Source organism: Duganella sp. GW822-FHT06D06, assembly GCF_058799615.1.
On sequence record NZ_JBXALQ010000017.1, the window covers coordinates 1 to 54,920 of the forward strand.

A 54,920-nucleotide genomic window follows, 5' to 3' on the forward strand; every position below is an offset into this window, starting at 1 on the left:
GCATCACGGCTTCATACATGCCTTCCCAATCCAGGCCGTCGGGCGACGGCGCCGAGGCTGGCGCGGCAACGGCTGCAGCCGGAGCAGCGACGGCGGCCGGGGCAGGCGCCGGCGCGGCGGCCTTGGCGGCCGGCGCATGCGCCGGCCCCGCGCTGGTCTTGCCCTCGATGGCGTCGGTCAGGATGACTTCCAGATCCTTGGGCATGGCCGACAGGCTGTCCGGCTCGGCGCCATTATTCAATTCGGCCAGCTGGTCGGCCACGAAGCCCGACGCCTGCAGCGCCGCCTCGATCGCGATCGGCGTCACCGGCGCGGCGCCGGTGCGCAGCGCGTCGAACAAGTTCTCGGTCAAGTGACATGCCGCCACCATCGCCGGCAGGCCCATGAAACCGGCGCCGCCCTTGATGGTGTGGAAGGAGCGGAACACCGCGTTCAATGTTTCTTTATTGTCCGGGTCGCGTTCGAGCCGCAGCAGATGCTCTTCAACGTTGACCGCAAGATCCATCGCCTCGACGACGAAATCCTTGAGCATATCGTCCATTAGAATCCCAGGTCAGCAAGCAGGTCGTCGACATTGTCCTGGTTCAGCGCTACGGCTGGAGCCGAAGGGCCGGACATCAGGGACACTTCTTTTTGCGCGATTTTCTCGCGTACCGCCGGTGGTGCATTGTCGCGCAGCAGTTCCGCCAGTTCGTGCTCCACCGTCTTGGTGATGGTCACCACTTTCTTGATCAGTTGGCCGGTGATGTCCTGGAAGTCCTGGGCCATCATGATTTCCAGCAGGCGGGCTTTTTCCGCCTCGGTGGCGATCGACACGGCGGCGGCGAACGCTTGCGAGTCGCCGGCCAGCTGCTTGAACTGGTCCAGGCTCAGCTTGCCTGCGAACAGGTCGGCCCAGCGGTTTTCCATTTCCTTGGATTTCTTCGACAGCACGTCCTGCTCCGGCATGCCTTCGTCCAGGGTGTTGAGCACCTTGTTGGCGGCTTGTTCGGTCAGGGTGGCGACGTATTCGAGGCGGTCCTGGGCGTCGTTGATCTGCGACGAGGCCTCGGTCAGCGCCTTGTCGTAGCCCAGTTCGCGCAGCGAATCGTGCAGCAGGCGCACGATGCCGCCCAGGCGTTCGAACATCGGCTTGTCTTCGCCTTCGGCGCCGGCTTCGGCCGGCGCCGCGGCGGGGGCGGCCACCGCAGCCGGGGCGGGAGCGGGAGCGGCGGGCGCTGCATCCGCAGGCCGCGCCGACGACACTTCGTCGAACAGGCTTTCCAGGTCATCCTCGGCGGAAGCAGGCGCTGGAGCGGGCGCTGCCGTCTTGCTTTGAGCGGACACTTCATCAAATAGTGCGTCGAAATCGTCAGCGGCGTTGGTCATAATCCCTGCTTCTCCATAATTTGTAAAATTGCTGCCCTAAACTTGCATGCTTGTGATGATGCTCGGCAATATAACGCTCTTGCCCGAGTGTAGCAGGGCGCAGCCAGATTATTCAATCCCAGAGTCGGGTCGCCTGCCCTGCGCTCCGGGTCCAAGCCAAGTTTCGTTGTATTTGGAGATACTAACATTGGTTAGATAGACAAAACACGCCTTGAGACACAAAAGTAGTGCTCTTGTGCAAAAAAAACAGGTAACAAGTATGAAAGCCAACACGGGTACCTTGGTGTAAAGCGCTTTCATTTGACAATCATCAAGTCTTTCCATAGCAACAATAATGTAAATCGGGGCTACAATTAAGAGCAGCCAGCTGGTTTTAAAAGGAGGTTCATCATGTACCGCAAAATCTTGATTACCACCGACGGTTCCGCCGTTTCCAGTAAAACCGCCTGCGCCGGGGTGGCCTTCGCCGAACAGATGAAGGCCGAAGTGCTGGTGCTGTTCGTGGCGCCCGAGTACCAATACCCGATTTATGTTGAAATCATCCCGCCCAGCTACCCCAGCGAGGACGAATACCGCAGCGCCATGTTGCGCGCCGGCAAGGAACATACGCAGGACGTGGTCGATTCCTGCGCCAGGCGCGGCGTGCCGTGCGAGGCATTGACTGCGTTTGCGGAAAGCGCGGCGCAAAAGATCGTCGATGTGGCGGAAAAACACCATTGCGACCTGATCTTCATGGGCTCGCATGGCCGCAGCGGCTGGGGCCAGCTGCTGCTGGGCAGCGTCACCAACAAGGTGTTGTCGCACGCGAAAACACCGGTGCTGGTGCACCGCCTGATCAAGGAGCCCGGCAGCAAATAAAACGCGGCCTGGGTACTTTTTGTAGTAAGATCATAAGATTATTTCTAACACAATAGTACTTACTTTTAATTACTTTTTCCTCCAAGCATCTCTATGATTCGAATTGTCATTGCCGACGACCACACCATCATGCGTGAAGGCCTCAAGCGCATCCTCGACGGCGCTCCCGACATCGACATCGTAGGCGAGGCCATCGACGGCTTCGAAGTGCTGGGCCATGTGCGCCAGGGCGGTTTCGACCTGCTGCTGCTGGACTTGTCCATGCCCGGCCGCAGCGGCGTCGACCTGATCCGCCAGATCAAGGCGGAGGCGCCCAAGCTCGCCATCCTGATCCTGACCATGCACGAGGAAGAACAGTACGCGGTGCGCGCCATCCGCGCCGGCGCCCAGGGCTACCTGACCAAGGAAAGCGCCGGCACCCAGCTGGTCGGCGCGATCCGCAAGGTCGCTTCCGGCCGCCCCTACATCAGCACCGAAGTCGCCGAGCAACTGGCGTTGAACATCATGATGCCCAACGAGAGCCTGTTGCATAAACAACTGTCGGACCGCGAATTCGAAGTCTTTTCGCTGTTGGTGGCCGGCAAGTCGATCACTGAAATCGCCAACAGCCTGCACCTGAGCGTCAAGACCGTCAGCACCCACAAGACCCGCATCATGCAGAAAATGGGCATGAGCTCGCTCTCAGAGATGGTGCAATATGCCGTAGCTCATCGTCTGTTGTCTCCCTTCAAGACCTGATTCCCCCGTCCGCCGTTAGGACAACTCCTACATTGCTGCGCTGGCTCCTACGTGCATATTCAGCCATTGCTGATATCTATCTCCCCCCCTCGTTGGCATACTGAAACCATACGATACATGCTGCACGGCTACAGAGTCGCAGCACGATGCCGTGCGACACCACAACAGGAAACCAAGCAGCGCGGCACAGCCCAGTTCCCGTCCTTTCAAAAAGCAATACCTGTACACAGGAGATCAACATGCTGTCTACGCAAACGTCTGAAATTCGCCCGGCCACCACTGCAACCATGCAGTCCTCGTCGATGGAGGCGGGCCGTCAGCGTCAGGGGCGGCTCTGGTCGAACCTGAAGGAAGTCTGCGATTTGTTGCACATCCCGGCGGCCTGTTCGGTCACCAACGAGGAATTGCTGTTCCAGCACGTGCAGTTCAAGACGGGCCAGCGCATCCACACCATCGGCCAGCCGTTCGACACGCTGTACATCGTCAACTCCGGTTTCCTGAAGACGGTGCTCATCGACGAGTTCGGCAACGAGCAGGTGCTCAGCTTCCCGATGAAGGGCGACATGCTGGGCGTGGACGGCATCCACACCCGCCACTATTCGTCCGAGGCGGTGGCCCTGTCCGACTGCGACCTGATACTGCTGCCGTTCAAGAAGCTGACGGCGCTGGGCCGGGTCCACCTGGAGCTGGAGAACATGATGTACGGCGTCATGAGCCGCGAGCTGGTGCGCGAGCAAGCGATGATCGGCATGCTGGGCGCGCTCAGCGCCGAGGCGCGCGTGGCGCGCTTCCTGGTGTCGCTGGCCGAGCGCTTCTCGCAGATGGGCTATTCCAGCAAGCTGTTCAACCTGCGCATGACGCGCCACGAGATCGGCAGCTACCTGGGCTTGACGCTGGAGACCGTCAGCCGCACGCTGTCGGCCTTCAACGAGATCGGCCTGATCAGCGTGGACCAGCGCACCATCGGCATCAAGGATCCGGAGGCGCTGAAAACCCTGCGCCGCCTGCCACCTTCGCGCACCCGCGCCAAGCAGCAGGCGGCCGCCAAGACCAAGGGCGCCGAGAGCGACGCCCCGGCGCAGTTGCTGGCGGCGCTGTGAGCTAAGCCGGCGCCCCGCCCGCCCGCGAACCCAGCTTGGGCCCGGTCACTCCTGCCGGGCTCTTTTTTTTATTCCCTCCACATGGCGACTGAATCACCCTTACATAACTCCTAAATAACACTTGCATTCCTTGCGTGCTTCCACAATAATGAATGCAAATACGAATCATTCTTATTTAAGGAGTTCCTGAGATGACCACCGCCCTGCCCGCCACCCCGCCCGCCATCACCATCCACGCCAAGACCGTCGCGACCGCGCCGGCGATCGCGCCGATCAAGCGCATCACCAGCGCCAGCCTGATGGAAGACGGCCGCGAAGTCGAGATCGAGCATTCGGGCCGCATCTACCGCCTGCGCATCACCCAGCTCAACAAGCTGATCCTGACCGCCTGAGGTCACCCTGGGCGCCGCCGCGCCCGCCCTGCCCGAGTAGCCAGCCGCAAGCCAGCCAGACTTCCTAACTGCAACCAGGAGCGTTTGATGGCCATAGACCGTAGCAATCCGATTTTTCTCGCCCCCTCCCATGGCGGACACAATCCAGAACTGATGCTGTCCGCCGTGCTGCATCTGATGTCGCACTACACCGCCGGCAGCGACGACGCCGGCGGCTGTGTCAAGCTGGCCTCGGTGATCGAACGCCACCTGAAGGCGCTGGCCAGCCTGCCGGACCTGGCGCCGGTGCTCAGCGCCACCTGCCAGCAATTGTCCGAGCAGTGGGCCGGCGTGGTCGAGCGCAATATGCACCTGCAGGAAAAGAGCAACTTCCTCAGCCGCATCATGGCGCGCGCGCGTAGCGCGCCGGCCACGGTCTAAGGAGAGCCTTGCCCATGTGCGACAAACACGATCCGCTGGCGGCCATCATCGCCGCCGCCATGCCGCAGGTGGCCGGCACGCTGGCGCCCGCCGCCAGCGCGCCGCCGCGCCGCGCCGAGCAGCAAGTGCTCAAGCCCGCCATCACCAGCGTCATGGAGGCGCTGCGGCCGCAGGACGACACGCACGCCTCGCGCCGCCGCCGGCTGTGGGAGCTGGGCCACGCCTGCCATTGTCCGCTGGTCGGCGTCGGCTTCCCGCTGGGCGTGTTGCGCAAGCTGGTGGACAAAGTCACGTCCGGCAAGGTGCTGGCCGACGACTATGAAGTGCACGTCGGCGCGGTCACCGAGTGCGGCAGCCGCAACCGTCTGTCGGAAGCGCTGCAAAAGGAACTGGAGCGCCGCTACGCCGCCGTGCTGCTGCGCTTCCGCGCCGCCAGGAGCTCCGCCCAGGTCGCCGAGCTGTGGAACACGGCGGTCGCCAACGGCGACGTCGCCGGCGCCTTCTGGGCCGGCCTGACGCATCCGCGCTGCAACGCCGAGCTGGAAGAGCAGATGTGCCGCGACCTGCACATGGTGCAGCACCAGGCCGGCGCCTGCGTGCGCGCCGACATCCACAAGTTCAACGCCGCGCTGGCCGACAACGCGCGCCTGGCGCACGACCTGGCCAAGGCCCAGCAACGCGCCGCCGCGCTGCTGGCCGACAAGAGCGCGGACGCCGAAAAGCACGCGGCCCAGCTGATGCAGCAACGCGCGCAGGCGGTCGGCAAGGACAGCATGATCGATTCGCTCAAGGCCGAGCTGGAGCAACTGCGCGAGTCCATTCCCGGCCTGGAGACCCGCGCCAAGCTGGCCGAGCGGCTGGTGCAGATGGATGAACGGGAACGCGCCATGCGCAACCAGATCACCGAGCTCAAGCTGGAACTGGCGAAGCTGCAGACGGCGGCCGAGCCGGCGCCGATACAGGAGGAAACGCGGCAGATCGTCGAGCACGTGATGCGGATGCCGCTCAGCCTGAACGACCGCGCGGTGCTGTGCGTGGGCGGACGCAGCGGCAACGTCGCCACCTACCGCGAACTGATCGAGCGCGAAGGCGCGCAGTTCGCCCACCACGACGGCGGCCTGGAGGACAACGCCAACCGCCTCGACGCCAGCCTGGCGGCGGCCGACCTGGTGATCTGCCAGACCGGCTGCATCAGCCACAGCGCCTACTGGCGGGTCAAGGACTACTGCAAGCGCACCGGCAAGCGCTGCGTGTTCATCGACAACCCCAGCATCTCCAGCCTGGCGCGCGGACTGGAGCAAGCGGGAGCAGAGTAACTACGCAAAAAAGCCCCATGTGGCTTTGCGGCGGCCTTGGCCGTCGCAAGCACACATGGGGCTTTTTGCGCTACCGGATCAACCGCTTAGAACGCCAACGTGCCGCTCATGTAGAAGGTGCGGCCCAGTTGGTCCGCGTAGCGTGGATCGAAGCCGACCTGGTGGCCCGACGAAGCGCGCAGCGACAGCGGCGGTTCGCGCCCCGCCAGGTTCTTCACACCCATGCGGATCGCCGCGGTCTTGGTCAGCGCCAGCTTGCCCTGCCAGTCGATCGTCAGGTACGACGGCACCCACAGGCGGATGCTCTCGTCCTTGCCGCTATCGACGTTGCGCACGGTCGCTTGCGCGTCCTGGTAGCCGTTGCGGTAGTTCGCGCTCAGCGTGTTGCTCACCTTGCCGGTATCGAGCGTCAGCGCGGCGCGCGCGATGTGACGGAAGGCCACCTTGTTGTCGACGCCGAAGAAGTTCAGGTCGCTGGTCCAGTCGCCGTCGGTGCCCGGACGGGTGTAGTCCGACTTCATCAGGTAGGTGCCGTTCAGGTTGGCCGTCAACTGGCCGAACGAGAACTTCCGGCGCCCCACCATGTCGTAGTCGATACCCTGGTTGTGGGTCTTGCCGATGTTGATCGACAGGCTCTTCATCGCCCAGTAGGTGTTGCCGGTCGACGGCTCGGTGAAGGTGCTGAACAGCTCGCGGAAGCGGGCCGGCGCGGCAAAGATCTGCTGCTCGCTGATCGACGACACGGCGTCGGTGATCTTCACATCCCACAGGTCGGCGCCGAACGAGAACGCGGCGCTAGGCTCGACGCGGAAACCGATCGAGTACTGCTTGGAACGCTCAGGCTTGAGGTTCTCGTTGCCGCCGGACAGCAGGTTGTACTGCACATTGCCGGTACGGCACAGATCGGTGCCGGGGAACGGGCAAGCATAGCTGTTGGACGTCACGCCGGCGCTGACCAGCGGCTGGCCGATGTCGAGCATGCTGGGCGCCTTGAAGCCGGTGCCGTAGGAAGCGCGCACCAGCATCGTCTTGACTGGCTGCCAGCGGGCCGACACCTTGTAGGTGCTGGCCGACTGGGTCTCGCCCATCTTGCGGTGCGCCAGCAGGTTGTCGATGCCGGCGATGCTGTCGTAGCGGCCGGCCACGGTCATTTCCAGCTCCTTGGTCAGCGGCGCCAGCAGCTCGCCGAACACGCCGTACGACGCGCGCTTCATGTCGTAGGCCGGCTGGGCGGTCAGGTTGTAGATCTTGCCGCCGGCCGCGTCTGCGGACGGGGTCTGCTGGTAGGCGTACTCGCGGTAGTCGGCGCCGATGCCCAGGTTGGCGGCGCCGCCCGGCAGCGCGAACACTTCACGCGAACCGTGCGCGTCCACACCCTTCAGGGTGGTCGACGCCTCGCGCACCGAGCCGCGGTAGATCGAGTTGGCGATCTGCGCCTTGGTGGCCTCGCTCTGGTTGCCGATCGGCGCGAACGGATTGAAGGCGTTGGTGGCCAACATGTCCTTGAATTCCCTGGTCATCGCATAGCCGCCGATATAGCGCTCGTCGAGCTTGTTGCGCGACCAGGTCAGGCCGGTGCCGAAGCTCCAGGCGCCGATCTCGCCGTCCGCGCCCAGCACCAGGTGCTGGGCGTCGGTCACGGTCTGGCTGTCGCGGGTGCCCCAGTCGTAGGTGCGGTAGCTGCCCGACACTTGCTTGACGTTGGCCGCTTGCGCGGCGCTCAGGTAAGGCAGCACGTAGCTGTTGTAGCGCTCCGAACCCGGCGCGATGGTGAACGGCGCGACGTTCTGCGCGATGCGCGCGGTCAGGTCCAGGCGCGACAGCGCCATTTCGGCGAACACGGTGACGTCGTCGCTGGCCTTGTACTGGGCCTTGGTGAAGAAGCTGTCACGCTTGTTCTGCGGCGAGATTTCCACCACCGGCGTGGAATCGAACGAGCAGTTGCGGGTGTCGTCCGTGTTGTTCAGGCTCAGATAGGTCTGCTTCGGGCAGCTGCCGTTCTGCAGCAGGTACGGGCTGAAGCCGATCGGCGCCAGGCCGTTGTTGAAGGTCACGCCGACGTTGGCCGGCGCGGCCGCCGGGCTGGTGCGGTCGTAGATGTAGTTGTGGCCGTTGTAGTTGAACGGGATGTAGGAGGTCGACGCGAACCAACGGTCGGTCGCCTTGACCGGGCTCTGCTCGTCGTGGCGGTAGGTCGCCAGGATGTTGTAGCGGTCTTCCTGCAGGTCGCCGAAGCCGTAGCTCAGGTTGGTGTTGTACGACTGGCCCGGACGGCCGCTGGTCGGCTGCGAGTACGTCGCGTCGATGGTGCCGCCGCGGGCGTTTTTCTTCAGGATGAAGTTGATCACGCCGGCGATCGCGTCCGAACCGTACAGGGCGGAAGCGCCGTCGGTCAGGATCTCGACCCGCTCAACCGCGCTCATCGGAATGGAGTTCAGGTTGATGGTGCTGCCCGAGCCGGTCGGCGCGATGCGGCGGCCGTCCAGCAGGACCAGGGTGTAGCTCTCGCCGATGTTGTGGATCGAGGCCGAGACGATGCCGCCCGAGTTCGAGCCGGCCGCGGTGGCGGCGATGCTGAAGCCCTGCATCGCCGGCAGCGATTGGATCAGGTCGGCTACGGTGGTGGCGCCGGTCTTGGCGATTTGTTCCTGCGACAGGCGCTGCACTGGCAGTGCGCCTTCCACGGCGATGCGCTTGATGCTCGAGCCGGTGATTTCGACCTTCTGCATGGCCTCGTCCGCAAAGGCCTGGCCGGCGATCAGTACGGTGCCGGTCAGCACGCTCAGGGCGATGCGCACGGAGCGTACGCCGATTTTTTCTTGCAATACCATTCAAACTCCCGAATAAAAACATAGAAATCGAGAGCAATACCAACAACGCTATCAGTCGAAGTGGCCAACATTGCTCTTCGATAAAGGAATTATCGGGCCTGACCGTGCAATATGGTACATAGTTGAAGCAAATTTAGAACAAACCTCACAAGTTCGCAATTCACGTCAATTTACAAAATTTTATTTCATTATTGTAAAATATTCCAATAAATAAAACGTAGTATTTTATTATCACCAGAACAATCGGATTTGCACCACATCGGTGCGTTGCAATAAAACATCAATAAACGTCGCGCCGATAGCGTCCGGCGGCGGCCAGCTGGTCCAGTGTTGCGCGGCCCAGCGCGGAGGCCAGCGCGGCGTCGACACCGGCCGCCATGCCCTCAAGGCTGCCGCACACATAGATGGCGCCGCCGGCCGCGATCCAGGCGCGCACCTCATCGGCCTGCTCGGCCAGCCGGTCCTGCACGTAGCGGCGCCCGGGCTGGTCGCGCGAGAACACCATGTCCAGTTTTTCCAGTTTGGCGTGCAGCTGCCAGCTCGCCAGGTCGTCGCGATAGTGGTAGTCGTGGGCTTCGTTGCGCTCGCCGAACAGCAGCCAGTTGCGGGGCCGCCCGCTCGCCGCGCGCGCCTTCAGGTGGCCGCGCAGGCCGGCGATGCCGCTGCCGTTGCCGATCAGGATCAGCGGCCGCTGCGCGTTGTCTTCCAGGCGGAAACGGCGGTGCTGGCGCAGGCGCAGCTGGATCGCCTGGCCCAGCCCGGCCTGCTGCGTCAGCCAGCCGGAGGCGGCGCCGTGGCTGCCGTCTGCGTGCGTGTGCAGGCGCACCAGCAAATGCACGCGGCCGTCGGCCGGTATCGAAGCGATCGAGTATTCGCGGGCGCGCTCGGGATCGGCCGGCGCCGATACCTGCACCAGGTCGCCCGACTCCCAGGCCGGCAGTGCGCCGTCCAGCGGTTCCAGTTCCAGGTGGTAGACCGGGGCGCCGGCGCTGCCCGGATTGAGCAAGGTGCGCGCGGCCAGGCGCCAGTCATCGAAAGCCGGCGCGCTCCAGTCCGGCGCATCGCTGGTGCCGGCCAGATGGCTGAGCTGCTGGCGCCAGGCGCCGATGGCCGCGGCCGAGCTGCGGTTGACCTCGATGCGCGGGAACAGGCTTTGCGCGCCCTGCGCCTGCAGCCACTGGTCCAGCGCGCGGCCGAAGCCGCAGAACTGGGCGTAGGCCTGGTCGCCCAGCGCCAGCACGGCGTAATGCAGTTGCGGCAGCGCCAGGCCGTTGATCATCAGGCGGCCGGCAAAGGCGGCGGCGGCGTCCGGCGCATCGCCCTCGCCGTAGGTGCTGACCAGGAACAGGATGCGCTCGGCGCGCTGCAAATCTTCGGCCTGCAGTTCGGACAGCTCGCTCATCTGCGCGGCAATGCCGGCCAGCCGCAGGGTCGCCAGCGTCTGCCCGGCCAGTTCTTCGGCGTTGCCGGTCTGGCTGGCGTAGGCGACGATCCAGCCGGGGGTGGCGGCCGCCTCGGCCCTGGCGCGCTGCGCGGCCGCGCGCTTGCGGCGGGTGCGCAGGTAGGGCGCCAGGCACACCAGCGCATAGCTCATGCCCAGGCTGGCTACCAGCATCAATCGGGTGGGGTCGTCGGTCCAGATCATTCGTCGAGCATGCTGCGTAAATGTGTACTCATGTGTTCGGTAAAACCGCCGTCGCGCCGGCGGACCAGGAAGCGCACCGCCAGCCCTTGCTGTTCGGCCAGGCGCAGGCCGGATTCGCAGCCCAGCACCGTCAGCGCGGTGGACCAGGCGTCGGCCGCCATGCATTGCGGATGGACCACGGTGACCGAGGCCAGGTCGTTGGCGATCGGCAGGCCGCTGCGCGGATCGATGGTGTGGGAATAGCGCTGGCCGTCCAGTTCGAAATAGCGGCGGTAGTCGCCCGAGGTCGCCACCGACAAGCCGTGCAGCGCCAGCACCAGTTCGTCCGGCTGCGGCGCGCCGTTACCGGCACTGGCCGCCACCTGCTCCAGCGCCACCCACCACGGCTGGCCGTCCGGCTTGACGCCGGCGCCGCGCAGCTCGCCGCCGACTTCGACCAGGCAGTGCGGGTAACCCTGGGTCTTCAGAAAATACGCCAGCCGGTCCACGCTGTAGCCCTTGGCCACGGCCGACAGGTCCAGCTGCACCCCGCCCGGCTGCCGGGCGCGGCGGCTTTCCCGCTCCAGCAGCACCGGCCGCGACGCCAGGACCGCGCCGATCTGCGCGGCCGACGGCGGCGTGAAATCCGGCTGATCGAACCTGCCGTGCGGGCCGAAGCCCCACAGGTTGACCAGCGCGCCGGCGCAGGGATCGTAGGCGCCGCCCGACTCGCGGGCGACGTCCAGCGCAAACGCCAGCACATCGAAAAACGCCGGCGGCAGTTGCCGCCAGCTGCCCGCCCCGGCGCGGTTGAAACGGCCGAGGTCGGAATCGCTTTCCCAGTGGCTCATCTCCGCCACCACCGCGTCCAGTTGCTGCTGCAGCCCTGGCTGCAGATGGGCGCACGCATCCTGCGGCGCGGCCACCAGCCGCACCGACCAGCTGGTGCCCATGCTGCGGCCGCCGAAATCGCGGATCACGCCGCCGGCGGGAGCCGGCTCGTCGGCGACGACATGGGGCAGCAAGACGCGACGCATAACGAGCTTATTGCGGCAGGATTTCCACGGTCGCCGCGTAGCTGACGCGACGTGGCGGCATCTGCGGCGGCTGGCCCGGCGCTTGCGGCACGGCGGCCGGCCAGGCGCTGCTGACCAGGTACATGCCCGCGGCCGGCAGCTCGAACGTCAGTTCGCCGTTGGCGTCGGTGTTCTTGCGCAGCTCGCCCAGCGTGCCGCGATGGCGCACGCCGCCCGGGATCAGGCTGAAGCCCTGGTTGGCGGCCGGTTTGCCGTCCAGCAGGAAACGCCAGGTGGCCTTCTCGCCCGCGCGCATATCGTTCGGATGCGTCACCGGCACCAGCTCCAGGCCGACGCCGGTCGGCTTGAACACCGCCAGGTCCGGCGTGCCGGTCGAGACGAAGGTCTCCAGGCGGCTGTTCATGCGGGTCAGCCTGACGTCGGTGGCATCGGCCGGCAGGTCCTTGACCAGCGTTTCCTCGGCGCCGCGGAAGCGTTTCAGCTCGCCTTCCTTGTTCTTGTAGCTGCCCATCACGCCCTGCGTCACCAGCGCGATCTTGTAGGTGCCGGACTTGGGCAGCTTGAGGTCGAAGGTGTTGCGCAGCTTGCCGTTGTTGACGTTTTCCATGGCCAGCTTGCCGCCGTCCGGGCCGGTGATGACGATGCCGTCCAGCTTGAGCGGCTGGTGGTCGATATCGAACAAGCCTTCGGAAATGGCGGCGTCCACGGTCAGCCAGGCTTCCTTGCCTTCGACCACGGTGGACGATGGCAGCAGCCACGGCTTGTGCGCCTGGGCGTTCAGCGAGACAGCCGACAGGCCGGCCAGCGCGACGGCGATAAACGATTTATACAGTTTCATGGACAGCCTTAAGGTTTGAGTTGTACCACCACGGCGCCCAGTTCTTCCTTGCCCTGGCCGCTCACGTTCTGCGCCGACTTCGGCGGCCATTGCAGCGGCACCTTGACGGCTTCGCGGCCGCCGGCTTCACGCGCCGCTTCCACCACCAGCGTGTACTGGCCGGCCGGCAGCTTGTCCAGCGCCGCTTTCGCGCCCGGGAAGGTCAGCGATTGTTCGCCCGGCGCCTTGGTCGCGCCGCTGACGCCGTCCATCGGCATTTCCACGTCGCGGCCGCTCTTGCGCCACCACTGGCGCACATCCTTGAGCCACTTGGTGCCGGCGTTGTCCTTCTTCTTGACGTCGTACAGCACGGCCAGGTTGGCGACCACCTTCTGGTCGGCGTTCTCCAGCCACGCGGCGATGTAGGGACGGTGGTATTCAGCCACGTTCAATTGCGGCACTTCGAGCTTGAGCGCCAGCTCGGCGCCCATGGCCGAGGCGCTGGCCAGCGGCAGACTGAGAGCGATGGAATAGCGTAGTTTCATGAGGGACCTGTCGTGAGTTTAATGAATGAACAGCAGTGCAATGACAAATGGAATCAAAATGCCCAGGCCCACCATCGGCCAGGTGAACGGCCGGTTGGCCGCGTGGAATTTCAAGATCAACAAGCCGGTGATGCAGAACACCAGGCAGGCGCCGGCAAAGATATCGATGAACCAGTTCCAGGCCGTGCCGGTGTTGCGGCCCTTGTGCACGTCGTTGAGCCAGGAGATCCAGCCGCGGTCGGTGTTTTCGAACTCGGCGGCGCCGTCTTCCAGCGCGATGCGCACCCAGGCGTCGCCGCCGGCCTTCGGCAGCGGCAGGTAGACTTCATCGGCGCTCCACTCGGCGATGCGGCCGCCGGCCTGCACCTTCCAGGTGGCGCGCAGCCATTGCTCGGCGGCGGCCGGCAGCGGCTCCCTGGCGCCGTCGTGCCCGGCGGCGTAGGCGCGCAGCTGCGCCGTCAGCGCGGCCGGCGCGGTGGCCTGCTGGCGCACGACGGCCGGCCTGGCCTCGATCTGCGTCGAATGGTTGAGCGTGATGCCGGTAATGCTGAACAGGAACATCCCCATCAAGCACATCGCCGAACTGATCCAATGCCATTGGTGCAGATGCTTGAGCCAAACGGCACGGCTGGCGTTGCGGGCGGAGGCTGCGGCTTGGGCGCTCAAGGGCTATCCTTAATTCGGTGAAAAGTAGATGATAATGATTATCATTTGCAAAGTCAATCGCCAGCATGTATCGCAAATGTAAAGCTACGTGCAGTTGCGCACGGTGCTCTCCCCGCGATACGGTTAAGGTGGGGCATAGCTCTGTCCACCAACCTCATGGAGGCGCATCATGCCGCTCTACAATCAGGAACAAATCGCCACGCTCACCGCCAAGATCAAGGATGTGCGCTTCGGCATGTTCACCACCTGCGACGACGAGAACATGCTCAGCAGCCGCCCGCTGGCGCCGCAGCAGATCGACAACGAAGGCAATCTGTGGTTTTTCACTGCGGACGATGCCGACTTTATCACCGCCATGCAGCAGCATCCCGGCGTCAACATCAGTTTTTGCGATCCGGCGGAGAAGCTGTACCTGTCGGTGAACGGCCAGGCCAGCCTGGTGAAGGATGGCGCCAAGGCGCGCGAGCTGTGGCGCCCGAAGCTGCGCAGCTGGTTTCCCGGCGGCCTGGACGACCCGCACCTGGCGCTGATACGGGTGCGCATCCAGACCGCCGAATATTGGGATGCCAGCGCCAGCAAGATGAAGCAGCTGTACGAGCTGGCCAGGGCCGCCATCGGCGGCCGCACGCCGCAGCAGACGGGGCCGCATACGACGATCTGCCTGTAACGCACACGACGAAAACCGCCCGCACGGAAACCTATGCGGGCGGCCAACTATCGCTCAGGGCTTAGGACTTGGAGCTGGAACCACCCGACGATCCCGAACGGCTGGAACCGCTGCGACCGCCTTTGCTATTGTCCTCCTGGTCGTCCTTGCCGCCGCTTTGCGCTGCGCTGCCCGGCGAGCTGCTCTGGCTGCTACGCGCATCGTTCTTGTGGCTCATGCTGCCGGCCCGGCGCGCTTCTTCGGACGTGAATTCGTGCGCCGTGCCTTTCTCGTGGGCCGCGCGGCCGCCTTCGGCCGCGATCTCACGCTGCTGTTGCGGGTCCATGGAAGCGAAGCCGCGCTTGCTGGTGTCCTTCTGCTGGCTGCCCGTCTTGTCGCCTTGCTTGCTGCCCTGGTCATTGCCCTGGTTCGAAGTCGCCATGATGCTCTCCTCGTGAAAACTACCGCTAACTGATCCTGCTTGCTACACAGGAGCAGTCATCGTAGTGCACGACCCAACCGCACAATATAGGACGCCTGCAGACAGCGACGTAGGACCATTCCGTGTACCAGTTGGTATGCCTAACCGAGTGTCCCTCACAACGCCGCCGCTTCAGACGGTGTCGATGAATTCCGTCATGAAGCACAGGTTGTCGTTCACCTCCTGATTGATGATGACCTGCTCGTCGCCCACCATCAGCATGGACTGGATCTCCGGCGACAGCCTTGGCGGCCCGTATGGCACTGCTCTTTCTCCGTTGCTCGATATTCTTTGTTTCCCCTGACGCGGTAGGACGGCGTTCTTTTTTCTGGTCGACATATATTATCCGTTTTCGATGGTCAACAAACGCGCGCGGCGCGCGGGCCGCGGCGCACTGACTCCAAGAGTAGCGCGAGCCGCGCGCACACGCCATCGGAGGCTGCCTACAACTTTCGTAGGACTGTCACGGAAAACGGCTAGGAGTCGCCAGTCAGGCGTTGAGTCCCTTCATGCCTTCCTGCGGATAGCGCGCGCCGGCGGCGATACCGGGCGGCAGCGCCGCGCCGATGCGGGCCAGCTCGTGCGCGTTGAGTTGCACGCGCAGCGCGCCCAGGTTCTCCAGCATGTAAGGGATGCGCTTGGTTCCCGGGATGGGGACGATGTCGTCGCCCTGCGCCAGCAGCCACGCCAGCGCCAGCTGGGCCGGCGTGCACCCCTTGCCGCCGGCGATCTCGCGCACGATGTCGACGATGCGCTGGTTGGCCGCCAGGTTTTCCCCGGCAAAGCGCGGGCTGAGCTTGCGGAAGTCACCCTCCTCCAGCGGCGCCACTTTGCCGGTCAGGAAGCCGCGGCCCAGCGGGCTGTAGGCGCAGAATACCGCGCCGACTTCGCGGCAGGCTTGCAGCACGCCGTCTTCCGGGTCGCGCGTCCACAGCGAGTATTCGCTTTGCACGGCGGCCACCGGATGCACGGCGGCGGCGCGGCGCAAGGTGGCGGGCGAGACTTCGCACAGGCCGATGCCGCCGATCTTGCCCTGGCGGACCAGTTGCGCCAAGGCTTCCATCGACGCTTCCAGCGGGGTTTCCGCCAGGTTCAAACGGTGTATATAGTATAAATCGATATGCTCGATATCGAGCCGGCGCAGCGAGGCCTCGCAGGCCGCGCGAATGTAGGCCGGCGAGTTGTCGACGCGACGCTCATAGTTGCCGGCCTTGCGCACCAGGCCGAACTTGGTGGCCAGCGTCACGTGCTCGCGCTTGCCGCGCAGGAAGCGGCCCAGCAGCTCTTCGTTGTGGCCGACGCCGTAGGTATCGGCCGTGTCGAACAGCGTGACGCCCGCCTCGTAGGCGGCCTCCAGCGTGGCCAGCGATTGCGCGTCGTCGGTGGCGCCATAGAACTCCGACATGCCCATGCAGCCCAAACCCAAACCCGATAATTTCTTCATGCTGAACTCCTTGTTGGTCGATGGAGACGAGTCTAGCCACTGTGCGCGCCGCACGGAATGTGCAAAATCGTGATACCTTTTTGGTATCATGAGAAAACTCGACACCAACGCACTACAGATGTTCGTCGCCGTGGCCCAGTGCCTGAACTTCCGCCAGGCCGCCGAGCAGTTGCACATGACGCAGCCGCCGCTGAGCCGCGCGGTGCGGCAGATGGAGGAGCGCCTCGGCGTCAAGCTGTTCGAGCGCGACACCCAGCATGTGGCGCCGACGCCGGCCGCCATCGAACTGCTGCCGCGCGCGCTGCGCATCCTGGCGCTGCTGGACCAGGCCGAACAGGCGCTGCAGACGCGCCAGCCCGCCATGCGGCTGCGGCTGGGCATGACATCGTCGATGGAGGCCGACCTGTACCGCGCCTTCACCGACGGCGTCTCGGCCGCGCTCGGCGACGGCGACGGGGCGGCGCTCGACACCGTGTTCGACGCCTCGCCGCGCCTGGTCGCCCGCCTGCGCGCGCGGCGGCTGGACGCGGCCATCATCGCGCTGCCGACCAAGACCTTCGAGCTGCCCGTGCTGCAACTGGGCAAACAGCCGATGCTGGTGGCGCTGTCGAGCCGCCATCCGCTGGCCAGGCGCCGCCGCCTGGCGCTGGCCGACCTGCAAGAGCAGCCGGTGTACTGGTTCGAACGGGCGCGCCAGCCGGCCTTCTTCGACCACTGCCACGCGGTGTTCCGCAAGCACGGCTTCGCCCCGCGCTTCCTGCTGGAGCCGCACGACCATCACGTGCTGCTGAGCGACGTGGCGGCCGGCAAGGGCATGGCGCTGTTGCCGGCCTCGTTCGCGGCGATCAGCCGCAGCGGCGTGGCCTACCGCAAGCTGAAGGAAGGCGACCAACTGGCCGCCGGGCTGGGCCTGATCGTCGCCGAAGGCCACCCGGCCGCCGCCCTGCTGCGCCGGCTGGCGAGCGAGACCCTGGGCTAGTCCTGGGCCGATAAGCAGCGCGTCGGCGCCGAAACGGCTACCATATCGTCCTGGAAAATTTTTCTTAAAAGATCATCATGACTTTCACCCTCAGCGACACCGCCTACGGCACCGATACGCCCGAAGCCAAACGCGCCATGTTCGACGACCTGCGCTCGCAGCTGACCGGCCTGGTGCACGGCGAAAGCGACCTGATCGCCAACACCGCCAACTTCAGCTCGCTGGTGTTCAACAGCATGCCGGGCCTGAACTGGGCCGGCTTCTACTTCCTCAAGGGCGACGAGCTGGTGCTGGGACCGTTCCAGGGCAAGCCGGCCTGCATCCGCATCAAGAAAGGCCGCGGCGTCTGCGGCACCACCGTAGTGGAAGGCAAGTCCATCGTCGTGGCGGACGTGCACGCCTTCCCCGGCCACATCGCCTGCGACGTCAACTCGCGTTCCGAGCTGGTGGTGCCGGTGCGCGGCGCCGGCGGCGAGATCGTCGGCGTGTTCGACCTCGACAGCCCGCTGCCGAACCGCTTCGACCAGACCGACGCCGACGGCATCGAAGCCCTGGTCAAGATCCTCGAAGCCACGCTGGCTTAAAAAGACATGGTCCTGGTGCGCCGGGACTATTTTTTCACTTGCCAACAGACCGACCGGTCTGTACAGTGGAACCATGACCACACTACCTACCCGAGACCGGCTGATCCGCGCCATGGGCAACGCCTTGCAGCACAAGGGCTTGCACGGCGTCGGCCTCAGCGAAATCCTTGCCCTCGCCGACACGCCCAAGGGCGGCTTGTACCACCACTTCCCCGGCGGCAAGACCGAGCTGGCGGTGGCGGCCATCGAACAGCAGGTGGCCGATCTGTGCGCCCTGCTCGACAAACTCTTGCCCGGCGCCGATCCGGTGGCGGCGCTGGAACTGTGGATCGCCCGCGCCCAACAAGGCCTGGCCGCCAGCGGCTTCCAGCGCGGCTGCCCGCTGGCCACGGTGGCGCTGGAATCGTCGGTGGAGGACGTCGCCATCCGCCAGGCGCTGGCCGCCGGCTTTGCCGCCATCCGCGCCCGGCTGGCGCTCGCTTTCGAAGCCTCGGGCAGGATCGCCGACGCCGCCGGGCTGGCCGCGCTGATCGTGGCCGCCTACGAAGGCGCGCTGCTGCAAGCGCGCGTGGCCGGCAGCGTGGCGCCGATGGAACTGGTCAGCGCCGCCCTGTTCCCCCTGCTGCGCGCTCAACTACAAGGACACCGCAATGACCAAGCAAACGACTGAGCAACTTACCCTCCACGCGGCCGACGGCTACCCCATCGTCGCCACGCTCTACCCCGCCGCCGGCGCGACGCTGGCCCATCTGGTCGTGGCCAGCGCCACCGGCGTGCCGCAGGGCTACTACCGCCGCTTCGCCGAGTTCGCCGCCACGCGCGGCTACCGCGTGCTGACCCTGGACTATCGCGGCATCGGCCTGTCCAGGCCGGCCACGCTGAAGGGCTTCGCAGTGGATTTCCTGGACTGGGGCCGGCTCGACCTGGCCGCCGCCGTCGAGCACATGGCCAGCGACGACGCGCCCTTGCTGCTGGTCGGCCATTCCTACGGCGGCCACGCGCTCGGGCTGCTGCCCAACCAGCACAGGATCGCCGCCAGCTATCTGTTCGGCACCAGCGCCGGCTGGCACGGCTGGATGCCGCCGCTGGAACGGGCCAAGGTCTGGTTCACCTGGAATTTTCTCGGTCCGCTGCTGACGCGCTGGCACGGCTATCTGGCGTGGAGCAAGCTGGGCATGGGCGAGGACTTGCCGCTCAGCGTCTACCGCCAATGGAAAGGCTGGTGCCGCTACCCGCACTACTTCTTCGACGATCCCAAGATGCACGGCATCCGCGGCAGCTACGACCGGGTGCGCACGCCGGTGCTGGCGATCAACTCGCTGGACGACCTGTGGGCCGGCCCGGCCTCGCGCGACGCCTTCATGGCCGGCTACCGCAACGCCCGCGTCACCCGCGTGACCATCGACCCGGCCCGCGCCGGCATCGGCGCGATCGGCCACATGGGCTACTTCAAGGCCAAGGCGCAACCGCTGTGGGAAGACGCGCTGGGCTGGTTTCAGACCGAGCTGAGCTCCGCCACGAAGTCGTAGGCATCGCCGCGGAAATACGAGCGGCAAAACTCCACCACCCGGCCGTCGGACAGGAAGCCCAAGCGTTCGACGGCCAGTCCCGCATCCGCCTCCCGCGCCTCCAGCAGGCGCGCCTGCTCCGCGCTCAACAGCAAGGCCGACAGCCGCTGCACGGCCCGCACCGGCCGGTTGCCGCTGCGGTTCAGCGCCTCGTACATCGATTTATCCACCGACTCCAGCGACGCCAGGCAGTCGCCCGGCACCGTCGCGTATTCCACGCACATCGGCGTCGCATCGGCAAAGCGGATGCGGTGAAAGCGGTACACCTGCTCGCCCGGAGCGAGGCGCAGCCGCGCCGCCTCTTCGCAGGTGGCGGCGCCGGCGCTGCGCTCCAGCCAGGTGCTGCTGGGCTGCCGGCCGCGTGCCCGCATGTCCTCGGAAAATGAACTGAGCTTGGAAAAATTCTGCTCGATGCGGGTGTGGTTGATGAAGTTGCCCGATCCGGGACGCCGCACCAGCAAGCCTTCCGCCACCAGACCGTCGAGCGCCTTGCGCACCGTTAGCCGCGACACATTCAAGTCGCTGGCCAGCTTGCGCTCCGGCGGCAGGGCGTCGTCCGGCAACAGCACGCGCTGGGCGATGGCCTCGCGCAAGGCCCGCTGCAACTGGTGATACAGCGGCAGGCTGCTGGTATCGCCGAGCACTTTCATGATGTTGGTCAATGTCACCATACGACTCCTTTTGCCCTACTCCAGTACCAATTAAGTACCAAAAATTGATGGTCGTCTTGAGTTATTTTTAACATTTCGCACCAAACAGGTGAATACTAAGCGATTTTTTGTCTAAAAAACACCACAAGCTTGTTATTTTTTACAACTGGTAGCGCTTTGGTATCATTGTTTACAGTATATTGGCATCGAACTGGTTTGGTTGTTTGGTTTGCAAGGGGGAATCTTGCGAAAGATTCATCATCACAAGAAGTGAACAGGCCCGTCCTGGGCCGCTAGGAGATTTGCAATGACGTTTCAACAGTACGCAGCAACGAACGCCACCTCGGCCCGCGCCGGCCTGACACCGATCGCCGCCGCAGTCGGCATGATGATCGCCGCCGCCTTCTACGCGACGCCGGCGCTGGCGCAACAGGCGACGCCGCCGGCCGACGCGCCCACCGCCGTCGTGACCGTTTCGGGCGTACGCGCCGCCCTGGAACAGTCGCTGAAGCAAAAACGCAATGCCGACTCGGTGGTCGAGGTGGTGACTGCGGAAGACATCGGCAAGATGCCCGACAAGAACGTCGCCGACGCCATCCAGCGCCTGCCCGGCGTGAACATCCAGTCGTCGGCCGGCGGCGAAGGCGGCTTCGGCGAGAACGATCGCGTCAGCCTGCGCGGCACCAGCCCATCCCTACAACAAACCCTGTTCAACGGCCACGCCATCAGCACCGGCGACTGGTTCGTACTGAACCAGTTCGGCGGCAACGTCGGCCGTTCCAGCAGCTTCTCGCTGCTGCCGTCCGAGCTGGTCAGCTCGATCGTGGTGCATAAATCGCAGACCGCCGACCTGGTCGAAGGCGGCGTGTCCGGCGCCATCAACGTCATCACCCGCCGTCCGCTGGAATTCAAGAAGGCGCTGACGCTGGAAGCGTCGGTGCAGGCGGTGTACAACGATCTGTCCAAGAAAACCGAACCGCAATTTTCCGGTCTGTTCGCCTGGAAAAACGACACCAACACCGCCGGCGTGCTGGTGCAGGCCTTCTCCGAAAAAACCACGGTGCGCCGCGATGGCCAGGAAGTACTGGGCTATGTGACGGTCGGCAAGAACAGCGCGGCCGCCAAGGCCAATCCGGCGCTGGCAGGCATGTACGTGCCGACCTTCATCGGCGCCTCGCTGTTCGAGCAAAAGAAAAAACGTGAAGGCGGCGCCTTCGACGTCGAGTTCAAGCCGTCGAAAGACCTGACGCTGGACTTGAACGGCTTCTACTCCAAGCTGGACGCACCGCACCAGAACACCAACTGGCTGGCGGCGCCGGGCAACTCCTTCAATCGCGACAACCGGGTGCCAACCAGCGTCACCACCAAGGGCAACACCATCACCGGCGCTTCCTTCGCCACCAACTCGGGCGAGGTCGACAACATCTACCGTCCGGACGCCGGCGGCGAAGCCTACTACGTCGATTTCAACTTCCGCTACCGCGCCACGCAGGACCTGACTCTCAGCGGCAAGGCCGGCATGACCCACGGCGAAGGCTGGGACCATGGCGACGTCTACTACCAGAACAATGTCAGCGGCGGCATGAGCTACCAGTTGAACGGCCTGAGCCCGGCCACCGTCTCGTATCCCGGCGGCGTGACCACTTCGCCGGGCAGCACCGCCTGGGGCGGCGGCGGCGAGTCGCAATCGATCGACAAGGAACACTACGCCCAGCTGGACGGCGAGCTGCGCATCAGCCAGGGCGTGCTCGATTCGATCAAGTTCGGCGTCCGCGCCACCGACCACAAACGCAGCGCCGAGCACCCGCTGGAATCCAGACTGGGCCCATTGGGCGAAACCAATCCCGGCCCGGCCTGGAGCGGCCAGCAGTATCCGAGCGACTTCGCCTCCAACCTGGGCGGCGGCCTGTCGTCGGCCTACTTCCGCTACGACGGCGCGGCGCTGGGCGCCTGGGGCGCGGTACCGGGCAACCGCGTGCTGGACTTCGTGGCCCGCCACAACTGGCAGGATGAATTCAAGGTCAACGAGAAGACCACCGCGCTGTACGGCATGGCCAACCTGGCCGGCGACAGCTGGAGCGGCAACGTCGGCCTGCGCGGCGTGCGCACCAAGCAGACCTCGATCGTCAACCTGTCCGGCGGCACCAAGCCGATCGTCGGTTCGGCCTTCGGCCCCTACACCCCGACGACTTTCGAACGCACCTACAACGACGTGCTGCCTAGCGCCAACGTCAAGGTCGACGTGAACCAGGACCTGGTGGTGCGCGGCGCGTTGGCACGGGCGATCTCGCGTCCCGACTACAGCGCGCTGGGTGGCTCGGTGTCGCTGAACGACGATGCGCTCAGCGCTTCCGGCGGCAACGTCAAGCTCGACCCGGTCCGCTCCAACAACGCGGAAGTCAGCGCCGAGTGGTACTTCGCGCCGAAATCCTCGCTGTCGGCAGGCTTGTTCTACATGGACCTGGTGTCGGTGGTGGCGCAGGGCGGCAGCGTGGGCACCTTCTTCAACAACAAGCAAAGCAAGATGACGGAGTACCAGATCACCTCGCCTTACACCACCAGCGGCAAGAACAAGGGCGTGGAGCTGAGCTACCAGCAGCCTTTGTTCAGCAGCTTCGGCGTGCTGGCCAACTACACCTACGCCGATGGCAAGCTGGCCGACGGCACCGCGCTGCTGAACTCCTCGAAGAGCACCTACAACATCACCGGCTTCTACGAGGATGCCAAGTTCAGCGCGCGTTTGGCTTACAACTATCGTTCCAGCTACAAGGCTGGCGTGGACCGTGGCGCCGCCCAGCACGTGAAGGGCGCGGGCAACCTGGCAGGCTCGTTGAACTACAAGATCAACGAGCAGCTGTCGATCACCTTCGACGCGCTGAACCTGACCAACACCACCATCAAGATGTACGCGGAAACGCCCGACCAGCCGCGCGCACTCTACTCGAACGGCCGCACCTTCTACCTGGGTCTGCGCGCCAAGCTGTAATCGCTGGGTTGTAACGAGCTTGTTGTACCAAGGTTTGCTGGCCCTCACTCCCGTGGGGCCAGCTTTTTTTATTGGGCGGCGGCGCGCGCCAGCAGCAAGGTGCGTTCGCACTCGTTGTGCGTCAGCTGCGCCGCGCGTTCGAACTCATGGCGCGCCTCGTCGTGGCGTCCCAGCTTGGACAGGAAGTCGCCGCGCACGCTGGGCAGCAGGTGGTAGTGCTTCAGCGCCGCCACATCCATCAGGCCGTCCACCACTTCCAGCCCGGCCGCCGGCCCGAAGGCCATCGCCAGCGCCACCGCGCGGTTCAGCTCCACCACCGGCGACGGCGTCAGCTGCGCCAGCGCGTCGTATAGCGCGGCGATGCGCTGCCAGTCGGTGTCTGCCGCCAGCCGCGCGCGCGCATGGCAGGCCGCGATGGCCGCCTGCACGCCGTAGGAGCCCAGTCCACGTCCGGTTTGCCCGGCGCGCGCCAGCGCCGCCAGGCCGCGCCGTATCAGCAGCTGGTCCCAGCGCGCGCGGTCCTGCTCCAGCAGCAGGATGGGCTCGCCCTTAGGCCCGACGCGGGCGCGGGCGCGCGAGGACTGGATCTCCATCAGCGCCACCAGGCCGTGCACCTCGGGCTCATCCGGCGCCAGCTCGGCCAGGATGCGCCCCAGCCGCAGCGCTTCCTCGCACAGCGCCGGCCGCATCCAGTCGGCGCCGGCGCTGGCGGAATAGCCTTCGTTGTAGATCAGGTAGATCACCTGCAGCACCGACGCCAGCCGCTCGACCAGCTCGTGCGCGCGCGGCGCTTCGAACGGCACCTTGGCCTCGGCCAGCGTGCGCTTGGCGCGCACGATGCGCTGCGCCACCGTCGCTTCCGGCACCAGGAAGGCGCGGGCGATCTCCTCGGTGCTCAGGCCGCCCAGCATGCGCAAGGTCAGCGCCACCCGGCCGTCGGTCGGCAGCACCGGGTGGCAGGCCACGAACAGCAGCCGCAGCAGGTCGTCGCCGATATCGTTTTCCAGCGCGTCGGCCACGGCCGAGTCGAGGTCGGGCGCGGCGTCCTGCAACATGCCTTCGATTTCGTAGGTGAGCTCGGCTTCCTTTTGCTGGTGCAGCTGGCGCCGCCGCAACAGGTCCAGCGCGCGGTTCTTGGCGACGGTGGTCAGCCACGCGGCCGGCTGGTCCGGCACGCCGCTTTCCGGCCAGCGCTCCAGCGCCATCACCAGCGCATCCTGCGCCAGCTCCTCGGCCTGGCCGACGTCGCGCAGCATGCGCGCCAGCACGGCGATGATCTTGGCGGACTCCATCCGCCACACCGCTTCGACGATCCTGGAAACGTCAACCGCCACGGGCTTTCTTCCTGAAGGCCTCGCGCAGGCCGCTCTCCAGCAGTTCGGCGCGCAGGCGTTCTTCGGCGGCGCGCATCTCCGGCGTAAATTCCTGGTGGGCGATGCGCTCGCAGGCTTCGCGGATTTCCAGCGTCAGGTCGCCCGGACTGGGATAGGGATAGGTCTTGGCCCAGGCGATGGCCTCGTCGAGCGAGGCCGCCTGCACCATCCAGTAGCCGGCGATCAGTTCCTTGACTTCGGCGAACGGGCCGTCGACCACCGAGGTTTTCGAATTGGCGAAGTGGACCCGGGTGGCGGAGGCGCTGGCCTTCAGGCCCTCGCCGGCCAGCAGCACGCCCTGCCGCACGCCCGCTTCGTTGTAGGCGTTCATCACGTCGATGATTTCCGGCGGCGGCACCAGGTCGGCCTCCAGGTCGGCATCGGAACGGATGAAGATCACATAGCGCGTCAAGGCTTCGTCGCGGCGCGGCAGCGTGCCCGCCGCCGTGCCGCGTTCGTCGAAGCCGAGGCAGTTGCCGGGGCAACCGGCGTCGCGGATTTCATAGACTGCGCCGCTGTCGAACAAGGGCCACCAGCGCACCTGTTCGATGGCGTCCTCTTTCGATTCGGCCTCGATCAGCGTGAAGCCGGCCACCAGTTCCCGGGGCGCGAACGGCCCGTGCAGCAGGCTCCATTCGCCGTCGCGCCGCAGCAGGCGCACCGCTTCCGTGCTGGGTTTGAGAAAGGTTCCCGGCTCCAGCGCGGGCGGCTGCTGGCCGCGTTCGGTGCTCTGGTTGGCGCGGCGCAGTATCATGAATTCCATCGCATACTCCTGGTTTTTCGCTAAGGTAGCAGCATCACATGCGGGCGCGCAAGGCTTCTTCCTGCGCGACCAGCTCCGGCGTGGCGGCCTCGCCGAAATCCTCCATCTCGAACACCTGGCGGATTTCGATTTCCGACGGCACGTCGAACGGATTCGGGCAACGCTTCATCCACTCGATGGCCTCCTCCTTGGACTTCACCTGTATCAGCCAGAAACCGGCGATCAGTTCCTTGGTCTCGGCGAACGGGCCGTCGATGACGGTGCGCTTGGGGCCGTCGTACAGGATGCGCGCGCCCTTGGAGCTGGGATGCACGCCCTCGCCGGCCAGCAGCACGCCGGCGTTGACCAGGTCTTCGTTGAACTTGCCCATCGCGGTCAGCAGCTCGACGCTCGGCATCTTGCCCGCTTCGGAATCTTCGGTGGCTTTAACGATAATCATGAAACGCATGGCACTCTCCGGTTAGCCGCAGTTGGGCATTTGCTGTTGCATCGCCGCGCCCATTTCCTCCGGCGTCACGTCCTTGGTGTGGGTGGCGATCGACCAGATGTGGCCGAACGGGTCGGTGACCTGGCCGTAACGGTCGCCCCAGAACATGTCGGCCGGCGCCATCTTCTCGCTGGCGCCGGCGGCGATCGCCTGGGCGTAGGTGGCGTCGACATCGGGCACGTAGATGTGCAGCGTGACCGGACTGCCATTGAGCTTCTTGGGGCTGACGCTGCCGCAGTCGGGGAACTCGTCCACCAGCATGACGGTGGAATCGCCGATGCGCACGGCGGCGTGTATCAGCTTGCCGTCCGGGCCGGGGATGCGCGCGGTCTCGGTGGCCTTGAACGCTTTGGTATAGAACGCGATGGCGTCCGCCGCGCCATCGACGACCAGGTGGGGGGTGACGCTGTGCATGCCTTCTGGAATCGGATCTACTTTTGCAGCCATGATGCTCTCCTTTATGTGGGGTTGGGACGAGTGAGAATGCTCACTCTACCTCCACGACGAAGCAGCACGCGTCAAATCGACAGAAATTTTTAAAATTTTTTTGAGATGGTGGCGACCGCCTCCGGCAGTGGATCATTGCGCTGCCGGCGTTCATGTTAGGCTCCAGCATGTTGGCTGGCCGCAGCCGCCGCATACTTCACAGATGTAATAATTCACATGCCATGAACTTGACGCGCCCATCGGCCTTCGCCCTCTTCCTGCTGACGCTGGTCGCCAACGCCCAAGGCTGCGCGCTGCGCATCGGCTACACCACGCAAAACGCGCCGCCCTATTTCATCGGCGCCGACAGCGTGCCGGCGGCGCCCGGCGCCAGCGTGGAACTGCTGGTGGAGATGGCGGCGCAAGCCGGCTGCAAAACCGAACTGCTGCGCCTGCCGACCGCGCGCCTGCTGCTGGCGCTGAACGCCGGCCAGATCGACGCCACCGCGCTGGCGACCCCGCCCGCCGGGCTGGCGTCGGTGGTCTATCCGCTCGATGCCCAGGGCCGGCCCGATCCCGCGCGCGGCTTGCAGCACACCACCGTGATCATCGTGCGCGCGGCGGACCGGGCGGCCGCAGGCGCGGACCTGAACGGCTACCTGCGCGGGCGCCGGGTCGGCGTGTCGCACGGCGTATCGTTCGCCGGCGAGCTGCGCGCGGCCGGCATGCAGGTGGACGACGGCGCCGCCGACGCCCGCCGCAATTTCGACAAGCTCAAGCGCCACCGTATCGATGCGGTGGCGATGTCGCTCAACCTGGCCGGCGATATGGACGAACTGCTGGCGCGCGAGCATGGCAAGGAGCTGGTGCGGCTGGAGCAGCCGCTCAGTTCGCACTCGCTGTGGTTGATGGTCAACAAGGACTACTATGGCGCGCACGGCGCCGCCGTGGACCAGATGTGGAACTGGCTGGGCGGCAAGGGCCGCAAGCGCCTGCCGCAACTACTGAAGAAGTATGAAGCGCTGCCGCCGCAAGGCGGCAGCGCGGTGAACCATTAGCCGACTTTACGGCGGCGCAGCGCCGCCAGGCCGACCAGGCCAACGCCCAGCATCAGGTAGGTCTGCGGTTCCGGCACGGCGGTGGTCACCAGCGTTTGCGTGGCCAGCTGCGTGTTGATGTCGACCAGGTTGGAATTCAGAAACAACGCATCGGTAAAGCTCAGCGTGCTGGTGCCGGCGCCGATCACGTTGAAGCTCAGGTGCGCCAGGCTGCCGCCGCCGCTGACGCCGGGCACGGCGCCGAACTTGAAGCCGTACACATAGGACGCCAGACCCGGCGTGCCGGCCACATCGGCCGCACCGAAATCGGTGGCGCCGCCGTCCGAACCCAGGAAGCCGCCTTCGCTGGCGCCGGTCGCTTGCAGGTAGGCCGGATTGAACACCAGCGAAAAGTTGTAGCCATACAGGTCGGTGATGCCGTCGATGCGGATGTCCAGCTCGATGGTCGAGCCCACCACGCCGCTCGATGGGCTGGCGACGATGCTCAACACCGGATCGGCCGCATAGGCCGACGGCGCGGCGAAAGCGGCGGCCAGCAACGCGGCGCCGGCCTGGAATTTCCATTTATTCAAACTCAACATATTCATTTTCCTTTGCCCATCAGGCTTAGATTCAGCATCGGCGCCGCGCCGGGTGTGCCCCGGCGGCGGCGCCGCTAGTGTGTGGCGGCTTACAGGCGGCAACCGCCCGGCAGGCGTTGCGACTCGGCTGCCAGGTCGCGCGCATCGACCACGCCATCCTTGTTCAGGTCGGCGCGCGCATCGTAGCCGGCCTGGCCCGTGCGTTTGCCGAGCGCGGCCTTGATGAGCGCCAGGTCGTCGCAGTTGACGCTGCCGTCGCCGTTGACATCGCCCACCAGGCGGATCGTGAAGTTGGCGTTCGACACATCGAAGAAGATGTTGTCGAGCGCTTCCACCTTGATGCGCGCCGTGCTGCTGGCCACCAGCGGCAAGGTGACGATCTTGCTGCCGTTGTTGGCCGTGCTGGCCGCCAGCGTGTGCGGATAGGTGTTGCCGCCGTCGGTGGACAGCGAGATCTTGACGTTGGCGGTGTTCACCGGCGCGACGTCGGTGTTGGCCACGCTCCAGGTCACGGTCTGGGTCGAGCCGCCATCCAGCGACACTGCGCTGTTGGGCGACGTCACCAGGAAGGGACCGGCGTTGGGCGCCAGCACCAGCTTGGTGCTGGCGTTGCCCACGCCGCCACGGCCGTCACGCGCCGTCAGGCGGAAGTTCAGCGCGGCCGGATTGGCGTTGGCGCTGTAGCCCACGTAGTCGACGGTCGGCAGGAACTCCGAGTAGCACTCGATGTTGGCCGCGGTCGGCGTCGCGCCGGCGACCGGGCAGGCGCCGGTTTCGGCGTTGGTGTTGTTGGCCAGGATCTGCGACAGGTCCGGGAACACGCGGGTCGGATTGGTGCTGACGTGGTTTTCACCCGGCGAACCGTACTTGATGGCGTCCTCTTCGCTGACCACGGCGCGCACGCCGAACTGGCGGAACAGCGGACCATTGGTCTTGGTGTTGCTGACCAAGCCGGTGCCGCTGCCGCTGGCGCGGTCGTTCTGCTCCCACAGGTAGGTCAGCGTGTCGGCTTCGCCGTCGGCGGCGCTGCCGGTCAGCGCGAACGGCGTGCGCACCGGGATGGTGTAGCCCGCCGCCACCGTCACCACCGGCGTGGTATTGCCGGTGAACGACAGCGAGCCACGCCGGGTGGTGCTGCCGCCGACGGCGATTTCGCCGACGTAGCCGGTGCAGGCGCCGCTGCAATCGACCAGCTGCAGCATCGGCACGTTGGTGCCGGCCAGCGCGCCGCCGAAGGTGATGGTCGCGGCGTTATTGCTGAGTGCGCTGACGTTGACGGTGCCGCCGGCAGGCCAGCCGCTGATGCCTTCGATCGCCGCCTTCACGCCGGCGGTGGTGAAGTTGCTGCCGTTGATGATGGCGGCCGACTTGTTGCCGTTGTAGCTCAGCTTGAACTGCTGGCCGCTGGCGAAGTTGGCCAGCACCAGGTTCTGCACTTCGTTGAGAATGGTTTCGGCGCCCGAGGTATAGGTGACGATTTCATCGAAGCTGCGCTGCGACCAATAGGCGTCACTGTGGTTTTGCAGGTTGTCGGTGCCGCAAATGCCGGCGTAGGCCATGATCGACGAGCCGCTGCCCGGTTCCACCGAGGTGCCGGCGTTGCGGTTGCCGCCCGAGCAACTGCCGATCACGCCGTTGAAGGTGTGGTTGCCGGAGAACTGGTGGCCCATTTCATGCGCCACATAGTCGACCGCGTAGAAGTCGCCGACCGGCGTTGGAATGCCGGTGCAACCCTGGGCCTTGCTGTTGCCGCCGACCACGCCGAGGCTGGCGATGCCGCCGCCGTTGAGGCCGAACGCGATGTGGCCGATGTCGTAGTTGCCGGCGCCGGCGAGCAGGCCGGCGACGATACGGTTGCGGCTCAGCGTCGAGCTGGCGCAGCCCGCGGCCTGGGTGGTGGTGTAGCAGGCGGCGCCGCCGCAAGGACCGTTGGTGCCGGTCATCTGCGCCGGCGTGTCCAGGTTCAGGGCGTCGGTATTGTTGATCAGGATCAGGCGGATCGCGGTCTCGTCTTCATAGACCTGGGTGACGCGGTTGATCAGCGTGACCTTGGCCGCCGTCACATTGGCCGAACCGCCGAAGTAGGTGGCGTAGGACGGATCGGTGACCAGCGCCAGGCGATAGGTGCGCAGCTGGTTGCCGGAAACCGGAGCGGCCACGGACTGGTCGTCCACCACGTGGTAGGCCACGGTGCTGGTCGACTTGCCGTCGGTGGCGCTGACTTCGAAGGCGCCGGTGTTGCGCGACGGATCGGCCACCAGCGTGGTGTTGATCACGCCTTCGGCATCGGCGGTGACGACCACGCTCTGGCGCGTGCCGCTGTCGCCCTCATTGCGCACCGACACGGTGACCGAGGCGCCCGGCGTGAAGCCGGCGCCGCGCACTTCGACCTTGTCATCGGCGTGATAGAAGCCCTGCGACAAGGCGATCTGCGCCTCGGTCAGCGGTGCTTCGCGCAGCGCGCCGTGGCGGTTGGCCAGGTCGCGGCTGTGATAGCTGTTATAGACGCTGTCGTCCAGCGCGGTTTGCGGATCGACATACCAGGCGCCGGCCGGCGTGCGCACCGAAGCGTGCAGGCCCAGCGGGGTGATGTCCATGCGCAGGCTGGCGTTCGGATCGTCGATGCCTTTGCCGGCATAGGTCTTGATTTCAGGGTGCTTGGCGGCCAGGCCGGCTTCCATGATCGGCGAGTCGACGATGGCGAAGCGCTGGTAGCCGCCGTCCGGGTGTGGCAGGGAAATGATCAGCGGGCTGACGGCGGCGGCCTCGGTGCGTTCCAGTGGCGCCGACTTGGCCAGTTGCTTCAGGCCGTTGCGGTTCAGGCTGGCGGCGTGGAAGCGGCGCGGGCCGGTGCTGCTGGCGGACTGCGAGGTCCTGCCGTTGGCGGCGCCCACGTCCTGCCAGAAGTCGCCGGTAGGCTGGCTCGCGGTCGGTCCATCCTGGGCGATGACGGCGGCGGAACTGGAGATGGTCCAGCCCAATGCCATGAAGGCGATTAACATGCGTCCAGCGGTAGGACGCAGCTTTGCCCCGGCCTTTTTGAGGCGGGGAGTCGGTGACGGGTTCACTGAAAGTTTCATGCCTGCTATACCCTTAATTTTATCGTTGATCCGAAAAGTCTGTTTTCCCTGTGCGGCCAGCCAAATTCCACCCCGAACATATTCATTTCCAAGAAAAAATATGCCCAGTGAAACTTTCATGTGTTGCGAACAAGACATGCAAAAGTTTCAACTTAAGTATTGCTTAATTAATTTTTCGTCACAATAGTTGTCGGATATTTTTTTTGTACAGGACCGGAAACATGAGCGTTTCAGGCGCAAACACTGAAAATCGCTGTTGTCTTTAATACACAGTTCCGCCTGGATCGCCGCCGGGGTGGGTTCATGTATTATTGCTGTGTAGATAAATCACGAAGCAGGCACATGAAAAGACTCCGCATTACCTTACCGTTGGCGCTGGGCGCGCTGGCAGTGTGGCTGGGCCTGACCTTGGGCGTCGCCAGACTGCTCAACGGCGGGCGGCAGCTATCGTTGTTTGAATCGGTGGCCGGCGGCATCGGTCCGGCGTGGGTGCTGGCGGTCCTGTTTTCCCTGTTGGTGGCGCTGGCCTCCAGCGAACGCCGCGCCGCCGGCCTGCGCGCTCCCGAATCGTGGAAATCGCTGGCGCTGGTCTGGCCGCCGCTGCTGTATTCGCTGCTGATGCTGCTGGTGGCGTGGGCGGCCGGCTGGCCGCCGTCGCAGGTGCTGCTGATCGTCGGCTGCAATACGGCGCTGGTGGCGGTGTCGGAAGAGCTGATGTTCCGCTCGGTGCTGCTGCAAAGCCTGCTGGACCGGCATGCGATCTGGCCGGCCGTGCTGATCTCGTCGTTGCTGTTCGGCGTGGTGCACACGCTCAATGGCATGGCGACCGGCGACTTCGGCAGCGCGCTGTGGCAGGCGGTGACGGCCTCCCTGCAGGGCGTGGGCTATGCCGCCATCCGCCTGCGCACGCGCTCGGTGTGGCCGATGGTGGTGGTGCACGGCCTGTGGGACTTTGCGCTGGTGACGTCGGCGCTGACGGCGGCCAGCACCGGCGAGGGTTCGGTGCTGCCGTTGGCCGCCGTGCTGGCGGTGCTGCCGCTGTGCCTGTATGGCGTGTTCCTGCTGCGCGGCAGCCAGCGGGCGCTGCTGCTCCCGCTGGCGCCTCGAGAAAACTCAGTCTCAAACTGAAGCGCGTCAAACCAACTGTCCCCAGTGGCACTTCAAGACTTTGGTCGCGCAGTTGATCAACACGAGTCCGGCATCACGCCCGACCTTGCCCACTTGGCAATCGAGGAGCGTCGGCTGGAGCAACCTCACCTTGAGCTGCACGATATCCTTAACACCGAACAAGGAAGCAATGTAGAGCGCCGCGCGCGGCTGGGGTCGCCGACCGCACGCTGACGTCGTTCCATAAGAAAGTCTTACCTGCGCCCCACTTGCCCGATAGGGCCAAGACGCTGTTGTTCTTGTCCGCTATCAGCTCATTCAGCCTGGACTTGAACTTTTCAAGAGACATACGCCCACGTCATGCGACTGGTATAGCTTGAGCGCGCGTCGAAGGCTTAGAAAGCATACAACTTAATTCGCCTATCCTAGCCTTTGCTGCCGGCGTCGCCTCAGGGGGGCTCCATAACGCAACCTCGGTAAAATTGACGAACCTCGGGCTCGCCGTCTCTACATCCACCAGCGACGAAGCTGACACTAGCACGCCGTCGCAACGGCCATCTGCAATATACTTAGCCATGCTCCTCTGGTGCCGCAAAATAAACTGCGCATTAAGCGTGGCCAAAATATCCCCAGCCTCCTGCCGTGAGCGACTGTTGAGGATGCTGTCCTCGACGATCAGGTCATCGATGTTGAAGGCTACGATGCCACCAAGACCGAGCTTGCCAAGCTGCCTAGCCCCCTTTTGCATCTGACCCTGAACACCTTTTTCAGAGTAAATCTTTTTGCAGGCGATCGGATAGTCTCCGCCGCCCAGCGCGAGCATTAGATCCGGCGGATCTTGAAGCCGAACCGTCATGCCGCGTCGGCGCAGGAAGATAAGCAATTCAAGTTCCCACAAATGGTCCTTGCCCATGGACGGCTGCCGGCCCGACAGATTGACATCGTTCCCGGCAATGCGCCGCAAGCACTGTTCAACGTCTGGATCAAATTGAGTTGGCAAAATAGCTTCGGCGAGCCGGTAGGCGTGCATCGCATTCACGAACTGTCGCATCTCCACATTGGACTTTCCTGCAGCCCGACCAGCAGCGTAGCTCTCCGCGTCCCGCAGCAAAACTCCAAGCGTGCCGTCGCGGTGAAAAACAATGCCGCGACCTGCCAAGAGACGCCGCAATTCACGCGAGCGTTCAGCAATGACATCAAAGTTGGCGCGATCCGTAAGCTGCGGCTCGAACGTTCCAGCTGGTCCAGGCATTTGAATGAGCATTGTGGTGGGTGTCGTCGCAGTCATTTAGAGAGAGGTCTAGTTTTCAAATGGCGTTCATCATAGCCCAAGGGCAACGCTCCGGGATCGATGTGAAAAATAGCGTTGATGTAGGCTAGGCCGCTTATCCGAGCGACATATGCAGCCAAGGCGACGAGCGAAAGACATGCATAGCGAAGCCCATAGAACCGCTGAAAAGGAACACGAAGCACGCTACCGACAGCGCCAACGAGAACGAGCGCGCCTAGCACAGCAGCCAAGCCGAAAAGCACGGCCACTCGCACAGGCGAGCCAAAAGTTGATCTGGCGATAAAGAAGGCCAGCAAAAGCAGGATAGTCGCCAACGCAGCCAGCGCGTTTATCGCCTTGGCATCTTCCTCGTTCGGCTCGCCTTGGGAATCCATTCGTTCCTGATTTTTACCGCAGGCCATGAGTGCCTTCCTTGCGTTTAAGAGTTTTCCACTTGCTCCCTCTTGATCGATTCCGCCTTGAATGCCGCGCTGGCCCTAAATTCCGCGCGCTGCTCCTCCTCACTCAGCGAGCCACACGGCTTCGCCCAAGATCGGCCGGAAGCGGGTTGCATGTTGCTATTGAATGCAAATTATTAATAAAAATTTCCTAATGCGAATACTATAAACTACTATTAATAAAGTGAGTATATACACCACCAACACCAGAGGCCATGTCGTGATCGAATCCATTGAGCTGGCCAACGCGGCCACCTACTCCGCTCAGCCGGAAATCTTGGGCGCTCTGCGCAAACTCAATTTTATTTTCGGCTCGAACGGTGCTGGCAAAACCACGATCAGCCGGGTAATCCAGAATCCCGGTTCCTTCGGTTCCTGCAAAGTAAACTGGGCTCGAGGAGCGCCGCTGGAAACGCTGGTATATAACCGTGATTTCGTGGCCAAGAATTTCACTCCCTCCTCACGAGTGAAGGGCATCTTCACATTGGGCGAGACAGATGCGGAAAACGAGCGTGCAATCGATGAGCAGAAAAAGACGATCGCCGCGATCGACGAGGAGGTCATAAAATTGTCCGATGTGCTTTTAGGCGCGGACAGGCTGTCAGGCAAAAAGGGCGAATTGGCGGCGCTGGATGCGGAGCTTATCAAGACGTGCTGGAAACAAAAACTCGCGCACGACGACGCGTTCAAGACGGCCTTCGAAGGAGTCCGCAGCTCAAAAGACGAGTTCAAGGATCGAGTGCTCAGCGAGAAAGGCGCCAACATCTCGACGCTGACCACGCTGGAAGATCTTACAACCAGGGCAAAGACCATCTATGGCCCGCAGCCAGCGGTGGCAAGCTCTACGCCTGCGATCAACGCCGCCAAGATTCTCGGGTATGAGAGCGACGCCATCTTGGCCAAGAAGGTGTTGGGCAAACAGGATGTGAACATCGCGGCGATGATCCAACGGCTGGGAAACAGTGACTGGGTCAAGCAGGGCATGCCGTTTTACACCGTCAACGACGAGAATTGCCCGTTCTGTCAGCAAAAAGTGCTGGATGGCTTCGAGGCCAGCATCGCCGAGTATTTCGACGAAACGTTTGTGACCGACACCGCCGCCATCACCACCCTGGTGAGCGACTACGAGGCGGACGCCAAGGCGCTGCAAGAGCAACTGCGGTCCGTGGCGGAAAGCGTTTGCCAGTTCGTGGACCAAGAGCGGTTCGCTACGACTCGTTCGGCCATCGAAGCCAAGCTCGCCGCTAACGGCCTCCTGCTCGACCGGAAGAAAAAAGAACCCAGCCATAGCGTTGAGCTCCATTCGTTACACGATCTCGTCGCAGAAGCGAACAAGATCGTCGCCGACGCCAACGCCCAGGTCATCAAGCACAACGCGATCGTCGCGAACTTCGCACAAGAGAAACGAGCCCTGTCCTCGCAAGTCTGGAAATACATCGTTGAAGCCGAGCTCGGGCAAACTCTCACCGCTTTCGCAAAAAACTCCGACGGCATCTCCAAGGCGATCACCAACCTCGCGGAGCAAATTAGAAAGAAAACGGAGGAGAAGGAAAAAGTGACGCTAGCATTAAAAATCGTGGAGAAGCGCGCGACCAGCATCCAGCCGACAATCAACGCGATCAATAGCCTGCTCAAGTCCTTCGGTTTTCATACCTTCACGCTATCCCAAGCCGAAGGCACTCAATACAAGCTGGTCCGTGCCAACGGCGAGAACGCCCAGGAAACGCTAAGCGAAGGCGAGAAGTCCTTCGTCACCTTCTTGTATTTCTACCACTTATTAAAAGGTAGCGAGACCGAAAGCGGTATCTCCGCGAACCGCGTGGTGGTATTCGACGATCCCGTGTCGAGCCTGGACAGCGACATTTTGTTCATCGTCAGCAGCTTGATAAAAGCGATTTTTGACGAGGTCCGCGCCGGCGGCCAGATCAAACAAGTATTCGTACTGACCCACAATGTCTACTTCCACAAAGAGATCACGTTCAACCCTGACCGGCGCGGAAAAGCAATGAACGAAGAAACCTTCTGGATGGTTCGCAAGACGCCCAATGGGTCCCGTGTCGAGTCCAAACCCGACAACCCCATAAAGACCTCCTACGAGCTGCTCTGGGCGGAATTGAAGCGCGATGATAAGAACAACTTCACAATACAGAACACCTTGCGACGGATCGTTGAAAACTACTTCAAGGTCTTCGGCGGCATCGATCCGAAAGCGATCTGCGAGAAATTCGAGGGCAGGGAGCGATTGATCTGCAACGCGCTGTTTTCCTGGGTAAATGACGGCTCCCATTACGCGATGGATGACCTATTCATTTCCCTAGAGCCTGGCGCCATCGACGCCTACATGGCGGTGTTCGAGCAAGTTTTCGAGAAGATGGGCCACGGCCCGCACTACAAAATGATGATGGGACGCACGTAGAAGGATGGCGCACCTGAGGAAATGGAGCAATTAAGCGCGCCATACGATGCTCGACGGGCGCTTTGTCTCTTTAGGTAATTTTCCGACAGAGGGCGATACTGAGACCGACATCACCCCGTTCAAGTCGAACTGTCCGGGTACACGCCCCTATCGACACTACGGCTGCCGTGACTTGTGTCGTTGCGAAGCGACGAAATCGTCAAGGACTTGCCAAGCTACCTCATGCAGAACCTTGCCATTTTCGACCTCAACATGCCATGTAGGACTGGTAGAGATGTATTCTTTCGCCTCGCCTAGCGAGTAGAATCCCGAGTTTCGCAGCGCCAGTATTGCATCGGTAATAGACAGCCCTCGCTGCTTCAGCTCCAACAAGACCTGTTCCCGTTCGACATCGTTGGCCTGTTGCCATTTCGATTTTATGAGTTCGACACCGATTTCAGATTTATTCATTTCTTCCTCCTACGTCTGATATCTACAAGCTTTCCCACATTTGCAGAACTACTACCGGCAGTGCGCTTTCCTTGCACAGTCATTGCATCATATCCAAGCGCATTACCAACTTTCAGCAAGGCGCGTAATTCAGCAAGCAACTCTTTTGCAATTGTCGATTTTTTTATGCCTGGCGGGTCGGATGCCGCATAGACGCAGAGGTTTCTGCAAATGATCGTATCATTTTCCAGAACGACATCTGCCAAAACCCGCACCTCGCCTTCCGGCGTATTAAACGCATAGTCCAAGAGGCCGTCCCGCCCCGTGCGGGCTTGCTCAACTGCCGTTCTCAACGAGTCTTCGACACTCATTTGGGTTAGTCCAGTGTACGCCACGAACGACGGCTGCGCGAATTCACCAGTGGCACGGCCGAAAGCGGTAAAATGACAGGTTACGCGCGCGGGCCGGTTGAGCCTACGCAAAACCAGACTCACGCATCGCCGAAAAAGAACCAATGACCACCGTCCCGAACGAAATCAACGCCGCCGCCGTCAAGAACAGCCCCACCGAAAAAGTCACTCCGATGATGCAGCAGTACCTGAGCATCAAGGCCGAATACCCGGACATGTTGGTGTTCTACCGCATGGGCGATTTCTATGAGCTGTTCCACTCGGATGCGGAAAAGGCGTCGCGCGTGTTGGGCATCACGCTGACCGCGCGCGGCAGCTCGGGCGGCCAGCCGATCAAGATGTGCGGCGTGCCTTTCCATTCGCTCGAAGGCTATCTGGCCAAGCTGGTCAAGATCGGCGAATCCTGCGCGATCTGCGAACAGATCGGCGACCCGGCCACCAGCAAGGGACCGGTCGAACGCAAGGTGCTGCGCGTGGTCACGCCGGGCACGCTGACCGACGCCGACCTGCTGCCGGAAAAGGCCGAACGCCCGCTGCTGGCGATGTGCATCATCAGCCAGCGCAAGGTCGCCACGGCCGGCCTGGCGTGGCTGTCGCTGGCCAGCGGCGCGCTGAAGCTGATGGAGTTCTCCGGCGACAGCCGCACCGTCACCGCCCGCATGCAGCAGGAGTTGGAGCGCATCGCGCCGGCCGAGGTGCTGCGCGGCGATAACGCCGACCTGTTCGACGAAACGATGAGCGGCCACCTCAGTTTCCACACCAGCCGCGTGCCGGACTGGCACTTCGACGTGGTCGGCGGCCACAAGGCGTTGCTCGACCAACTGAGCGTGGCCACGCTGACCGGCTTCGGCGCCGACGGCCTGGGCGCGGCGTTCGGCGCCGCCGGCGCGCTGCTGCGCTACGCCCAGTCGACCCAGGGACGCGGCCTGCAGCACGTGCGCACGCTGACCACCGAAACCGAAAACGAATTCATCGGCCTCGATGCGGCCACCCGCCGCAACCTGGAACTGACCGAGACCATCCGCGGCCAGGAATCCCCTACCCTGTTCTCGCTGCTGGACCACTGCCGCACCGCGATGGGTTCGCGCCTGCTGCGCCACTGGCTGCACCATGCGCGCCGCGACCAGGCCATCGCCCGTTCGCGCCACCAGGCCATCGCCGCGCTGGGCCAGGCCGACGCCACCGGCACGCTGTCGCACACGCTGGCGCAGGTGCCGGATATCGAACGCATCACCACCCGCATCGCGCTGCTGTCGGCGCGTCCGCGCGACCTGGCCAGCCTGCGCGACGGCGTGCAGCAACTGCCGGCGCTGCGCCATGCGATGCAACGCGCGCTGACCGATAACGACGGCCTGCTGGCCGCGATCCACGCCGACATGGCCACGCCCGAAGCCTGCCTCGATCTGCTGCAACGCGCGGTGGCATTGGAGCCGGCGGCGATGGTGCGCGACGGCGGCGTGTTCGCGCGCGGTTTCGACGCCGAGCTGGATGAACTGCGCGCGCTGTCCGAAAACGCCGGCCAGTTCCTGGTCGACCTGGAGACGCGCGAACGGGCCCGCACCGGCATCGCCAACCTGCGCGTGGAGTACAACAAGGTGCACGGCTTCTACATCGAAGTCACGCACGGCCAGACCACCAAGGTGCCGGACGACTACCGCCGCCGCCAGACCTTGAAGAACGCCGAGCGTTACATCACGCCGGAACTGAAGGCCTTCGAAGACAAGGCCTTGTCGGCGCAGGACAAGGCGCTGGCGCGCGAGAAGATGCTGTACGACCAGTTGCTGGGCGACCTGGCGCCGTTCATCGGTTGCCTGCAAACGATCTCGAAGGCGCTGGCGCAGCTCGACGCCCTGACCTCGCTGACCGACCACGCGCTGCGCCACAACTGGTGCGCGCCGCAGCTGGTGGACACGCCGTGCATCAACATCGCCGAAGGCCGCCACCCGGTGGTGGAGAACCAAATCGAACGCTTCATCGCCAACGATTGCCGCTTCGTCGAAGACCGCCGCCTGCTGCTGATCACCGGCCCCAACATGGGCGGTAAATCGACCTTCATGCGCCAGGTGGCCTTGATCACGCTGCTGGCCTACGTGGGCAGCTACGTGCCGGCCACCAGCGCCACCATCGGCCCGATCGACCGCATCTTCACCCGCATCGGCGCCACCGACGACCTGGCCGGCGGCCGCTCGACCTTCATGGTGGAGATGACCGAATCGGCGGCGATCCTGAACGGCGCCACCGAGCACTCGCTGGTGCTGATGGATGAAGTGGGCCGCGGCACCTCGACCTTCGACGGCCTGGCGCTGGCGTGGGCGATCGCGCGCCACCTGATCGACACCAGCCGCAGCTTCTCGCTGTTCGCCACCCACTACTTCGAACTGACGCAGCTGCCGGAGAACCATCCGACGGCGGCCAACGTGCACCTGTCGGCGGTCGAGCACAAGGACAGCATCGTGTTCCTGCACGCGGTGCAGGACGGCCCGGCGTCGCAGAGCTACGGCTTGCAGGTGGCGCAGCTGGCCGGCGTGCCGCAGCCGGTGATCAAGGCCGCGCGCAAGCACCTGGCGCGCCTGGAAGCGCAGGCGCTGGACGCCACGCCGCAGCTGGACCTGTTCGCCGCGCCGACCACCGACGCCGACGACGAGGAACTCGATGCGCCGGCGCACAGCGCGCCCGCAGCCGCCAGCCCGGCGATGCGCGAGCTGCTGGAAGCGCTCGACGATCTCGATCCCGATGCGCTGACCCCGCGCGAAGCGCTGGAGCGCCTGTATCAGCTCAAGCGCCTGACGGAGACGGCGCAGGCATGATGCCGGCGCGCGTCCGCATGCTGAGCGCGGCGCTGGCCGGCCTGGCCGCGCTGGCGGCAGGCCAGGCGCTGGCCGTGCAACCGGTCGCCATGCGCGGCTTCCAGTTCGGCGTGATCGGCCATTCGTTCAAGAGCGGACCGGATGAATCGCTGCTCAAGCGCGCCATCGCCGACGCCACCCTGATCGCGCCCGCCTTCATCGTCACCACCGGCATCAAGTCCAGCACCGAGCCTTGCAGCGACAAGCTGTATGCCCAGCGCCGCGCGCTGCTGAGCGAGGCGGCGCCGCCGATGATCGTCTCGCTGGCCGGCAGCGACTGGAGCGCTTGCGTCAACTCGATCGGCCGCTCGAACGCCATCGAGCGCCTGAACCGCCTGCGCGAACTGTTCTACGCCGACGGCGAATCGCTGGGCGAACGCCGCCTGCCGCTGACGCGCTTGTCGTCCAGCGCCAAGTTCCGCAGCTACGCCGAGAACGCGCACTGGGAATACGGCAAGGTGCTGTTCGCCACCATCAACCTGCCGGCCAATAACAACCACTTCCGCGCCGAGGCTGGCCGCAACAGCGAGTATGAGGACCGGCTGGTGGCCAACCGCGCCTGGCTGCACCGCTTGTTCGCGCTGGCGGCGCGGCAGAAGATGCAGGGCCTGGTGCTGTTCTCCGACGGCGACGTCGGCGTGCAGGTCGAGCAAGGCTTCTCGCTGCTGCCGAGTTTTCAGTCGAAACAGGATGGCTTCGCCGAACCGCGCCGGCAGATACGGGCGATGGCGGAAAAATTCAAAGGGAAGGTGCTGCTGGTCGATACCCAGGGCGGCGCCGGGACCGAGCCGTCCATCGCCTGGCGCGGCAATGTGGGGCATATGAGCCTGGCCGCGGAATGGGCCGAGGTGCGCGTCGCCCCCGGCACCGCCGCCCTGTTCACGCTCAAGGGCGGCAGCGCCGAGACGACGCCGTAACTTACACCACTTAGTGGATCGGGTGGATGGCGACGTGGTCGCCCTCTTCGCCTTCGTCGTCCTCGTCACCGTGGTGGTGGCCGTGGGCGCCGTGCACGTGGCCGTGGGCGATTTCTTCGTCCGATGCTTCACGCACGTCGGCGACGCTCAGCGCGAAACGCAGCGCCATGCCGGCCAGCGGGTGATTGCCGTCCAGGACCACTTTGTCGTCAGCGATTTCGGTGACGGTGAAGATCATCGCTTCTTCGCCATCGTCGCCATCCGGCATGCCTTCGAACTGCATGCCCACTTCCAGCGGCTCCGGCAGGCGGTTGCGCGGCTCGACCTTGACCAGCGCGGCGTCGTAGTCGCCGAACGCATCTTCCGGCTCGATCTGGATGATGGAGGAATAACCGACTTCCTTGCCGTCCAGTTCTTCTTCAATTTTTGGCAGGGTGTTCTCGTAGCCACCGTGCAGGTAAACCATAGGCTGACGGCCGTCTTCGATCAGATTGTCCTGGGCATCGGACAGCTTGTAATTCACAGTCACGACCGTGTTCTTGGCAATCTTCATTTTGTAATTCCTTTCTGTATATAAGCCCCGGAATTATACCTTGGATCGCCGGGCCGACCGCCGCCAGCCCGACAATCGCCGCCGCCATGGTTATAATGAGCGCATGAAAAAATTACCTCTCCTCGGCGATATCACGCCGGCGCAGTTCTTGCGCGACTACTGGCACAAGAAGCCCCTGCTGATCCGCAACGCCATCCCCGGCTTCAAGCCTTTGCTGAACATGGAGGCGCTGACCAAGCTGGCCTCGACCAACCACGCCGAATCGCGCCTGGTGACCAATCTCGACGGCCAGTGGAATATGCAGCACGGCCCGCTGGAAAGCCTGCCGCCGATGGACCAGAAGGAATGGACCATGCTGGTCCAGGGCGTCAACCTGTTCGACGCCAAGGCCGACGCGCTGCTGCGCCAGTTCCGCTTCATTCCCGATGCCCGCCTGGACGACCTGATGGTCAGCTTCGCCACCGACGGCGGCGGCGTCGGCCCGCACTTCGATTCCTACGACGTGTTCCTGCTGCAGGCCCAGGGCCAGCGCCGCTGGAGCATCGGTCCGCAGAAGGACCTGACCCTGGTCGAAGGCCTGCCGCTGAAGATCCTGGCCAATTTCAAGCCGAACGAGGAGTTCGTGCTCAATCCGGGCGACATGCTGTACCTGCCGCCGCACTACGCGCACGACGGCATCGCCATCGGCGACTGCCAGACCTATTCGATCGGCTTCCGCGCGCCGTCCTACCAGGAGCTGGGCGAAGCCTTCCTGCAGTTCATGGCCGATTCGATCGACCTGCCGGGCATCTACGCCGATCCGGAGCTGGAGGCGACCTCCAAGCCGGCGGAAATCCCGCGCCACATGCTGAGCACGATCGTCGAGGAAATGAACAAGGTCCGCTTCACCGAGGAAGACATCACCATCTTCCTGGGCGAATACATGTCCGAGCCCAAGCACAATGTGTTCTTCACCGGCCCGGCCAAGCCGCTTACGGTCGGCAAGTTCGCCGAAAGTGCAGCGAAAAAAGGCCTGGTGCTGTCGCGCAAGACGCAAATGCTGTACCGCGGCAAAAATGTCTTCATCAACGGCGAATCGTTCGGCGTCGGCCGGGCCGACAAGGTCACGCTGGAGCTGCTGGCCAACACCCGCGCACTGGACGGCGCGGCGCTGGCCGAGGCGTCGGACGACGTCATGGACGCCCTGTACACCTGGTACACGGACGGCTGGATCGAGTTGGGCTAAAAACTGGCAAAGGGAGGCAGCATGGAACGGCAGAGTTTTCCATTCACCACGAAGGCGGAGTTTCTCCAGCACCTGACCAGCTGCATCACCCGCGCCGAACGCAAGCTGACCATGTTCGACCCGGACTTCGCCATCTGGGAGCTGGGCAGCAGCGCCACCGACGCCCTGCTGCGCCACTTCCTGCGGGCCGGCGGGCATTTGCAGCTGCTGGCGCACGATGGCCATGCCGTCGAGCGCGACGCGCCCCGCTTCCTGCGCGTGATCAAGGACTACGGCCATCTGATTGAGGTGCGCCGCAGCAGCCAGCAACTGCGCCAGCTGACGGACTCCTTCTGCATCGCCGACGACCGCGACATCGTGCGCCGTTTTCATGCAGATCATTTCCGTGGCGAAGCAGTTTTTGACGGGCCGGAAGATACCCAGACCAGTAACGACCGTTTTATTACAATCTGGTTGGAATCTACCCCCGGTTTGTTCGCAAACTCAACTGGATTATGAGTCAGTTCAAGGTAAAATGCCGGTGTTCGATGCGAACGCTGGTATTTTGTGCGGATTCTGCTAAAGTAGAGTCGAAACCGAAATGTTGCGATATCGCAAAATAGTTGTGCTTACAGCTGTTTGTCCTATTGCGACGCACTAAAAATCGCTATAATATTCGGTTAGGAAGTTTCCGTTGTCTGGCAGGCACCCTTTCAGGTTACGAAAGCCTTCGAAGACGACCTAATGAGCGATAATTACCGGTAATTATTAATCGCAACAATTGTGTTTAATTTTGAATTAATTAAGGAAAACCCCATGAAAAAATCCCTGCTGATCGTTTCCCTGCTGGCTGTTGCTCTGGCTGCTTGCTCGAAAAAAGAAGAAGCTCCTGCTGCTCCAGCTCCAGTAGCTGCTCCAGAAGCCGCTGCTCCAGCTGCTGCTCCAGCACCAGCACCAGCTGCTGACGCTGCTGCTCCTGCTGCTGCTGCTCCTGCTGCTTCGGACGCTGCTGCTGCTCCAGCCGCTTCGGCTGCTGCCGCTCCTGCTGCTTCGAAGTAATCAGCCGCGGAAAAAACCCGCTAGCCTGAACGCGATCAAGATCGCGCTCAGTGCAAGCGGGTTTTTTTTCGCCTGAAACTTTTGCATAGGCATAAAAAAACCGGCTAAAAGCCGGTTTTTTTTATTGTGAAACGCTTTACTTCAATTGCTCGTGCAGCAGCGTCAGGATCTTGTCGGCGACCGGCGTGGCTTCCGCTTTGCCGGCATTGCTCAACACGGTAACGGTGCTGCTGTTGCCCGCGCCGGCTTTCACCGAAATGCGATAGCGCTGCGCTTCCTTGTCGGCTTCCGACGCCGAACCCCAGCTGAACAGCTTGCCGAAGAAGCCCTTGGTTTCGGTCGCATCGTCGACGTAACGCACGAAGTAAGTACCCTGGGTGCGGTCGCGGTCTTCGACGGTGAAGCCGGCGCGGTCCAGCGCCAGGCCCACGCGGCGCCAGGCGCGGTCGAAGCCCTCGTCCACCTGCACCGCGCGGCTGGCGCCGGCGCCCACCAGCGACGCATGCTGCGGTTGCACAATGGCGGTATCGATCGCGGTCTTGGCTTGCGCCACTTCCGTGCCGTTGCCCAGCTTGGTCATCAGACGCGCCAGGAATTCGGCTTCCAGGCCCGGATCGTTGGGACGCGGAGTCCAGGTGGTCGAATCCTTCTGGGCGCCGGTCACCACTTCCTGGGCGCCGCGATGGCTGACGTAGATCTCGCTGGCGCCGTCGGCGCGGCGTTCGATGCGGGTGCGGAACTTGTCGCGCTCGCCGCTCGAATAGACCGAGTCGAAGACCTTGCCGATGGTGTTGCGGATGAAATCTTGCGGGATCTTCGCGCGGTTTTCATTCCATTCGGTTTCCATGGTGCCGGCGGTGGCGTTTTCCTTGCCCAACACAAAGCCCGAATCTTCCCAGAACTGCTTCAGCTGCGGCCACAGTTGCTCAGGCGTCTGCTTGATCACCAGCCAACGCTGGTTGCCGTCGCGCTCGACCTTGATATCGTTGATGCTGGTCGGCACCACGGTACCGGCGGCAGGCGTGCCCGGCATGATGGCGGCAGGACCGCCGACGATACCCTTGGAAGCGTTGTAGCCGGAAGCGGTGGCGACGCCATTGTTCGAATCCGGCAGCGAGTAGCGGTTATCTTTCTGCAATTGCGTCAGATCCGGCGGCACGTCCAGCGTGCTGGCCTTCTTGGCGGACTTGTAGTCCACTTTATCATTACCGACTACGGAGCTGATCATGCCGCAACCGGTCAAACTGGCCATCAATGCGCCAACTACGACGGCGCGCTGCGAGGAAATAGAAGCTGTCTTGCGAATAGTCATGTCGTTACTGTTTAAGAAGCTGAAAAGCAGCAAATCAGGGATGATCCGAACCGAAGTCGGGGCTTGTTGCTAAGGTTTTTACAGTACGCCGGCTTCTCGCAGGGCCGCGCGTACCGCTTCGTGGCATTCGGCCGCCAGCGGCACCAGCGGCAGACGGATGCCGGCCGGCATTTTGCCCATTTCCGCCAGCGCCCATTTGACCGGCACCGGATTCGGCTCGATGAACAGTTTCTGGTGCAGCGGGAACATTTTATTGTTCAGCTCCACGGCCTTGGCGATGTTGCCGGCGATCGCCGCTTCGCACATGTCGGCCATGTCGCGCGGGGCGACGTTGGCGGTGACGGAGATGTTGCCGGCGCCGCCGGCCAGCATCAGCGCCATCGCGGTCGGATCGTCGCCGGAATACACGGCGAACGATTTCGGCGCCAGGCGCAGCAGGTCGTAGCCGCGGCCGATGTTGCCGGTCGCGTCTTTCACGCCGACGATGTTCGGGATTTGCGCCAGGCGCAGGATGGTCTCGTTGCTCATGTCGGCGACGGTACGGCCCGGCACGTTGTACAGGATCACCGGCAGGTCCACCGCTTCAGCGATGGCCTTGAAGTGCTGGTACATGCCTTCCTGGGTAGGACGGTTGTAGTATGGAACCACTTGCAGCGTGGCGTCCGCACCGGCTTCCTTGGCGAAACGGGTCAGCTTGATCGCCTCGGCGGTCGAGTTGGCGCCGGCGCCGGCGATGATCGGAATGCGGCCCCTGGCGTGGGCGACGGTCGCCTTGATCAGCGCGCAGTGCTCATCCACGCTCACGGTGGCCGATTCGCCGGTCGTACCGGCGATGACGATGCTGTCCGTACCTTCGGCGATGTGCCAGTCGATCAGCTGATTCAGACCCTCGAAGTCCAGACTGCCGTCTGCGTTCATCGGGGTGACGATTGCTACTATGCTGCCCTTAATCATAGGAAACCACTGCATAAAGTATTAAAACAACGATTGTAGACGATAGGCCGCTCATGTGGTGCATTCAGGGCGACAAATCGGCCGTCAAAATGGCGGTAAAAGTGCCGCCACGCGCGGGAAATCAGGCTTCACGGCGCACAGACGTTGCACCATGGCAGCTTTTGGCGTATCGATGACGCCGTCTTCGAAAGCGACCACCCGCAAACCGTGGGTGCGCGCCCATTCCAGCAGTTCGCCGGCCTGCAGCAAAAAGGCCGGATTCGATGGCTTGCCGAACTGCGCATTGCCGTCCGCGAAGGTCTCGTAGATCAGCACGCCATTCGGCGCCAGGCTGGCCAGCATATCGGCGATTAGCGGGCGATGCAGGTAGTTTGTGACCACGATGCCGGCAAATCGATCGGGACCGAAAGGCCAGGCGGCGCCCGCCTCTTCCAGGTCGATGGCGCTGGTGATGATTTCCGGGCCGGCCGCGGCGGCCAGCGCCTCGGCGTCGCGGTCCACCGCCACGACGGCGTGCCCCAGCGCGGCCAGGTGGCGCGCATGACGGCCGCTGCCGCAGGCGAGGTCCAGCACTTCGCCGCCCGGTATCAGCGGCGCGTAACGTTGTACCCAAGGGGAGACGGGGTTGTTCAGGAGGTCGCTCATGAGTAGGCCAGGCCCATCGCTTCGCGCACGTCGCGCATGGTTTCCAGCGCCAGCTTGCGGGCCGCGTCATTGCCGTCGGCGACGATGGCGCGCACCAGCGACGGGTCGTCCAAATACTGCTGGGCGCGCTCGTGCATCGGCTCCTGCTCCTTGACGATGGCGTCGATCACCGGCTGCTTGCATTCGATGCAGCCGATGCCGGCGGATTTACATCCTTTTACCACCCATTCCTGGGTATCGTTGTTGGAATACACCTGATGGAACTGCCAGACCGGGCAACGGGCCGGATCGCCGGCGTCGGTGCGGCGCACGCGCGCCGGGTCGGTCGGCATGGTGCGGATCTTCTTTTCCACCGAGGCTTGGTCTTCGCGCAGCGCGATGGCGTTGCCGTAGCTCTTGGACATCTTGCGGCCATCCAGCCCCGGCAGGCGCGAGGCGACCGACAGGCGGGCTTGCGGCTCGACCAGGATCAGCTTGCGGCTGCCTTCCAGATAGCCGAACAGGCGCTCGCGGTCGCCCATCGACAGGCTCTGGGCGTCGTCCAGCATGGCCTTGGCCTGTTCCAGCGCCTCGTCCTTGCCGTCCTGCTGGTACTCGGTGCGCAGTTCGTTGTAGAGCTTGGCGCGTTTGCTGCCCAGCTTCTTGACGGCGTCCTGCGCCTTTTCCTCGAAGCCTTTTTCCTTGCCGTACAAGTGATTAAAACGGCGCGCAATTTCGCGCATCATCTCGATATGCGGCACCTGGTCGTCGCCCACCGGCACCTGGCTGGCGCGGTAGATCAGCACGTCGGCCGCCTGCAACAGCGGGTAGCCGAGGAAGCCATAGGTGGCCAGGTCCTTGCTGGACAGGTTTTCGATCTGGTCCTTGTAGGTCGGCACGCGCTCCAGCCAGCCCAGCGGCGTGGCCATCGACAGCAACAGGTGCAGCTCGGCGTGTTCCGGCACGCGCGACTGGATGAACAGCGTCGATTGCGACGGATCGACGCCGGCCGCCAGCCAGTCGACCAGCATCTCCCAGGTACTGCGCTCGATGATGGAAGGGTCGTCGTAATGCGTGGTCAGCGCGTGCCAGTCGGCCACGAAGAACAGGCACGGCAGCTCGGACTGCATCTTGATCCAGTTCTTCAAGGCGCCGTGGTAATGGCCCAGGTGCATGGCGCCAGTGGGGCGCATGCCGGATACAACACGATCGGGATACATATTCAGGCTCAGCTAAGAAGGAAAATAAGGGGGTACAACAGCACGTGGAAAATGCTCTGCAAAATGTGCATGCCGCCAATCAGGAAACCGGTCAGCATACCAAACTGCATCATCAGGATCAGACCGATGAACACATACATGCCATAACGCTCGATCTGCGCGTATTTGCGGGCCAGCGGCAACGGCAGGATGCCGGTGACGATACGGCCGCCGTCCAACGGCGGCAAAGGGATCAGGTTGAAAATGCACATGGCCGAATTGACGCCGATGCCGGCCTTGCTCATCTCGATGAAGAAGTCGTCCTGCGGCACGCTCAGCGCGTAGCTCAGCACCACCCACAGCGCCATCCATGCCAGGCCCATGGCGAAGTTGGCCGCCGGACCGGCCGCCGCCACCAGCGCCATCTGCTTCTTGGGATTGCGCAGGCGGCTGTAGTCGACCGGCACCGGCTTGGCATAGCCGAGCGCGGGCAGGTGCAGCAGGCTGAGGATCAACGGCAGGATCACCGTGCCGAAGGGGTCGATGTGGCGCAGCGGGTTGAGGCTCAGACGGCCTTCATTGGCGGCGGTGGGGTCGCCGAAATAGCGGGCGACGTATCCGTGTGCGGCTTCATGCAGGGAAATTGCAAAAAGAACAGGGATCAGGTAGACCGCGATGGTCTGGATAATACTGTCGGTTTCGTTCATGGGGGGAATTTTACCAGAGGCTACGGAGTGCTCTTGCTGCGCCGTCAAGGGCCGGCGCACGTGCCCAATTGAAAGCCTGACAATGACAGCCCAGGCTTAGGCCAGGCTTACAGCCCGAACATGGCTGCGTCGCCCCGGCCCTGGCGCACCAGCTCGGCGCCCGCCCCGCTGAGGTCGATCACCGTGGTCGGCTCCAGGCTACAGGCGCCGCCGTCGATGATCAGCTCGATCTGCTTGCCGAGCCGCTCGCAGATGGTGTCGGCGTCGTTCAGCGCGTCTTCCTCGCCCGGCATGATCAGCGTCGTGCCCAGCAGCGGCTGCTGCAATTCCTCCAGCAGCGCGTGGACGATGGCGTCCTCCGGCACCCGCAGGCCGATGGTCTTGCGCGACGGATGGCTGAGCCGGCGCGGCACGCACTTGGTCGCTTCCAGGATGAAGGTGAACGGCCCCGGCGTGGCCGCCTTGAGCAGGCGGAACTGCCGGTTGTCGACCCGCGCGTAGACGCCGATCTCGCTCAGGTCGCGGCACAGCAGGGTCAGGTGGTGTTTTTCATCGATGCCGCGGATGCGCCGCAGCCGCTCGACCGCCGCTTTATCGTCCAGATGGCAAACCAGCGCGTAACAGGAATCCGTCGGCACGGCGACGATGCCGCCGTCGTGCACAATCTGCGCCGCCTGCTTGATCAGGCGCGGCTGCGGATTGACGGGGTGGACCTGAAAAAATTGACTCATATGGCCGCTGCCGGGGCAAGCTGCCGGCCGCTGTTAATAACGGTTAGGATTGTACGCTACGCAAGGCGGCAATACGTTGCTCAAACGGCGGATGGGTCGAAAACAATGCCGTCCAGCCACTACCGCCGGTGATGCCGGCCGCCGCGATCGACTGCGGCAAGGCGCCCGGCTGCATGCCGTTCAGGCGCGCCAGCGCGTGCTGCATCGGCACGCTGCTGCCCAGCAGCCTGGCGGAACCGGCGTCGGCGCGGAATTCGCGCTGGCGCGAGAACCAGGCCACGATCAGCGAGGCGGCCAGGCCGAAGATGAGTTCGCAAACGAACACCGTCACCATGTAGCCGATGCCGGGGCCACGGCGTTCGTTGTCGTTATTTTTCAGCAACATGTTGTCGACGAAGAAGCCGACCACGCGCGCCAGGAACACCACGAAAGTGTTCACCACGCCCTGGATCAGGGTCATGGTCACCATGTCGCCGTTGGCGATGTGGGCGACTTCGTGACCCAGCACGGCCTCCACCTCGTCGCGGTTCATGTTTTCCAGCAGGCCGGTGGAGACGGCCACCAGCGCCGAATTCTTGAACGCGCCGGTGGCGAAGGCGTTCGGCTCGCCTTCGTAGACCGCCACTTCCGGCATGCCGATGCCGGCGCGCTCGGACAGCGCCTTGACGGTGTTGACCAGCCACAGCTCGGTCGACGACGACGGCGCGGCGATCACGCGGGCGCCGGTCGACCACTTGGCCATCGGTTTGCTGATCAGCAGCGAGAAGATGGCGCCGGTAAAGCCGACCACCAGCGAAAACGCCAGCAGGCTGCCCAGTTGCAGCGTGTTGCCAGATCCCGGACGGCCGATGCCCAGCAGCGACAGGACGATGGACAGCACCAGCATCACGGCGAGGTTGGTGGCGATAAACAGGATGATGCGTTTCATTGGAGGTCTCCGGTGCGGACAAAGGTTTGTCCAAATAATAAGGTATGACCGTGCGAACGCAAATTCAAGATGCAAGCTATGACAACGCGCCGGTAATCGACGCGCTAATCTACCGTTTAGAACCAGTCGTGCCAGACCGGAGTGACATTGGCCGGCAGCGGCGGCAACTTCGCGAAATCGACGCGGGATTCGCCCGGCGCATGGAAGTCGGTGCCGCGCGAGGCCAGGAAGCCGTAGCTGTTGGCCAGTTGCGCGTACACCGCATATTGCTCCGGCGTATGGCTGCCGGTGACCACCTCGATCGCCGTGCCACCCAGCTGCTTGAACTCGTCGAACAACTGCCCCTGGGCCAATTGGCTGAACTTGTAGCGGCCCGGATGGGCGATCACGGCCACGCCGCCGGCGCCGCGTATCCAGTTGACCGAATCGGCCAGGCTGGCCCAGCAATGAGGCACATAGCCCGGCTTGCCTTCGGACAGGTACTTCTTGAACACGTCGGGAATATTGGCGCAGGCGCCGATTTCCACCAGGTAGCGGGCAAAATGGGTGCGCGACATCAGGTCCGGATTGCCGACATACTTGAGCGCGCCCTCATAGGCGCCGACGATGCCGACCTTGGCCAGCTGGTTGGCGATCTCGCGGCCGCGGTTGTCGCGGCCGGAGCGGGTGCGGGCCAGGCCGTTGACCAGCCCGGCATTGTTTTCATCGATCTGCAGGCCGACGATGTGCACGGTGTCGTTGGCCCAGGTGATCGAGATCTCGACCCCGGTCACGAAGCGCATGCCCTGCTCCTGCGCGGCGACGCGGGCGGCGGGAATGCCGCCCACTTCGTCATGGTCGGTCAGCGCCCACACGTCCACCCCCGCCTGGCGCGCGTGTTGCGCCACGGCGGCCGGCGCGAGGACGCCGTCGGAAACGTTGGAATGGCAGTGCAGATCGACTTTCAACATATGGCTCTATGGTTACGGCAATGAAGTGATCATTGTACGCTGCCTGCGCAAAAGCCATCCATCGCCACATCAAGGCCGGCGCTACGAAGCCGGGCGCCGCGCGCCAGCAGCTCGGCAAAGCGCACCGGATCGATGTTGGAGCCGCACACCAGCAGCGCCACGCGCTTGCCCGCCAGCCGCTCGCGCAGCGGTCCGAACAGCGCGGCCGTCGCCACCGCGGCGGCCGGTTCCGCCACCAGCTTGGCGTCGCGGAACAGATGCAGCATGGCCAGGCAGATCTCGTCGTCGGTCACCCGCACCACCTCGTTGACGAAGCGCCGGCACACGCCGAAGCTGTAGTCCATCGCATACGGCGCGCCCAGGCTGTCGGCCACGGTGTCGACCCGCTCCAGCGCTTCCGGCCGGCCGGAGGCGAAGCTGCGGTACAGCGCGTCGGCGCCGAACGGCTCCACGCCGTACACCGCGCAGGCCGGATTGATCTGCTTGACGGCGGCGGCGATGCCGGCGCACAGGCCGCCGCCGCCCACCGGCACCACCACCGCGTCGAGGTGCGGCACTTGCGCCATCAGCTCCAGCCCGACCGTTGCCGTGCCCTGCGCCGTCAGCGGCCCCTCGTAGGGATGCAACATGGTGCGCGCCTCGTCGCGTTCGATTTCGCGGCCGCGCGCGAACGCCTGGTGTACGTCCGGCATCAGCAGCACTTCCGCGCCCAAGTCGCGGCAGGCGGCGATGCGGGCCGGGCTGGCGTGCTGCGGCATCACCACCTTGGCGCTGCACCCGGCCAGCCTGGCGGCGTAGGCGGCGGCGATCGCATGGTTGCCGGCGCTGACGGCGACGATGCCGCGCCGGCGCGCCGCTTCATCCAGCGCTTCGATGCAATTGATGGCGCCGCGCAGCTTGAAGGTGCCGGTCTTTTGAAACAGTTCCAGCTTGAGCCAGACTTCGCCCCCGGCAAACTGCTGCTCGACGACGCCGGTCTGCCAGCGCCACACGGGCGTCTCAAGGATTTTGCCGTCCAGGCGACGGGCGGTGGCGCGGATCTCGGCCAGCGAGGGATAGAGTTGGGTCATGGTGCTGCTCCATAGAATATTCGAGGGAATGCGGCTCAGCCGCGTGAGGGGCTGGGGGCGCCGAGCACCGGCGCAGCCGCAGCTCAGCGACCCTGAATAATTCGAATAATGGAGACGGCGGACAGGCTCCGACCGGCAAACGCGGCAGCACCAGCGTCGGAAGCGACGTGGCGGCGGGTTGGCAAGATGGTCGGATAGGAGGTCATGCGATCAATCATGCCAAATACGCAAAGCCTTGGCAAGCGTTTCCTGCCGATTGTCGCTAGCGCGCCAGGAATGCTTCGATCAGGTGCGCCAGTTCCTCCGGCTGGTCGTGGTGCAGCATATGGCCCGCATCGGCCAGCACTTTGCACTCAACGTCGCGCAAATGGCCGAGACGACGCTCCAGCTCGGCACGCCCTTCCTGCTCCCCTCCCATCCAGGTCCACATATTGGTCTGCTCGGCCTCCACCCACAGCGTCGGCGCCGTAATGGCGCTCCAGCAAGCCATGATGTCCTCCACGTGGTAAGGCAACGGGCCGGGCTGCTTGTGCGCCGGATCGCCGAGGATTTCCCATTCGCCCGCATCGTTCTGCGCCGACCAGTGCTGCGCCAGGAAGGCGGCGCGCTCGTCGCTGAGGCGCGGATTGGTCTTTTGCAGGCGCGCGGCGACGGCGGCCTGCGACGGATAGTTGCGCATTTCCTGCTGCTCCAGCAGCGCGTCCATCCACTTGGCGTAGCGGCCCGGCGCCTGCTCCGGCTTGCTGGAGCGCAGGCCGCCGCCTTCCAGGTTGATCAGCTTGCGGATGCGCTCCGGCCGCGCGCCGGCGTAGATGCCGACCACGTTGCCGCCCATGCTGTGGCCCAGCAGGTTGACCGCCTCGTCCGGCGAGTAGTGGCGCAGGATGGCGTCGAGATCGGCCAGGTAGTCGGGGAACCAGTAGGTGTCGGTGCCGCAGCGCTGCGACAGCCCGAAGCCGCGCCAGTCCGGCGCGATCACGTGCCAGTCGCCCTGCAAGGCGTCGACCACGAATTGGAACGAGGCGCCCACGTCCATCCAGCCGTGCAGCATGAAGATCTTGGGCGCGCCTTCCCGGCCCCAGTGGCGCAGGTGGCAGCGCAGGCCGCGGATGGTCAGGAATTCGGAACGGGACGAAGTGAAGGTCATGATGGTCCTTGAAAAAGCGTAAGCCGGCGCAATATCAGTTGCTTGCTGGCGATGAAGTAAAATAATAGCACGACCGTTCGATAGCCGCTCAAGCGTAAAATAGCGCCATCCCACCGCTCATCAGCGCCGAATTCAGCACTTTCAGCTCAACTAAGCAAGGTCTCCAATGTCTATATATCAACTGGGCGAACATGCGCCCGAAATCGATGCATCGTCATTTGTTGCCGACACTGCCACAGTGATCGGCAAGGTCAGCCTGCACGCCAACACTTCGGTGTGGTTCGGTGCGACGCTGCGCGGCGATAACGAACGCATCACCATCGGCGAAAACAGCAATGTACAGGAAGGCACGGTCATGCACACCGACATGGGCTACCCGCTCACGGTGGGCAAGAACGTCACCATCGGCCACCAGGCCATGCTGCACGGCTGCAGCATCGGCGACGGCGCCCTGATCGGCATCCAGGCCGTGATCCTCAACGGCGCCAAGATCGGCAAGGGCTGCCTGGTCGGGGCCGGCGCGCTGGTCACCGAAGGCAAGGAATTCCCGGATCACTCGCTGATTATCGGCTCGCCGGCCAAGGCCGTGCGCACGCTGAGCGACGAAGACACAGCGCGCCTGCTGGCCAGCGCCGACAGCTACGTCAAACGCGGCCAACTGTTCAAGACGCAACTCAAAAAGATTGGATAAAAAATGAGCATCACCCCCATCATCGGCCAGGACACCCTGCAAAAATTCATCTTCGATAACGCCTCCGTACGTGGCGAGTTCATCGACATTTCCGCCACCTGGCGCGAGGTGCTGTCGCGCCACGCCTACCCGGCCCCGGTCAAGAAACTGCTGGGCGAGATGGTGGCCGCCGCCGCGCTGCTGTCGGCCAACCTGAAGTTCAACGGCACCATCATCATGCAGATCCACGGCGACGGTCCGGTGAACCTGCTGGTGGTCGAGTGCGACGCCGAGCTGCATCTGCGCGCCACCGCCAAGCTCGCTCCCGACGCCGTGATCGCCGACGACGCCACCTTGCCGTCGTTGTTGAACGCGAGCGGCAAGGGCCGTTTCGTCATCACGCTCGATCCGGCCGACAAGATGCCTGGCCAGCAACCATACCAGGGCATCGTGCCGCTGGACGGCGACGATGTCAGCACCGTCATTGAAAACTACATGCTGCGTTCGGAACAGCTGGACACCAAGCTGTGGCTGGCGGCCGACGACAACGTCTCGCGCGGCCTGCTGCTGCAAAAGCTGCCTTACCACGGCGGCACGACCGCCGTCGAGAGCACGCCGCTGACCGAAGACGAAGCGCTGGAAACCTGGAACCGCGCCGTGATCCTGGGCTCGACCTTGAAGCAGGAAGAGATGCTGTCGACCACCATCGACGTGCTGATGCAGCGCCTGTTCTGGGAAGAGACCATCCGCGTGTTCGATCCGCTGCATCCGTCCTTCCACTGCACCTGCACCCGCGAGAAGGTCGGCAACATGCTGAAGATGCTGGGCCGCCCGGAAGTCGACAGCGTGCTGGAAGAGCTGGGCCACGTCGGCGTCAACTGCGATTTCTGCGGCCAGCACTACGACTACGACAAGGTCGATTGCGCCCAGCTGTTCGCCACCGACGCGCCGGTCGAAGCGCTGATCCCGGCGGGCGAAGTGAAGCACTAAGCCGAAAAGCCGCACTCAAGAAAAACGCGCCCGACGAAACCGTCCGGCGCGTTTTTTAACATTGAGGGTCAAGTCTGACATTCGGACACGAAGTCATCCATTTCGGATCTACAGTTAAGCTCGTGTCCGAATGTCAGACTTGACCCCATTG

The 54,920-nt window shown here is 63.8% G+C and carries 56 protein-coding genes; 22 read left to right on the forward strand and 34 right to left on the reverse strand.

The window, feature by feature from the left end; translation table 11 throughout:
* On the reverse strand, positions 1-541 hold a 541-nt coding region (locus AC1RMD_RS24665; RefSeq protein ID WP_492930346.1), incomplete at its 3' end, for an Hpt domain-containing protein.
* The gene (locus tag AC1RMD_RS24670) at positions 541-1,368 is read right to left on the reverse strand and encodes a protein phosphatase CheZ (RefSeq protein WP_492930348.1); all 828 of its coding nucleotides are present in this window, start codon (positions 1,366-1,368) and stop codon (positions 541-543) included. The genes AC1RMD_RS24665 and AC1RMD_RS24670, both read right to left, overlap by 1 nt.
* Positions 1,369-1,758: 390 nt before the next feature.
* Between AC1RMD_RS24670 and AC1RMD_RS24675 the strand changes: the two genes are divergently transcribed.
* From AC1RMD_RS24675 to AC1RMD_RS24700, 6 genes are all read left to right on the forward strand, one after another.
* Entirely contained in the window at positions 1,759-2,226 is a 468-nt protein-coding gene (locus tag AC1RMD_RS24675; protein WP_492930350.1) for a universal stress protein, read from the forward strand.
* A gap of 93 nt (positions 2,227-2,319) precedes the next feature.
* The gene (locus AC1RMD_RS24680) at positions 2,320-2,964 is read left to right on the forward strand and encodes a response regulator (RefSeq protein WP_008450985.1); all 645 of its coding nucleotides are present in this window, start codon (positions 2,320-2,322) and stop codon (positions 2,962-2,964) included.
* A 302-nt stretch (positions 2,965-3,266) separates the two neighbouring features.
* Positions 3,267-4,064, forward strand: coding sequence for a Crp/Fnr family transcriptional regulator (locus tag AC1RMD_RS24685; RefSeq protein ID WP_492930593.1), 798 nt, complete (start codon positions 3,267-3,269; stop codon positions 4,062-4,064).
* Between the two features lie 191 nt (positions 4,065-4,255).
* The gene (hemP, locus tag AC1RMD_RS24690) at positions 4,256-4,456 is read left to right on the forward strand and encodes a hemin uptake protein HemP (protein WP_492930352.1); all 201 of its coding nucleotides are present in this window, start codon (positions 4,256-4,258) and stop codon (positions 4,454-4,456) included.
* Between the two features lie 87 nt (positions 4,457-4,543).
* Positions 4,544-4,876, forward strand: coding sequence for a hypothetical protein (locus AC1RMD_RS24695; protein WP_492930354.1), 333 nt, complete (start codon positions 4,544-4,546; stop codon positions 4,874-4,876).
* A gap of 14 nt (positions 4,877-4,890) precedes the next feature.
* Entirely contained in the window at positions 4,891-6,192 is a 1,302-nt protein-coding gene (locus tag AC1RMD_RS24700) for a DUF2325 domain-containing protein (protein ID WP_492930356.1), read from the forward strand.
* A gap of 86 nt (positions 6,193-6,278) precedes the next feature.
* Here the strand turns inward: AC1RMD_RS24700 and AC1RMD_RS24705 are convergent, their stop codons facing one another.
* From AC1RMD_RS24705 to AC1RMD_RS24730, 6 genes are all read right to left on the reverse strand, one after another.
* Positions 6,279-9,023, reverse strand: coding sequence for a TonB-dependent receptor (locus AC1RMD_RS24705; RefSeq protein WP_492930358.1), 2,745 nt, complete (start codon positions 9,021-9,023; stop codon positions 6,279-6,281).
* A gap of 280 nt (positions 9,024-9,303) precedes the next feature.
* A complete protein-coding gene (locus tag AC1RMD_RS24710; RefSeq protein ID WP_492930360.1) occupies positions 9,304-10,668 on the reverse strand; it encodes a sulfite reductase subunit alpha in 1,365 nt (454 codons plus the stop codon).
* Complete coding sequence (locus tag AC1RMD_RS24715) at positions 10,665-11,684, reverse strand: FAD:protein FMN transferase (protein ID WP_492930362.1); 1,020 nt, start codon at positions 11,682-11,684, stop codon at positions 10,665-10,667. Before AC1RMD_RS24715 ends, AC1RMD_RS24710 begins: the two co-directional genes overlap by 4 nt.
* Before the next feature lie 7 nt (positions 11,685-11,691).
* Positions 11,692-12,522: a DUF4198 domain-containing protein gene (locus AC1RMD_RS24720; RefSeq protein ID WP_492930364.1), complete on the reverse strand. Its 831-nt coding sequence runs from the start codon at positions 12,520-12,522 to the stop codon at positions 11,692-11,694.
* A gap of 8 nt (positions 12,523-12,530) precedes the next feature.
* Positions 12,531-13,046: a DUF2271 domain-containing protein gene (locus tag AC1RMD_RS24725; protein WP_492930366.1), complete on the reverse strand. Its 516-nt coding sequence runs from the start codon at positions 13,044-13,046 to the stop codon at positions 12,531-12,533.
* A gap of 18 nt (positions 13,047-13,064) precedes the next feature.
* The gene (locus tag AC1RMD_RS24730; protein ID WP_492930368.1) at positions 13,065-13,712 is read right to left on the reverse strand and encodes a PepSY-associated TM helix domain-containing protein; all 648 of its coding nucleotides are present in this window, start codon (positions 13,710-13,712) and stop codon (positions 13,065-13,067) included.
* Between the two features lie 169 nt (positions 13,713-13,881).
* On the opposite strand from AC1RMD_RS24730, the gene AC1RMD_RS24735 reads away from it, so the two are divergent.
* Positions 13,882-14,379 carry a pyridoxamine 5'-phosphate oxidase family protein gene (locus AC1RMD_RS24735; protein ID WP_492930370.1) on the forward strand — a complete coding sequence of 166 codons (498 nt, stop codon included), beginning with the start codon at positions 13,882-13,884 and terminating at the stop codon, positions 14,377-14,379.
* Between the two features lie 61 nt (positions 14,380-14,440).
* Here AC1RMD_RS24735 and AC1RMD_RS24740 read toward each other — a convergent pair whose 3' ends face one another.
* The 3 genes from AC1RMD_RS24740 to AC1RMD_RS24750 form a co-directional block, all read right to left on the reverse strand.
* The gene (locus AC1RMD_RS24740; RefSeq protein WP_492930372.1) at positions 14,441-14,800 is read right to left on the reverse strand and encodes a KGG domain-containing protein; all 360 of its coding nucleotides are present in this window, start codon (positions 14,798-14,800) and stop codon (positions 14,441-14,443) included.
* A gap of 171 nt (positions 14,801-14,971) precedes the next feature.
* Positions 14,972-15,103 (reverse strand): hypothetical protein, encoded by a 132-nt coding sequence (locus tag AC1RMD_RS24745; RefSeq protein ID WP_492930374.1) that lies wholly within the window; start codon positions 15,101-15,103, stop codon positions 14,972-14,974.
* A gap of 226 nt (positions 15,104-15,329) precedes the next feature.
* Positions 15,330-16,283, reverse strand: a complete 954-nt coding sequence (locus AC1RMD_RS24750) for an aldo/keto reductase (RefSeq protein ID WP_492930376.1) — start codon at positions 16,281-16,283, stop codon at positions 15,330-15,332.
* An 88-nt stretch (positions 16,284-16,371) separates the two neighbouring features.
* Between AC1RMD_RS24750 and AC1RMD_RS24755 the strand changes: the two genes are divergently transcribed.
* From AC1RMD_RS24755 to AC1RMD_RS24770, 4 genes are all read left to right on the forward strand, one after another.
* Positions 16,372-17,262: a LysR family transcriptional regulator gene (locus AC1RMD_RS24755; RefSeq protein ID WP_492930378.1), complete on the forward strand. Its 891-nt coding sequence runs from the start codon at positions 16,372-16,374 to the stop codon at positions 17,260-17,262.
* Between the two features lie 77 nt (positions 17,263-17,339).
* Positions 17,340-17,846 carry a GAF domain-containing protein gene (locus AC1RMD_RS24760; protein ID WP_492930380.1) on the forward strand — a complete coding sequence of 169 codons (507 nt, stop codon included), beginning with the start codon at positions 17,340-17,342 and terminating at the stop codon, positions 17,844-17,846.
* Between the two features lie 73 nt (positions 17,847-17,919).
* Positions 17,920-18,516 (forward strand): TetR/AcrR family transcriptional regulator, encoded by a 597-nt coding sequence (locus AC1RMD_RS24765; RefSeq protein ID WP_492930382.1) that lies wholly within the window; start codon positions 17,920-17,922, stop codon positions 18,514-18,516.
* Entirely contained in the window at positions 18,497-19,375 is an 879-nt protein-coding gene (locus AC1RMD_RS24770; RefSeq protein ID WP_492930384.1) for an alpha/beta hydrolase family protein, read from the forward strand. The genes AC1RMD_RS24765 and AC1RMD_RS24770 overlap by 20 nt, the downstream gene beginning before the upstream one ends.
* Here AC1RMD_RS24770 and AC1RMD_RS24775 read toward each other — a convergent pair.
* Positions 19,342-20,085, reverse strand: coding sequence for a GntR family transcriptional regulator (locus tag AC1RMD_RS24775; protein ID WP_492930386.1), 744 nt, complete (start codon positions 20,083-20,085; stop codon positions 19,342-19,344). The genes AC1RMD_RS24770 and AC1RMD_RS24775 overlap by 34 nt on opposite strands.
* A gap of 286 nt (positions 20,086-20,371) precedes the next feature.
* Between AC1RMD_RS24775 and AC1RMD_RS24780 the strand changes: the two genes are divergently transcribed.
* Complete coding sequence (locus tag AC1RMD_RS24780) at positions 20,372-23,050, forward strand: TonB-dependent receptor (protein ID WP_492930388.1); 2,679 nt, start codon at positions 20,372-20,374, stop codon at positions 23,048-23,050.
* A gap of 68 nt (positions 23,051-23,118) precedes the next feature.
* Here the strand turns inward: AC1RMD_RS24780 and AC1RMD_RS24785 are convergent, their stop codons facing one another.
* The 4 genes from AC1RMD_RS24785 to AC1RMD_RS24800 are packed head-to-tail and all read right to left on the reverse strand — an operon-like array spanning position 23,119 to position 26,120.
* A complete protein-coding gene (locus AC1RMD_RS24785) occupies positions 23,119-24,342 on the reverse strand; it encodes an RNA polymerase sigma factor (RefSeq protein WP_492930595.1) in 1,224 nt (407 codons plus the stop codon).
* A 31-nt stretch (positions 24,343-24,373) separates the two neighbouring features.
* Positions 24,374-25,186, reverse strand: a complete 813-nt coding sequence (locus AC1RMD_RS24790) for a YciI family protein (RefSeq protein WP_492930390.1) — start codon at positions 25,184-25,186, stop codon at positions 24,374-24,376.
* A 34-nt stretch (positions 25,187-25,220) separates the two neighbouring features.
* Complete coding sequence (locus tag AC1RMD_RS24795; RefSeq protein ID WP_492930392.1) at positions 25,221-25,634, reverse strand: YciI family protein; 414 nt, start codon at positions 25,632-25,634, stop codon at positions 25,221-25,223.
* 12 nt (positions 25,635-25,646) lie between these two features.
* Entirely contained in the window at positions 25,647-26,120 is a 474-nt protein-coding gene (locus tag AC1RMD_RS24800) for a VOC family protein (RefSeq protein WP_492930394.1), read from the reverse strand.
* Between the two features lie 221 nt (positions 26,121-26,341).
* Between AC1RMD_RS24800 and AC1RMD_RS24805 the strand changes: the two genes are divergently transcribed.
* Positions 26,342-27,157: a substrate-binding periplasmic protein gene (locus AC1RMD_RS24805; RefSeq protein WP_492930396.1), complete on the forward strand. Its 816-nt coding sequence runs from the start codon at positions 26,342-26,344 to the stop codon at positions 27,155-27,157.
* Here AC1RMD_RS24805 and AC1RMD_RS24810 read toward each other — a convergent pair.
* On the reverse strand, positions 27,154-27,738 hold the full coding sequence (locus AC1RMD_RS24810; RefSeq protein WP_492930398.1) for a cohesin domain-containing protein: 585 nt from the start codon (positions 27,736-27,738) through the stop codon (positions 27,154-27,156). The genes AC1RMD_RS24805 and AC1RMD_RS24810 overlap by 4 nt on opposite strands.
* Before the next feature lie 89 nt (positions 27,739-27,827).
* Complete coding sequence (locus tag AC1RMD_RS24815; RefSeq protein ID WP_492930400.1) at positions 27,828-30,740, reverse strand: reprolysin-like metallopeptidase; 2,913 nt, start codon at positions 30,738-30,740, stop codon at positions 27,828-27,830.
* A 420-nt stretch (positions 30,741-31,160) separates the two neighbouring features.
* Between AC1RMD_RS24815 and AC1RMD_RS24820 the strand changes: the two genes are divergently transcribed.
* Positions 31,161-31,946, forward strand: a complete 786-nt coding sequence (locus AC1RMD_RS24820; RefSeq protein WP_492930402.1) for a CPBP family intramembrane glutamic endopeptidase — start codon at positions 31,161-31,163, stop codon at positions 31,944-31,946.
* A gap of 148 nt (positions 31,947-32,094) precedes the next feature.
* On the opposite strand, the gene AC1RMD_RS24825 is transcribed toward AC1RMD_RS24820, so the two are convergent.
* Genes AC1RMD_RS24825 through AC1RMD_RS24835 form a run of 3 tightly spaced genes read right to left on the reverse strand, consistent with a single transcriptional unit; the run spans position 32,095 to position 33,617 of the window.
* Positions 32,095-32,274, reverse strand: a complete 180-nt coding sequence (locus tag AC1RMD_RS24825) for a P-loop NTPase fold protein (protein ID WP_492930404.1) — start codon at positions 32,272-32,274, stop codon at positions 32,095-32,097.
* 9 nt (positions 32,275-32,283) lie between these two features.
* Entirely contained in the window at positions 32,284-33,189 is a 906-nt protein-coding gene (locus AC1RMD_RS24830) for a hypothetical protein (RefSeq protein WP_492930406.1), read from the reverse strand.
* 20 nt (positions 33,190-33,209) lie between these two features.
* Complete coding sequence (locus AC1RMD_RS24835) at positions 33,210-33,617, reverse strand: hypothetical protein (RefSeq protein ID WP_492930408.1); 408 nt, start codon at positions 33,615-33,617, stop codon at positions 33,210-33,212.
* A 256-nt stretch (positions 33,618-33,873) separates the two neighbouring features.
* On the opposite strand from AC1RMD_RS24835, the gene AC1RMD_RS24840 reads away from it, so the two are divergent.
* Entirely contained in the window at positions 33,874-36,069 is a 2,196-nt protein-coding gene (locus tag AC1RMD_RS24840; RefSeq protein ID WP_492930410.1) for an AAA family ATPase, read from the forward strand.
* 156 nt (positions 36,070-36,225) lie between these two features.
* Here AC1RMD_RS24840 and AC1RMD_RS24845 read toward each other — a convergent pair whose 3' ends face one another.
* Both AC1RMD_RS24845 and AC1RMD_RS24850 read right to left on the reverse strand, forming a co-directional pair.
* Positions 36,226-36,519 carry a hypothetical protein gene (locus tag AC1RMD_RS24845; RefSeq protein WP_492930412.1) on the reverse strand — a complete coding sequence of 98 codons (294 nt, stop codon included), beginning with the start codon at positions 36,517-36,519 and terminating at the stop codon, positions 36,226-36,228.
* Positions 36,516-36,869, reverse strand: a complete 354-nt coding sequence (locus tag AC1RMD_RS24850) for a hypothetical protein (RefSeq protein ID WP_492930414.1) — start codon at positions 36,867-36,869, stop codon at positions 36,516-36,518. Before AC1RMD_RS24850 ends, AC1RMD_RS24845 begins: the two co-directional genes overlap by 4 nt.
* 143 nt (positions 36,870-37,012) lie before the next feature.
* On the opposite strand from AC1RMD_RS24850, the gene mutS reads away from it, so the two are divergent.
* Together mutS and AC1RMD_RS24860 are read left to right on the forward strand one after the other, a co-directional pair.
* Positions 37,013-39,715 (forward strand): DNA mismatch repair protein MutS, encoded by a 2,703-nt coding sequence (gene mutS / locus AC1RMD_RS24855; protein ID WP_492930416.1) that lies wholly within the window; start codon positions 37,013-37,015, stop codon positions 39,713-39,715.
* Positions 39,712-40,671 carry a hypothetical protein gene (locus tag AC1RMD_RS24860; RefSeq protein ID WP_492930418.1) on the forward strand — a complete coding sequence of 320 codons (960 nt, stop codon included), beginning with the start codon at positions 39,712-39,714 and terminating at the stop codon, positions 40,669-40,671. Before mutS ends, AC1RMD_RS24860 begins: the two co-directional genes overlap by 4 nt.
* Positions 40,672-40,681: 10 nt before the next feature.
* Here the strand turns inward: AC1RMD_RS24860 and AC1RMD_RS24865 are convergent, their stop codons facing one another.
* Positions 40,682-41,224, reverse strand: a complete 543-nt coding sequence (locus AC1RMD_RS24865) for an FKBP-type peptidyl-prolyl cis-trans isomerase (RefSeq protein WP_492930420.1) — start codon at positions 41,222-41,224, stop codon at positions 40,682-40,684.
* 103 nt (positions 41,225-41,327) lie between these two features.
* Between AC1RMD_RS24865 and AC1RMD_RS24870 the strand changes: the two genes are divergently transcribed.
* From AC1RMD_RS24870 to AC1RMD_RS24880, 3 genes are all read left to right on the forward strand, one after another.
* Complete coding sequence (locus AC1RMD_RS24870) at positions 41,328-42,449, forward strand: JmjC domain-containing protein (RefSeq protein WP_492930422.1); 1,122 nt, start codon at positions 41,328-41,330, stop codon at positions 42,447-42,449.
* A 21-nt stretch (positions 42,450-42,470) separates the two neighbouring features.
* Positions 42,471-42,947, forward strand: a complete 477-nt coding sequence (locus tag AC1RMD_RS24875; protein ID WP_492930424.1) for a DUF7931 domain-containing protein — start codon at positions 42,471-42,473, stop codon at positions 42,945-42,947.
* A gap of 297 nt (positions 42,948-43,244) precedes the next feature.
* Positions 43,245-43,487: a hypothetical protein gene (locus AC1RMD_RS24880; protein ID WP_116990225.1), complete on the forward strand. Its 243-nt coding sequence runs from the start codon at positions 43,245-43,247 to the stop codon at positions 43,485-43,487.
* A gap of 136 nt (positions 43,488-43,623) precedes the next feature.
* Here AC1RMD_RS24880 and bamC read toward each other — a convergent pair whose 3' ends face one another.
* The 10 genes from bamC to AC1RMD_RS24930 all read right to left on the reverse strand — a co-directional run bounded on the left by bamC (position 43,624) and on the right by AC1RMD_RS24930 (position 53,109).
* Positions 43,624-44,739: an NlpB/DapX family lipoprotein gene (bamC, locus tag AC1RMD_RS24885; RefSeq protein WP_492930426.1), complete on the reverse strand. Its 1,116-nt coding sequence runs from the start codon at positions 44,737-44,739 to the stop codon at positions 43,624-43,626.
* Between the two features lie 138 nt (positions 44,740-44,877).
* Positions 44,878-45,753 (reverse strand): 4-hydroxy-tetrahydrodipicolinate synthase, encoded by an 876-nt coding sequence (dapA, locus tag AC1RMD_RS24890; RefSeq protein ID WP_492930428.1) that lies wholly within the window; start codon positions 45,751-45,753, stop codon positions 44,878-44,880.
* A gap of 84 nt (positions 45,754-45,837) precedes the next feature.
* Entirely contained in the window at positions 45,838-46,398 is a 561-nt protein-coding gene (locus tag AC1RMD_RS24895) for a class I SAM-dependent methyltransferase (RefSeq protein ID WP_492930430.1), read from the reverse strand.
* Positions 46,395-47,597: a tryptophan--tRNA ligase gene (locus AC1RMD_RS24900; protein WP_492930432.1), complete on the reverse strand. Its 1,203-nt coding sequence runs from the start codon at positions 47,595-47,597 to the stop codon at positions 46,395-46,397. The genes AC1RMD_RS24895 and AC1RMD_RS24900 overlap by 4 nt, the downstream gene beginning before the upstream one ends.
* 8 nt (positions 47,598-47,605) lie before the next feature.
* On the reverse strand, positions 47,606-48,283 hold the full coding sequence (locus AC1RMD_RS24905; RefSeq protein WP_492930434.1) for a site-2 protease family protein: 678 nt from the start codon (positions 48,281-48,283) through the stop codon (positions 47,606-47,608).
* Between the two features lie 107 nt (positions 48,284-48,390).
* Positions 48,391-49,014: an L-threonylcarbamoyladenylate synthase gene (locus AC1RMD_RS24910; RefSeq protein WP_332855539.1), complete on the reverse strand. Its 624-nt coding sequence runs from the start codon at positions 49,012-49,014 to the stop codon at positions 48,391-48,393.
* Positions 49,015-49,057: 43 nt separating this feature from the next.
* Positions 49,058-49,942: a protease HtpX gene (gene htpX / locus AC1RMD_RS24915; protein ID WP_492930436.1), complete on the reverse strand. Its 885-nt coding sequence runs from the start codon at positions 49,940-49,942 to the stop codon at positions 49,058-49,060.
* A 116-nt stretch (positions 49,943-50,058) separates the two neighbouring features.
* A complete protein-coding gene (locus tag AC1RMD_RS24920; protein WP_492930438.1) occupies positions 50,059-50,892 on the reverse strand; it encodes a 3',5'-nucleoside bisphosphate phosphatase in 834 nt (277 codons plus the stop codon).
* Between the two features lie 29 nt (positions 50,893-50,921).
* A complete protein-coding gene (locus AC1RMD_RS24925; protein WP_492930440.1) occupies positions 50,922-51,962 on the reverse strand; it encodes a threonine ammonia-lyase in 1,041 nt (346 codons plus the stop codon).
* A 262-nt stretch (positions 51,963-52,224) separates the two neighbouring features.
* Entirely contained in the window at positions 52,225-53,109 is an 885-nt protein-coding gene (locus tag AC1RMD_RS24930; protein ID WP_492930442.1) for an alpha/beta fold hydrolase, read from the reverse strand.
* A 166-nt stretch (positions 53,110-53,275) separates the two neighbouring features.
* Between AC1RMD_RS24930 and AC1RMD_RS24935 the strand changes: the two genes are divergently transcribed.
* Together AC1RMD_RS24935 and hslO are read left to right on the forward strand one after the other, a co-directional pair.
* Positions 53,276-53,800 (forward strand): gamma carbonic anhydrase family protein, encoded by a 525-nt coding sequence (locus AC1RMD_RS24935; RefSeq protein WP_492930444.1) that lies wholly within the window; start codon positions 53,276-53,278, stop codon positions 53,798-53,800.
* A 3-nt stretch (positions 53,801-53,803) separates the two neighbouring features.
* Positions 53,804-54,769, forward strand: a complete 966-nt coding sequence (hslO, locus tag AC1RMD_RS24940) for an Hsp33 family molecular chaperone HslO (RefSeq protein ID WP_492930446.1) — start codon at positions 53,804-53,806, stop codon at positions 54,767-54,769.
* The last annotated feature ends 151 nt before the right edge of the window (positions 54,770-54,920 follow it).

Coding starts and splice junctions, on each gene's coding strand:
- AC1RMD_RS24670 (WP_492930348.1), bottom strand. CDS start 1,368: ATGACCAACGCCGCTGACGATTTCGACGCACTATTTGATGAAGTGTCC.
- AC1RMD_RS24675 (WP_492930350.1), top strand. CDS start 1,759: ATGTACCGCAAAATCTTGATTACCACCGACGGTTCCGCCGTTTCCAGT.
- AC1RMD_RS24680 (WP_008450985.1), top strand. CDS start 2,320: ATGATTCGAATTGTCATTGCCGACGACCACACCATCATGCGTGAAGGC.
- AC1RMD_RS24685 (WP_492930593.1), top strand. CDS start 3,267: ATGGAGGCGGGCCGTCAGCGTCAGGGGCGGCTCTGGTCGAACCTGAAG.
- hemP (WP_492930352.1), top strand. CDS start 4,256: ATGACCACCGCCCTGCCCGCCACCCCGCCCGCCATCACCATCCACGCC.
- AC1RMD_RS24695 (WP_492930354.1), top strand. CDS start 4,544: ATGGCCATAGACCGTAGCAATCCGATTTTTCTCGCCCCCTCCCATGGC.
- AC1RMD_RS24700 (WP_492930356.1), top strand. CDS start 4,891: ATGTGCGACAAACACGATCCGCTGGCGGCCATCATCGCCGCCGCCATG.
- AC1RMD_RS24705 (WP_492930358.1), bottom strand. CDS start 9,023: ATGGTATTGCAAGAAAAAATCGGCGTACGCTCCGTGCGCATCGCCCTG.
- AC1RMD_RS24710 (WP_492930360.1), bottom strand. CDS start 10,668: ATGATCTGGACCGACGACCCCACCCGATTGATGCTGGTAGCCAGCCTG.
- AC1RMD_RS24715 (WP_492930362.1), bottom strand. CDS start 11,684: ATGCGTCGCGTCTTGCTGCCCCATGTCGTCGCCGACGAGCCGGCTCCC.
- AC1RMD_RS24720 (WP_492930364.1), bottom strand. CDS start 12,522: ATGAAACTGTATAAATCGTTTATCGCCGTCGCGCTGGCCGGCCTGTCG.
- AC1RMD_RS24725 (WP_492930366.1), bottom strand. CDS start 13,046: ATGAAACTACGCTATTCCATCGCTCTCAGTCTGCCGCTGGCCAGCGCC.
- AC1RMD_RS24735 (WP_492930370.1), top strand. CDS start 13,882: ATGCCGCTCTACAATCAGGAACAAATCGCCACGCTCACCGCCAAGATC.
- AC1RMD_RS24740 (WP_492930372.1), bottom strand. CDS start 14,800: ATGGCGACTTCGAACCAGGGCAATGACCAGGGCAGCAAGCAAGGCGAC.
- AC1RMD_RS24750 (WP_492930376.1), bottom strand. CDS start 16,283: ATGAAGAAATTATCGGGTTTGGGTTTGGGCTGCATGGGCATGTCGGAG.
- AC1RMD_RS24755 (WP_492930378.1), top strand. CDS start 16,372: ATGAGAAAACTCGACACCAACGCACTACAGATGTTCGTCGCCGTGGCC.
- AC1RMD_RS24760 (WP_492930380.1), top strand. CDS start 17,340: ATGACTTTCACCCTCAGCGACACCGCCTACGGCACCGATACGCCCGAA.
- AC1RMD_RS24765 (WP_492930382.1), top strand. CDS start 17,920: ATGACCACACTACCTACCCGAGACCGGCTGATCCGCGCCATGGGCAAC.
- AC1RMD_RS24770 (WP_492930384.1), top strand. CDS start 18,497: ATGACCAAGCAAACGACTGAGCAACTTACCCTCCACGCGGCCGACGGC.
- AC1RMD_RS24775 (WP_492930386.1), bottom strand. CDS start 20,085: ATGGTGACATTGACCAACATCATGAAAGTGCTCGGCGATACCAGCAGC.
- AC1RMD_RS24780 (WP_492930388.1), top strand. CDS start 20,372: ATGACGTTTCAACAGTACGCAGCAACGAACGCCACCTCGGCCCGCGCC.
- AC1RMD_RS24785 (WP_492930595.1), bottom strand. CDS start 24,342: ATGGAGTCCGCCAAGATCATCGCCGTGCTGGCGCGCATGCTGCGCGAC.
- AC1RMD_RS24790 (WP_492930390.1), bottom strand. CDS start 25,186: ATGGAATTCATGATACTGCGCCGCGCCAACCAGAGCACCGAACGCGGC.
- AC1RMD_RS24795 (WP_492930392.1), bottom strand. CDS start 25,634: ATGCGTTTCATGATTATCGTTAAAGCCACCGAAGATTCCGAAGCGGGC.
- AC1RMD_RS24800 (WP_492930394.1), bottom strand. CDS start 26,120: ATGGCTGCAAAAGTAGATCCGATTCCAGAAGGCATGCACAGCGTCACC.
- AC1RMD_RS24805 (WP_492930396.1), top strand. CDS start 26,342: ATGAACTTGACGCGCCCATCGGCCTTCGCCCTCTTCCTGCTGACGCTG.
- AC1RMD_RS24810 (WP_492930398.1), bottom strand. CDS start 27,738: ATGTTGAGTTTGAATAAATGGAAATTCCAGGCCGGCGCCGCGTTGCTG.
- AC1RMD_RS24815 (WP_492930400.1), bottom strand. CDS start 30,740: ATGTTAATCGCCTTCATGGCATTGGGCTGGACCATCTCCAGTTCCGCC.
- AC1RMD_RS24820 (WP_492930402.1), top strand. CDS start 31,161: ATGAAAAGACTCCGCATTACCTTACCGTTGGCGCTGGGCGCGCTGGCA.
- AC1RMD_RS24825 (WP_492930404.1), bottom strand. CDS start 32,274: ATGTCTCTTGAAAAGTTCAAGTCCAGGCTGAATGAGCTGATAGCGGAC.
- AC1RMD_RS24830 (WP_492930406.1), bottom strand. CDS start 33,189: ATGCTCATTCAAATGCCTGGACCAGCTGGAACGTTCGAGCCGCAGCTT.
- AC1RMD_RS24835 (WP_492930408.1), bottom strand. CDS start 33,617: ATGGCCTGCGGTAAAAATCAGGAACGAATGGATTCCCAAGGCGAGCCG.
- AC1RMD_RS24845 (WP_492930412.1), bottom strand. CDS start 36,519: ATGAATAAATCTGAAATCGGTGTCGAACTCATAAAATCGAAATGGCAA.
- AC1RMD_RS24850 (WP_492930414.1), bottom strand. CDS start 36,869: ATGAGTGTCGAAGACTCGTTGAGAACGGCAGTTGAGCAAGCCCGCACG.
- mutS (WP_492930416.1), top strand. CDS start 37,013: ATGACCACCGTCCCGAACGAAATCAACGCCGCCGCCGTCAAGAACAGC.
- AC1RMD_RS24860 (WP_492930418.1), top strand. CDS start 39,712: ATGATGCCGGCGCGCGTCCGCATGCTGAGCGCGGCGCTGGCCGGCCTG.
- AC1RMD_RS24865 (WP_492930420.1), bottom strand. CDS start 41,224: ATGAAGATTGCCAAGAACACGGTCGTGACTGTGAATTACAAGCTGTCC.
- AC1RMD_RS24870 (WP_492930422.1), top strand. CDS start 41,328: ATGAAAAAATTACCTCTCCTCGGCGATATCACGCCGGCGCAGTTCTTG.
- AC1RMD_RS24875 (WP_492930424.1), top strand. CDS start 42,471: ATGGAACGGCAGAGTTTTCCATTCACCACGAAGGCGGAGTTTCTCCAG.
- AC1RMD_RS24880 (WP_116990225.1), top strand. CDS start 43,245: ATGAAAAAATCCCTGCTGATCGTTTCCCTGCTGGCTGTTGCTCTGGCT.
- bamC (WP_492930426.1), bottom strand. CDS start 44,739: ATGGCCAGTTTGACCGGTTGCGGCATGATCAGCTCCGTAGTCGGTAAT.
- dapA (WP_492930428.1), bottom strand. CDS start 45,753: ATGATTAAGGGCAGCATAGTAGCAATCGTCACCCCGATGAACGCAGAC.
- AC1RMD_RS24895 (WP_492930430.1), bottom strand. CDS start 46,398: ATGAGCGACCTCCTGAACAACCCCGTCTCCCCTTGGGTACAACGTTAC.
- AC1RMD_RS24900 (WP_492930432.1), bottom strand. CDS start 47,597: ATGTATCCCGATCGTGTTGTATCCGGCATGCGCCCCACTGGCGCCATG.
- AC1RMD_RS24905 (WP_492930434.1), bottom strand. CDS start 48,283: ATGAACGAAACCGACAGTATTATCCAGACCATCGCGGTCTACCTGATC.
- AC1RMD_RS24910 (WP_332855539.1), bottom strand. CDS start 49,014: ATGAGTCAATTTTTTCAGGTCCACCCCGTCAATCCGCAGCCGCGCCTG.
- htpX (WP_492930436.1), bottom strand. CDS start 49,942: ATGAAACGCATCATCCTGTTTATCGCCACCAACCTCGCCGTGATGCTG.
- AC1RMD_RS24920 (WP_492930438.1), bottom strand. CDS start 50,892: ATGTTGAAAGTCGATCTGCACTGCCATTCCAACGTTTCCGACGGCGTC.
- AC1RMD_RS24925 (WP_492930440.1), bottom strand. CDS start 51,962: ATGACCCAACTCTATCCCTCGCTGGCCGAGATCCGCGCCACCGCCCGT.
- AC1RMD_RS24930 (WP_492930442.1), bottom strand. CDS start 53,109: ATGACCTTCACTTCGTCCCGTTCCGAATTCCTGACCATCCGCGGCCTG.
- AC1RMD_RS24935 (WP_492930444.1), top strand. CDS start 53,276: ATGTCTATATATCAACTGGGCGAACATGCGCCCGAAATCGATGCATCG.
- hslO (WP_492930446.1), top strand. CDS start 53,804: ATGAGCATCACCCCCATCATCGGCCAGGACACCCTGCAAAAATTCATC.